Origin of the sequence: Herbaspirillum sp. alder98 (assembly GCF_020179755.1) — a bacterium.
Classification (GTDB): Bacteria; Pseudomonadota; Gammaproteobacteria; order Burkholderiales; family Burkholderiaceae_D; genus Herbaspirillum.
Genome location: NZ_JAIUCY010000005.1, coordinates 1 through 56819, shown reverse-complemented (window position 1 = coordinate 56819; position 56819 = coordinate 1). Strand labels below are relative to the sequence as shown.

Genomic DNA, 56819 nt, shown 5'->3' with positions numbered 1-56819 from the left:
TGCGCGAGGTCGCACTGACAGTCAGCGCCTACATGCGCATGGCAGGTTGGCTTATGGCGATTGGAATGGCATCGGCGGACACTGGCCTCACTGCGCACATCGCGTAGCAACCAGCGCTTGAACAGGAGTACTGATATGTCGAACCAGAACCAAGGCGGCACCCGCGGTGGAAGTTCCGAGCAGCATTCACAAGCCGGTCAGCAAAGCCACAAGAACGATCAACAGAACCAGAGCAGTGACTCGTCTCGCCAGCAGCCCGGTCAGCAGAGTCAGAAGAGTGACCAGCAGAATCAGAGCAGCGATTCGTCCCGCCAGCAGCAGGGGGGCACGCGCGAGCAGAATGTCCAACCCGGTCAGCAAGGCCAGAAGGCCGATCAGCAAAATCAGGGCAGCGGCTCTTCCAGTCAGAAGAAGTAAATCAGCGCACCATGAAGGCCATCTCCGGATGGCCTTTTTTTCTGCCCGCGAAAAAGGGCATCGCGCGCATTCCTACGCTCACATCATCGTATGGACCACGTCATTGCTTCGTGGACGCCGCTTGTATGGATGAGCACCTGCCTCGTAGTCTCGAATCTCGTACTCCCATGCACTTTCATGAAAAGGAAATGACCATGTTTGCGCATAACAAGCGATTGCAATATACGGTAAGGGTCGCCGGACCTAACCCGGGCTTAGCCAATTTGATGCTCGAACAATTCGGTGGACCACAGGGCGAGCTGGCCGCCGCCTGTCGTTATTTCACCCAGGCCCTGGCTGAAGAAGATCCCGGCCGCAAGGACATGCTGATGGATATTGCCACCGAGGAGCTGAGTCACCTGGAAGTGATCGGCAACATCGTGGTGATGCTCAACAAGGGCGCCAAGGGCAAGCTGGCCGAAGGGGTGGAGGAAGAAGGACTGCTCTACAAGGACATCACCGCAGCCGGTAACGATAGCCATGTCACCCAGCTCTTGTATGGCGGCGGCGCACCGTTGGTCAATTCGGCAGGCGTGCCGTGGACCTCGGCCTATGTCGACACCATCGGTGAGCCGACGGCGGATTTGCGATCCAACATTGCGGCCGAGGCGCGGGCCAAGATCGTCTACGAGCGGCTCATCAACCTGACCGACGATGCGGGCGTGCGCGAAGCGCTGGGCTTTCTGATGACGCGCGAGATCGCTCACCAGAAGTCGTTCGAAAAGGCGCTGTATTCAATCAAGCCTAACTTTCCGCCGGGGAAGGCGCCAGGGGATCCACGCTTCGCCAACGTGTATTTCAATCTTTCACGCGGGCCGGGCGATACCACCGGACCATGGAATGACGGCGAGCAATGGGATCGTCGGGACAACGATGAAGCACTGGTGCCGGTGGACGGTGGCGCCGGCGACGCTCAGGTGGAACTTAGTGCCGAGCAGCAATCGCTGCTCGACCAGTTGGCCGCCCGTACCGCCTCGGCGCAGGATGGCGATCCCCTGACCGGGGCCGAGATCGGCTCGGTCGACGCCGACGGCGGCAAGAAGTCCAAAAAGAATTGATTTTTTAACCTTTGGAGTTGATGCATGCAAGGAAGAACCAGCAAGTGGCCGTGGAAAGCGGTAAGCGCAGTTTTTATCGTCGTGTTGATCGTGTCTTTTGCGATGTGGTGATACGGGCGATGCGTGACAAGCAAAAATGGCCTGGTGCATGATTGCACCAGGCCATTTTTTTTGATCGCGGCAGGCGATTGTTACTGCACGCCGGCGGTCCGGGCAAGCCGGTCAAAGTCCCGGTTCAGCTGGTCGAGCGAGTCCGCAATATGGGCCCGGCGCGACTTGATCCATGCCTCCTGCTGACTGACCCGTTCGCTGGCCTGGCGTAGCATACGGTCCATCTCAGGCGGTTGCGGTCCGCCTGCGGTGGCGCGATTGCGAACGATCGCGACCGGATCGAGCGTGCTGCGAAACTCCTGCTCGGACATTTGCAGGACTGGCGCAAAGTCTGTTCCCTGAACGGCTTGCGCATAGATACGCTGCGCATCTGCATACGGGAAATCAAGTGGCTTGATGTCGTGCGCCTTGGCATATTCGACCACTTCCGAGGCGAAGTGATGGCCTACCCTAAACGGTAACTTGTACTTGCGCATCAACACATCGGCCAGTTCCTGCGAAGCCGTCCAGTCGCTGTTGAGCTCTTCGAGCGAACGCTTGGGGTCGATCACCAGGGCCGCGAGGATGCGCTCCCAATTCTTGAGTACGCCGGTCGCGGCATGCACCATGGCGCTGTTGGCCTTGACCTCTTTAGGGTCGCTCATGCCGGGCGGAATGTTATGCGCCTGCAGCGCCACGCCCAGCCCCAGGTTGAACGCCGTGGTCGCATCGCGACGGGTGCTGTTGAGCAGGCCGGGGTTGCGTTTCTGGGGCATGGCGCTCGATACGTAGGTATTGTCGCCACCTTCCTGCAGCAGAATCCACGGTCGCGGTTGCGCATACTGCGTCATCACATCCTGAATGAATGCGCCCGCATGCAAGGCAATCGATGACACTACCTGGCCGGCCTCGACCGGCTCGTCCACTGACGACAGCTGCGAGGCATCGTAGGCATTGTCGACGGTGGCCGCGAAGCCCAGATAATCCGCCATGCGCTGGCGATTGAGGGGCCAGCTGCTGCCGTTGAGGACGGTGGTGCCCATCGATGAGCGGTCGATGCGCGCATAGGTCTGGCGGATGCGCTCGGCATCGCGGTCCAGGGCCGCAGCAAAGCCCAGCAGATAGTGGCCATAGCTGTTGGGTTGCGCCGCCACGCCGTTGGTGTAGTTGGGCACGATGGTGTCGCGCTGACGCGCCGCTTGCCTGACCAGCGCGGCGGTGGTTTTGTTGAGCTGCTCGGCCAGCGCCAGCATGTCGTCGCGCAGGATCGCGGAGCGCATCGTGGCCAGCATGTCCTGACTCGAACGTCCCGCATGCAGCAGGGTGATCTGCGGGCCGGCGGCCTGGATCAGCAATGGCTCGAAGGTGATGACATTGGTCGGGCGTCTGGCGCCCGGCTGCTCGGCGTCGGCCAGCACCTTGCGGATGCCCTTGACCACCAATGGCGTCAGCGACTTGTCGAGCAGGCCTTCGTCGGTGTTGATGACGGCCGATGCCTTGTTGATTTCGCCCAGCCAGAAGAATTCGTCATGGCGCGGTTGCTGGGCGGTGGCCGGCGCGGTGGCGCAGGCGAGGGTGGCAGCTAGCACGGCGGCTAGCCCCAATCGGGAGCGGTTGATAAGCATGATGGATGTGGCGGCCTGTAACGGGTTGGCGAATGAATGTCTCTTTTTTTACTTGCCGTTAAAGCATAACAAAAGATGCGCTGCCGCTGCCCGTTTCATGCCGGGGTGGGTGTCCCGATCACCGTCAGGGCTGCGGTCACCAGCGGGTTGACCCGGGTGCGGTTCCAGGCCACGGTTGCGGTGGTGACCATGATCTTTTCTTTCAGCGGCTTCAACAGCACACTCTGTGGCGCCATCTTTCGCATGCTGGCCGGCACCAGCGCCACCCCTTGCCCACAACCGACGAAAGCGATCTGGGCCGTGATCGAGCGTACTTCATGCAAGGTGCGCGGGCTGAAGCCATGGATGCCGCAGGTTGCCATCAGGTGGTCAAAGTAAAGCGGGCTGTAGCGCCGTTCGAACATCACGAACTCTTCGTCATTGAGCGCGCTCAGAGGAATGCGTGTCCTGGCTGCCAGCGGGTGATGCCGGTGCAGGGCCACGCACAGGGCGCTCTCCTGCAATGCGATGCGGCCGATCCTGTCGTTGGGCGGGCCTTCGAGGCGGGCGAAAGCGAGATCGATCTCGCCTGCCTCCAGCGCAGGGACCGCCTCGACGCTATCGATTTCGTGCACGCTGATGGCCAGTCCGGGCGTCTTCTTTTTCAGGGCCTCGACGATAGGAGGGAGCACGTCGAACATGGCAGAACTGACGGCGCCGATAGTAAGTACGCCGGTCCGGCCGCGTACCGCTTCATCGACCGCGCGCTCCACTTGCCCCATCTGCTGCACCAGCCGCTGGACCGCCGGCAGGATCGCGGCCCCGATCGGGGTCAGTCGGGTGCCTTGGCGCGAGCGCTCGAACAACGTCACCTTGAGCGCCTGCTCGAGTACCTTGATCTGCTCGGTCAGCGGTGGTTGCGACATCCCCAATCTCTTGGCGGCGCGACCGAAATGCTGCTCTTCGGCGACCACCGAGAACATCCAGAGCTGCTTCATCAGTCGGAAATTGATCATCGTGTCCTTGATAGGTTTTTAGTATCACGATGCAATTTTATTCGGAATTTACAGAACAGAAGCCATCATCGACATTAGCGTCCTCTTGTCCACAACGTTCGCACGATGATTTCTTCCAACGCAATGTTCGACTGGCCCGCCATCGTCGCGGTGTGCTCGGCCAGCCTGGTCGGCGTGGCCATTCCCGGCGCCAATTTCGTCGCGATCGCCAATCGCGCGTTGCGCTGTTCGCGGTTGCAGGCGCTTAGCATGTCGTGCGGGTTTGCGGTGGTCAACAGCCTGTGGGCGACGATCGGCATACTGGGCGTCGGCACGCTCGTCGTGCACCACGCCTGGCTGGGCCAGCTGCTGCAGGTGCTGGGGTGCGGCTATCTGATCTGGTTCGGCACCAGGTTGCTGGTGCGGCCAGTACCGGCGCCGCAACAGGGCGCACCGCACGTGAACCGCAAGAGCGCCTTTCGCGAAGGGCTGGCGCTCAATATCACCAACCCCAAGTCGCTGCTGTATTACTGCGCCTTCCTGTCCAGCCTGGCGCCGGCGGCGGCCAGCGGGCCGACCGTGGCGCTCATGGTGCTGGCGGTGGGGGCTTGTGCGGTCGTCTGGTATAGCAGTCTGGGATGGCTGCTATCGATGCCATCCATCGCGGCGCGATTCGGACGGCATCTGGGCAAGATCAATGTTGCTTGCGGTGCATTGCTGATCGCCACCGGTCTGTTTGAATTGATGAACCGGTAATCGACCTCCGCGTCCCTCAGCGAAAAGCCGCCCAGGCGATGAACACCGAGAACATGGCGATGGCGACCGAGCCCAGCCGTTGCACCTTGCGCGGGCTGACGAAGCGCAGGCGTTCGTGGCCCAGCGCATGTCCCAGGCTGATCCACAAGGTGCCGATCGGCACCAGCAGCAACGTGAAGGACGTCATCGAGACGGCGTAGAGGTGCGGCGTCTCGAACGCGTGCGGGGGAAAAATCACCAGCGCAAACAGCAGGCCCTTCGGGTTCAGCAACGTGGCCATCAACAACATGCGTGGCGTGATGGTGCGTTGTTGCCCGCTGTGCAGCAGCCTGGCGTCGCGCCAGACCTTGACGGCGGTATAGGCCAGGTAGCAGGCGCTGGCGATGCGCACCAGCGTGGCGACCCAGGGATGCTGCGCCTGCAATGGCGCCAGCAGCAGGCCCCACACCGAGATCGAGATGAAGTAGCCGGCAAATTCAAACAGCAGCAGCGGCAGCGCGCGGCGCCAGCCCAGCCCGAGGCCGGCCACGGCCAGCAGGGTATTGGTCGGTCCCGGGGTGATCAGGATCAGCGCCACGCTGAGCAGGAAGATGAGAAACGGCGAGTCGAAGGTCATGGGTGCTCAGGCGGCGCGCGTGCCCAGAATCTGCATGGCGTCGAGATGACTCAGGCGCGCCCACTCTTCGCCGCCGCGCCCGATGATGGAGTCCGGTTGCGGGTTATCCGAAAGATCGAGGATGTCGGTTTCGCTGGCCTGGAACTGGTCGTCGAAGCGAAATACCTTGATCACCGGGCGCGTCAGGTCGCGGGTGTTCTGGCTCACCACGAAGCCCGAACGGCCCGAGGCCAGCTTGACGATCGAGCCGACCGGATAGATGCCGAGCGTCTTGACGAAGGCCAGGAACAGCGGGCGATCGAAGTGGCCGCTCCAGGAGGCCATGGTCGAGATCGCCTCGGCCGGGTCCCAGCCCTGCTTGTAGGGGCGGTCGGAGGTGATGGCGTCATATACGTCGCAGATCGCGGCCATGCGCGAATACAAGGCAATCGAGCCGCCGCGCTGGCCGTCGGGATAGCCGTTGCCGTCGGTCTTCTCGTGATGGTGCAGGCACACTTCGCGCGCATATTCGGGCACGCCCGGGTCCTGGCTCAGATACTTGTAGCCCAACTCGGGATGCTTGCGCACGACGGCGAACTCATCGTCGGTCAGGCGGCCGGGCTTGTTGAGGATGTCGTGCGGGATGAAGGCCTTGCCGATGTCATGCAGGAATCCGCCCAGCCCGGCCTCGCGACAGGCGGTCTCGTCCATGCCGAGGGTACGGCCCAGCGCCACCATCAGCGCGCACACCGCCATCGAATGCAGATAGGTATATTCGTCGGCCAGTTTCAGGCGCGCCACCGACAGCAATGTATTAGGACTTTGCACCACCGAGTCGGCGATCTCCTCGACCAGCGAAGCACATCGTTCCATGTCCATGGCGCGCCCCATGCGCGCCTCTGAAAACATGGCCTTGGTCGCCTTCTTGGCCGTTTCGCACAGCAACTGCGCTTCGCGCACGGCCGGATCGAGCACGATTTCGGGCGTGGCTTCAGGCGCCGGCTCAGGGGCCGCTTCCGGCTCGGGCGCGAGCGCCGGCTCGGCGCGGACATCGAGACCACGCTCGATATCGATCCAGCAATGGCTGATGCCGCTATCGCGCGCCTGTTTCAGCTCGGACGGATTCTTCAGCAGGAACTTGTTCTTCCAGAAAGGATGGTCCAGCCAGGCGGCCTCGAAGCCACAGAAGTACATTCCGAGGACCAGGTCCTCCACTTTTATTTTCTTCAGCATGCTCGCCCACTTCTTTCCGGCGCGCCGGGAAAAAGTTGTTCTTGTTTCAACGAAGGGAATAAAGTTTGCGAAAGTCTGCAAAACGCCGACCCAACCCGGACGTCCGACAATCATCTCATACGATCCGGTCAATGTGAACGATAGGCAACAATGCGGTTGCGACAATTATCCCGCGGCGCTAACATTTGGCGCGGAGATGGCATACCTCCCCGAACCGCCGCGCGTTGCGGCTGATGATGCCTACGGTGACCTGATTCCAGGGCTGTAGGCGTGCGTCAAGCGTTCTGCTCCTGGCCGGGTCGTGTTAAACCCTGATGATCCGGAACCCATGAAATCTAATTATCTGGTCGAAGCGCTGCGCTTGCTGCTGCATGTCGGCAAATGGTGCAGCATCGCGCTGGCAGTGGCTTTGCTGGCCGGCACCGCTTCGGCATTCTTCCTGTTTGCACTTGATGTCGTGACCCGTTGGCGCCAGACCTGGCCCTGGCTGATCGCGTTGCTGCCGCTGGCAGGCTTCGCGGTGGGCTGGCTTTACCTGCGCCTGGGGCAAAGCGTGGAGGGCGGCAACAACCTGTTGATCGACGAGATTCACGACCCGCGCCGGGTGGTGCCGCTGCGCATGGCGCCGCTGGTGCTGCTGGGAACGGTGGCGTCGCACCTGTTCGGCGCTTCGGTCGGGCGCGAGGGCACTGCCGTGCAGATGGGCGGGGCGTTGGCCGATCAACTGACTCACCTGTTGCGACTGGCGCCGGTGGATCGTCGCATCTTGCTGATGGCGGGCATCAGCGCCGGTTTTTCATCGGTCTTCGGCACCCCTGTGGCGGGCGCCATCTTCGGTCTGGAAGTGCTGGCCATCGGGCGCCTGCGCTATGACGCCATCCTGCCGTGCTTCGTGGCCGCGATTGCCGCCGATCAGGTGGGACAAGCCTGGGGCGTCCACCATACGCACTACGCGGTTGCCGCCTGGGCGCCGTTGGCGTTGTGGAGCGCGGCGGCGGTCTTGCTGGCCGGCATCGTCTTCGGCCTGGCGGGACGGGTCTTTGCGGTGGCCACCCATGCCTTGTCCGGTTTCATGAAGCGCCGGGTCGCCTATGCGCCGCTGCGGCCCGCCATCGGCGGCGTGGTGGTTGCGCTGGCGGTGCTGGCGCTGGGATCGCAGCGTTATATCGGCCTCGGCATCGAGGTCATCATCGAAGCCTTCCAGCAACCGCTCGCGCCGTGGGACTGGCTGGCCAAGAGCGTATTTACCGTGGTGTCGCTGGGCAGTGGTTTCAAGGGCGGCGAGGTGACGCCGCTGTTCTATATCGGCGCCACGCTGGGCAACGCCATGGCGCCGGTGCTGCAGATGCCTTATTCGATGCTGGCGGCGGTGGGGTTTGTCGCGGTGTTCGCCGGCGCGGCCAATACGCCGCTGGCCTCGATCATCATGGCCATCGAGTTGTTCGGCCCGCAGATCGGGCCGTTTGCCGCGCTGGCCTGTGTGAGCAGTTATTTATTTTCCGGCCACGCCGGCATCTACCGTGCGCAGCGCGTGGCGCAGCACAAGCACCGCGGCCCGGCCGCCAGGGACGACGGGCCGCAGCACTGACGATCAGGCTTCCTTGAGGTTGGGCAACATCACGGTCAGCACGCCTGCAAGCGGCAGGAAAGCGCACAGTCCATAGACCCAGGCAATGCCGTACAGGTCGGCCAGGTGACCCAGGTAGGCGGCAGCGATGCCGCCGAAGCCGAACATCAGGCCGAAGAACACGCCGGCGATCAGGCCCACCTTGCCAGGCACCAATTCCTGGGCGTACACCACGATGGCCGAGAAGGCCGACGAAATGACCAGGCCGATGATGACCGACAGCACGCCCGTCCAGAACAGGCCGACATGCGGCAGCAGCAAGGCGAACGGCGCGGCGCCCAGGATCGAGATCCAAATCACCAGCTTGCGTCCGATACGGTCGCCGATGGGGCCGCCGACGAAGGTGCCGACCGCCACCGCGCCCAGGAACAGGAACAGGTACAGCTGCGAGCTGGCCACCGACAGGTTGAAGCGATCGATCAGGTAGAACGTGAAGTAACTGGTGAAGCTGGCCATGTAAAAGTACTTGGAAAACACCAGCAGGGCCAGCACCACCAGCGCCCGCCGCACCGTGGCCGGCGACAGCGAATGTTGCGCCAGTACGCGGGCTCGTCCACGGGTTGCCGCCAGGTGGCCGCGATACCAGCCGGATACCCGCGATAACACGAAGATCGACAGCAATCCCAGCAGCACGAACCAGGCCACGTTGCCCTGCCCATACGGCACCACGATGGCGGCCGCGAGCAGCGGCCCGAAGGCCTGGCCGGTATTGCCGCCCACCTGGAAGGTCGATTGCGCCAGGCCATAGCGGCCACCCGAGGCCATGCGTGCGATGCGCGAGGCTTCAGGGTGGAAGGTCGACGAACCGACGCCGATCAGCGCCGCCGCCACCAGGAACGCCGGAAAGCTCCCGGCCCATGCCAGCAGCAGGATCCCGAGCACGGTCATGACCGCGCCGCTGGGCAACAGCCAGGGTTGCGGGTGGCGGTCGGTATACATGCCGATCCAGGGTTGCAGCAGCGATGCGGTGATCTGGAAAGTCAGCGTGATCAGGCCCACCTGCGTGAAGCTGAGGTGATAGTTGGCCTTGAGCATCGGATAGATCGAGGGCAGCAGCGCCTGGATCATGTCGTTGATCAGGTGGGCGCCGCCGACGGCCAGGATGATGCTCATCACCAGCGGGTGTGCAGTATTGGATGGCGCCACGGGCGTGGCAGCGTTTGCTGCGAGCGCGGAAGTCTCTGTGGTCATGACAGACAGGGTGGGTTGAACAGGCAATGAATGTATCATTGGCATCTAATCCACCATGCGCCAAGTTTTGTCGATTAAATGCCAAAACCGATTCCGCCCACCATCCGTTTTGTTAGTCCCAGCAAGAGCGTGGAAGCCTTGCAGTCGTCCGCCTCGCCGGTGGCGGCGTTTGCCCGCGAGCTGGAGTATCGCGATTGGCTCACCGCCCATTCGCATGAGCGGGGGCAATTGTTATATGCAGTCGAAGGGGTGATGCAGGTGCGCACCTCCCAGGGCGTGTGGATCGTGCCGCCGTTGCGCGCCCTGTGGGTGCCGCCCAATGTGGCGCACGCCATTCGCATGCTGACCCGGGTCAGCATGCGCACGCTCTACATCGATCCGGCCCGGGCGCCGGCATTGGGCGAGCGCTGTCGCCTGCTGGAAGTGAGCGTGTTGCTGCGCGAGTTGATCCTGGCGTTGCTGCAGGAACCGGTCGACTACGCGCCCGACAGTCGCGGTGGTCATGTGGGCGCGTTGATCCTGTCGGAGCTGGCGCGGGCGCCTGCGATCCCGGTCGAGATTCCATGGCCCAACGACCGCCGGCTGGTGGCCATTTGCGAAGCTATTCTTGAGGACCCGGGGCGCCAGTTTGCCTTGGCCGACTGGGCCGGCCTGGCCGGCGCCAGCGAACGTACCGTGATCCGCTTGTTTCCGCGTGAGACCGGCTTGCAGTTCCGGCACTGGGTGCAGCAGGTGCACCTGAGCGAAGCGTTGGTCAGGTTGTCGCGCGGGGACCCGGTCGGCGTCGTGGCGCAGGCGCTCGGCTACAAGAGCCAGAGCGCTTTTTCCAACATGTTTCGTCGCGCGCTCAACCAGGCGCCCAATCGCTACCTGCAGCGCGAAGAGAAATTGCGGGTAGGCCCGGGGCAGCGATCCATTCAATAGTGGATCTGGACGATCTTGGGCCCGCGCCGCGCCGCGGGTGGCGTGGTCGATCCGCCTTGTGCCGTGCGCGCCCCGGGCCCGGCCTCTCGCCCGGGGTTTTCCGGGTCGCGGTCGAGATAGTAGGGGTCGGCCGCAGGGTCGATGGCGATCGCCGAGCCCAGCACGTTGCTCGCCCGTTCATTGCTCACGCCCTGGGCTGCGGAACATACCTGGAAAAAGTCGGCGCTGCCTTCGCTGAAGTCGATGCGGCATTTTTCGGCCACCGTCACGGTGATGGCCAGCACCCCCGAATTGGCCGCCAGCGCCGATGCAGCAGGCCACCCGCCAATCATGGCGGCGCAGATCAAGAATATTTTTTTGCTCATGTTGATTCCTCCCTTGAGCCAAATGTATTCCTCAGCCTGCGCCTAGCAAAATCGGGGAAATCCTGAGCGTTTCAGGGCAATGTTCGCGACTAGCGAGAAGTTGTGAGGATGGTAAAGCTGACAAATAACTGAACGCTCGTACTTTACGGGGGAAGCCATCTTCCATCGGCACTTTACGGTCATTTTTAGTGCATTTTTTTGTGAGTTTTGGTGAGGTATTTATTTGTTGGCGATGTGGCATTTGATCCACGATGACTCGTGTTTGAAATGCCGCGATACAGCCCGTATTGTCGATGTGCGAGGACAATGCCCTTACGCTCGCAAAAATACCGCGTGACTGACCGGTGCCCTACGGCAAGTGTAAAGATCGCCGGCACGCGACCGTAATGAAGTCATGAACACCCGACCTGGGGTACGCCATGACCATCGAAACGGATATCGCAGTGGCAACGCGCGATGCGTTGTCGCTCTTCACTTCTCACGCAGCAAGCGCGGCCGATAGCGACGCCGAGCCAGCCGCGGTCGCGTCCGACGACGGCATAAGCCTGTCGCTGTCGGTGCAGGGGCGGTTGCTGGCGGCATTGGACAGTACGGCACAAGGGGCAGAAGTGGCGGCCGTCGAGATCGCCGACAGGGCCGATAAGATGGCCATCCCACGCCTGACGCTCTACGCCATCGAGGCGCGCTTGCTGGCCGCGCGTACCGGTGCCGAAGCGATTGCCCGCGCCGACCGCGAATTGCCCCCGTCAAGCGACCCTGATCGGCTGCGCCAGGCGGCACAGGCGACCGAATCGCTCTATGGCCGTGCACCCAATCCATTTGCCAGCCTCGGTCGTAGCGCGCTATCGGCCATCGTCTACGACGAGAGCGGCGCCTATACCGCCAATGAGCGATTTGCCGCCGCCAGCCAGCGCGCCGAACTCGATCGGGCCTTCTGGCAACCGGTGTTTCAGCGCGCCCTCGGCAGTGGCGACTGGCGCGGCGTGATCGAGGCCGGCTTGTCGTTCTATGCCAGCCTCTCGCCGCTGGAGCAAAGCGCTTACCCCGCCAATTATGTTCAACTGATGCAGCAATACCTGGCGCTGGACAGTATCGGCAACCCCGCCAAGATGCCGCCTGCGCAGCAGGTCGAACTGGCCAACTGGCTGCAGGCGCTGGTGTTGCCCTCCGGCCCGTTGGCGCTGAGTGGCGCGCTGGCGTTGCCCAGGCTGTCGCTGTCGGCCAGCACCTGGTTGGCGATGGGCCCGCGCCTGGTCGAATTGCTGCCGCTGTCGTCAATGGCGACAGCGGCCGAAGAGACTAACTATCAGGTCTTGCTGCAGCGGGTCTTCGGCGCGGCAAGTCGCGATGATGAACCGGCCGTGGCGCGCCGCCTGGTCCAGTCGGCGACGGCGCGCGAGTTTCTGTCACTGGCCGATCGGCGTTACCTGGCCGACGCCTACGGCTATGCCGCCGCCAATGGCCTGGCGTTGGATGAGGTCGATCTGCTGGCGGGCAGCCTGGCGCGCTATCGCCTGGCGCGCGCCGGCGGGGCGCTAAGGTTTGCCGGCGCCAACCGCTCCGAGGCGGCACGCATGACCAGCGCCGAGATGGCCATGGCGCAGCGCATGCTGGGTAGCAGCGCCGCGCGCGAGACCCGGCTCGATCACGGCTTCCTGGCGTGGCTGCTCAATCCTGATGGCGGCTGGCACCAGGCGCAAGCCGCCGGCGAAATCAACCTGACGTCGCTGCAGCGGCTGCTGGCCGGCCTGGCCGATGTCGATCCGATGCAAAGCGCGGGTGCGCAAGATACGCTGGAGAGCGACTACCGTTATGCGCTCTATCGCATCAACCTGCTGCAGATGGCGCAGGGCGTGGCCGCCCAGTCGGCGCCGCTGCCGGGCGACCAGGCGCAGGTGCTGGGCGCGCAACTGGCGGCATTGGTGGCCAGCGACAGCGACGATCCCGGTTTGCTGGGCAACATGCTGGCGATGCTGCGCATGTACCGTGCCGCGTTCAACATGAGCGCGGCAGAACAGCGCATCCTGAGCGAGCTGGTGTATGCCAGCATGCGCCGCAAGCGGGCCCGTCCACGCCGGCAACGCCTGCTGCTGGCATGGGCCGCACGTAGTCCGTTGATGCCATCGACGTCGACTTGAGTCAGGGCAGGTTCTCGCGCAGGATCACGCTGATGCGCACCGCTTCCACGCCGGCCAGTGCATCGCGTCGGGCGCGCAGGTTGCCGAAGATGCGCACGCAATTCATCACCATGTTCTGTGGATGCTGGGTCAGCACCGCATCGAGCGTGCCGTCGATCAGCAGGCCGCGCGTGTCGGGCGTAAGCCCGTGGCCGATGAATACCACTTTCTGGTCGCGGCCGGTTTCCTTCAAGGCCCGGCCCACGCCATCCGACGCGCCCCCGATGTTGTACATGCCGGCCAGGTCCGGATACTGGTCGAGCAGGGTGCGCGCCTGCTTGTAGTTGGTGTCGGCATCATCGTGGCCTTCGCGCAAGCCGACCACCTGCACCTGCGGGCACATTTCTTCCAGCGCATGCTGGAACCCCATCTCGCGTTCCTCGTGTCCCCGGTAGCTGAGGCTGCCGGCAATCATGGCTATCTTGGCCGGCGCGCGCCCGGCGCCGGGGTTGACCACGTCGCGCCCCAGGAAGCGTGCCAGCAGATAACCTGCGGTGCGTCCTGCGGCACGGTTGTCCATTCCCACATAGGCGGCCCGGCGCGAGTTGGACAGGTCCGAGATCAGCGTGACCACCTGCACCCCTTCGGCGACCAGCGTATTGACCGCTTCGCGCACCAGCGGATGCTCCAGCGCCATGAAAGCCACGCCATCGGCCAGGCGCCCGTAGTGCAGCAGGCGTTGCGCCAGCACATGCGGATTGAAGCCTTCGATATGGTGATAGCGGCAGCGCACATTGAAAGGCGCCAGCTGCTCTTCGGCAAAGCCGATATAGTCGCCCAGCATCTGCATGTAGCGGTTGCTGCGCGGCGGCAGCAGGAAAACCAGCTGCATCGGGCGCGGCTGCATCGCCTTGTAGAGATCGGCTTCGGGCAGGTAGTCGAGTTCGGCTGCCGCCCGCATTACCTTCTGCATCGTGGCGCTACGCACGCCGGGGCGCTGGTTCAGCACCCGGTCGACGGTGGCGGTGGAGACGCCGGCGGCGGCGGCAATGTCGGCTACGCGGGCATGGGCGCGGGCACCGGCGCGGGAGGTGATCTTGTCGGGCATCGGGGCTTTCGTTGTCCAGCTTGATTACATCAAAAACCATCAAAAAACTGCTTTGACCGCCTTGATCCTGAGGCGATACTCTTCGCCTTGCCCCGATCTGATTGGGTTTTTGCGTGCGTGGTGTGTGCAAAGTCTAAATCAAATCAAATCAAAAAACATCATCAAACGGGCCCAGCGCAGATGGCCGACGGTCACTGCGACCATAAGATCAATCTCGAGGAGACAACCATGAGCAACTCTGCCGAAGACTTTCGTTCCAGCCGTCGCGGCTTCCTGAAGACGGCCTCGGTGGCGTCTGCCGCGATGGCCACCGGGTTGTATGGCAGTAGTGCGCATGCCGCCGAATTCACCTTGAAGTACGGCAACAACCTGCCGATGACGCACCCCATGAATGTGCGCGCCAAGGAAATGTCGGAAAAGATCGCCGCCGAATCGAAGGGGCGGGTCGACTTGCAGGTGTATTCCAACGGTCAGCTCGGCACCGACACCGACATGCTGTCGCAGGTGCGCTCGGGCGCCATCGATTTCTTTACCATCTCGCCCGAAGTGCTGGGCACGCTGGTGTCGGCCGGGCAGTTGAGCGGCGTCGGCTTTGCCTTCAAGGATTACAGCCAGGTATGGGCTGCCATGGACGGCGACCTGGGCGCGTTGGTGCGTCGCGAACTGGCAGCCAAGACCTCGCTGTTCGCCTTCGAGAAATGCTGGGACAACGGCTATCGCCAGGTCACCACCAGCACCCGCGCCATCACCAAACCGGAAGACTTCAAGGGCATGAAGCTGCGGGTCCCGCCCAGCCCGCTGGCGACTTCCCTGTTCCGGGGCTTCGATGCCTCGCCCACCAGCATCAACTTCGCCGAGGTCTATTCGGCGTTGCAGACCAAGATCGTGGAAGGCCAGGAAAACCCGCTGGCGGTGATCGCCACCGTCAAGTTCTACGAAGTGCAGAAGTTCTGTTCGATGACCAACCACGTCTGGAGCGGTTTTTGGTTCATGGGTAACAAGAAGTCATTCGAACGGCTGCCCAAGGACCTGCAGGAAATCGTTACCCGCAACATCAATGAAGCGGGCGTGAAGCAACGGGTCGACGTCAAGGCGCTCAACGAATCGCTGGTGGCCGACATGAAGGCCAAGGGGCTGCAATTCAATAACATCGACAACGATGCCTTCCGCGCCAAGCTGCGCAGCGCCGGCTTCTATACCGAATGGCACAAGAAGTTCGGCGACGAAGCCTGGGCTACCCTCGAGAAGTACACCGGCAAGCTAGCCTGATCGGAGCACACCATGGAAGTCGCCATGAACGAAGCCCTGCATGTCCAGGGCCGGGACGGCGCACGCCATCACCATCCGGTGGCGCGCGCACTGATCGCATTGAACCGGGTCCTGATGCAGGGCGTGGGCGCCGCAGCGGCGGCATTGGTGGTAGCCGAAACGGTGGTGCTGCTGACCGGCGTGATCTATCGCTATGCCTTGCACGATCCCTTGATCTGGTCCGACGAACTGGCCTCGATCCTGTTCATCTGGCTGTCGATGCTGGGGGCGGTGCTGGCGCTGGATCGCGGTGAGCACATGCGCCTGACCGCCATCGTCGGCAAGCTCTCCGAAAAGGCCCGCGTGTGGTGCGAGACGGTGGCCGCGCTGGTGGTATGCATCTTCGTGCTGATGGTGATCCACCCGGCGCTGGACCATGCCATCGAACAGATGGCCATCACCACGCCGGCCCTGGAGTTGCCTGACGGCCTGCGGGCGGCGGCGCTGCCGGTCGGCGCCATATTGATGCTGCTGGCGGCGGTCTCGCGCATGGCGGCCGTGACCACGTTGCGACAACTGGTGTCGGCGCTGCTGGTGGTGGCGCTGATCGCCGGCGGCCTGTGGCTGGCCAGGCCGGTCCTGCTGGCCATGGGCAACTACAACCTGATCGTGTTCTTCGTGGCGTTGATCGGGGTATGCGTGGCAGGTGGCATTCCCATCGCGTTTGCCTTCGGTACCGCCACCATGGCGTACCTGGCACTGGCCACCAATGCCCCGCTGTCGATCGTGGTCAGTCGCATGGACGAGGGCATGTCCAGCCTGATCCTGCTGTCGGTGCCGCTGTTCGTGCTGCTGGGTTCGCTGCTGGAGATGAGCGGGCTGGCCAAGACCCTGATCGATTTCATGGCGTCGCTGCTGGGCCACGTGCGGGGCGGCTTGCAATATGTGCTGCTGGGCGCGATGTTCCTGGTGTCCGGTATTTCCGGCTCGAAGGCGGCCGACATGGCGGCCATTGCGCCGGCCCTGTTCCCAGAGATGAAGAAGCGCGGTTCCAAGCCTGAAGAGCTGGTGGCGTTGCTGTCTTCATCCGGCGCCATGACCGAAACGATTCCACCGAGCCTGGTGCTGATCACCATCGGCGCGGTCTGTAGCGTGTCGATCACGGCGTTGTTCATCGGCGGCCTGATGCCGGCGGCCATCGCCACCATCGCCATCGCCGCCGTGTGCTGGATGCGCGCGCGCCGCGAACCGATGCCGGACGTCAAGCGGGCGCCGCTGTCGCTGATCATGAAGACCCTGATCGCGGCGATTCCTGCGCTGGCGCTGCCGATGCTGATCCGGGTGGCGGTCATCGAAGGCGTGGCCACCGCGACCGAAGTGGCGACCATCGGCGTGGCCTATACCATCGTGGTGGGACTGGTGATGCACCTGTTCATGAAGCACCTCGACTTCAAGCGCCTGTATCCGATGCTGATCGAAGCGGCGGCGCTGTCGGGCGCGATCCTGCTGATCATCGGCATGGCCACGTCGATGGCCTGGGCGCTGACGCAGTCGGGCTTCTCGGCCAAGCTGGTGTCGCTGATGCAGGGCGTGCCGGGCGGTGGTGTCGGTTTCCTGCTGATCACGATTGTCATCTTCATCGTGCTGGGCAGTCTGCTGGAAGGGATTCCCGCCATCGTGCTGTTCGGGCCGCTGCTGTTCCCGGTCGCCCGTTCGCTGGGCGTGCACGACGTGCACTACGCGATGGTGGTGATCCTGGCGATGGGCATTGGCCTTTTCGCACCACCGTTCGGGGTCGGCTTCTATGCCGCCTGCGCCATCGGCAAGGTGTCGCCGGACCGGGTCTTCAATCGTGTCTGGAGTTATCTCGCGGCGTTGGTGGTGGCGCTGCTGGTAGTGGCCTTCGTGCCGTGGATCTCGATTGGCTTTCTTTGATTAGCCGGCAGACCCTGAACTGAATAATCTAACAACCAAGGAATAACAATGAGCCGCTTTCTCGGAGAGATCAAGCAACTGGGCTACGTGGTCGATGACATTGAAGCCGCGATGAAATACTGGACCGAGGTCCTGGGCGTGGGTCCGTTCTACTACATGGAGCGGGTGCCGCTGAAGAACTATCGTTACAAGGGGAACGCCTATGAACCGCATAACTCGGTGGCGCTGGCCAATTCGGGCAATGTGCAGGTCGAGCTGATCCAGGCGCGCGGCGACACGCCGTCGATGTATCGCGACTTCATCGCCAAAAGCCGTAGCGGCTTGCAACACGTAGCCTATTGGACCGAACACTTCGACCGTGACCTGCAACTGCTGCTGGATCGCGGCTGGAAGGTCGGCATGAGCGGAGAGGTGGGCGAACGCGGCCGCTTCGTCTACTTCGAGACCGAATACCATCCCGGCACCGTGATCGAGCTGTCGGAAGTGGCCGGGCCCAAGGGCAAGGTCTTTCGCATCATCCGCGAGTCGTCCGAGAACTGGGATGGCAGCGATCCGGTGCGCGCTTTCCCTGACCTGAGCAAGCTGTGATCATGGGCCCCGCACAATTGCCGGCCGACGGCAGCCGCTTCATCGCCGACTACCTGATCGAGACCCCGCTGGAGCCGGCCCGCGTGGCCGAGGTGATGGCCGGCGAGCAGTCGTGCGGCACCTTCGTGCGCGTCGAGGGCGAGACCGACCAGTTGCGCGAACGCGCCCGCGCCGTGGTGGTGGGCATCGAAGAACTGGAGCAGGTCGCCGCGCCCAGCCTGCCCAACGCCTGGCAGCAACGCCAGAAGATCGGTGGCCCGTATCGCCGTGCGCGGATTCGTATTTCCTTCCCGGTGGAAAACGTCGGCCCCAACCTGCCGACGCTGGCCGCCACCGTGGCCGGCAACCTGTTCGACCTGGGCGAGGTGACCGGGCTGCGACTGCTGGACGTCAAGCTGCCAGCAGCCTATCGGCGCCAGTTCGATCTGCCGCGCCAGGCCATCGCGGGCACCCGCAAGCTTGCCGGCGTACCCGCGGCGCCGTTGCTGGGCACCATCATCAAGCCCAACGTCGGGCTGTCGGCCGACGAGACTGCGGACCTGGTGGGGCGACTGTGCGAGGCCGGCGTCGACTTCATCAAGGATGATGAAGTCTGTGCCAATCCCAGCCATGCGCCCTTGAAGCAGCGGGTGCAGGCGGTGATGCGCCGGGTGCGCGCCTACCAGGACAAGAGCGGGCGGCGCGTCATGGTCGCCTTCAACATCACCGATGATCTCGACGCCATGCGCCGTCATGCCGAACTGGTGGAGCAGGAGGGCGGCAGCTGCGTGATGGTGGGCTTGAACTGGTGCGGCTTTTCGGCGGTGCAGAGCTTGCGGCGCAGCACCGCGCTGGCGTTGCACGGACATCGCAATGGTTTCGGCATGATGTCGCGCGAGCCATTGCTGGGCATGTCGTTCGCGGCCTATCAGGCCATGTGGCGCCTGGCCGGCGTCGATCACCTGCATGTGCACGGCCTCAATGGCAAGTTTTCGGAATTCAACGACGAGGTGGTCGAGGCGGCCCGTGCGGTGCTCACGCCCATGGCCGGCGACGATGCGGTGATGCCGGTGTTTTCCAACGGCCAGTGGGCCGGCACCGTGCGCCCGACCTTCGATGCGATCAATAGCAGTGATGTGATCTTCCTGTCGGGCGGCGGCATCCTGGCGCATCCGGATGGCGCTGGCGCCGGCGTGGCCAGCCTGCGCCAGGCCTGGGATGCGGCGCGGGCCGGCATCGCCCTGGAAGACTACGCCAAGGATGCGCCCGAGCTGCAGCGCGCCATTGCCTTCTACGGCAACAAGCTCAAGTGAGGTGATGTGAGCGCGTCATTTATCGATGGCCACCCCAGGCTGGCCTTCTACGGCGACGACTTCACCGGCGCCACCGATACCCTGGCCACGGCCACGCGGGCGGGTTTGCGCAGCCTGTTATTTTTGCGGGTGCCGGATGCGGCGCAATTGCGGGCGGCCGGGCCGCTCGATTGCATCGGTATCGCCGGGGCGGCGCGCTCCATGGACGGTGAACAGATGCGGGCCGAACTGACGCCGGTAGCGCGTTTCTTCGCGTCGCTCCAGGTGCCGGTGACGCATTACAAGATTTGCTCGACCTTCGATAGCGGAGTGCAGATCGGCAATATCGGCGCTGCCCTCCGAATCTGGCGCGAGACCATTGATAACCCGTTCGTGCCGATGGTGGGCGGGCAGCCCAACCTGCGCCGCTTCTGCCTGTTCAGTCATCTGTTTGCCGCCGAGAAAGCCGGTGGCGAAGTGGTGCGCATCGACCGTCATCCCACCATGCGTTGCCATCCGGTGACGCCCATGGATGAATCGGATCTGCGCAAGCACCTGGCGCGCCAGGGCTTGACGGTGCAGGCAGTGCATTACCCCCAGTATCTTGACCCTGCCGCGCTCGATGACCAGATCGATGCATTGTCCGCCTCGCGCCCTGATGCCGTGTTGTTCGATGTCAGCGGCGAGGCTGACCTGCCCGTCATCGGCGGGCTCATCTGGGCGCGCGCGCAGCGGCAGCGTGTGCTGGCCGTCGGCGCCAGCAGCGTGGTGCAGGCGCTGGCGGCGTGGTGGCAGCTGGATGCACCGCATCGGGACCAGGCGAACCACATCGCGCCGGCGCGAGGGCCGGTGCTGGTGCTGGCCGGCAGCCTGTCGCCGATCACGGCGCAGCAGATCGGCGCGGCGCATTCCTACGACCAGATTCTGCTCGATCCGCAGCGACTGATCGAACACGATCAGTCCTATCTGCAGGCCACCGTCGCGCGTATCGCCGATGGCTTGCGCCAGGGGCGTCACATGCTGGCATGCACCGCGCCGCATCAGGGCGAACGACAATTGTTATCGGCCAGCGGCGCATCGCAGCAACTGGCGCATGCCTGTGGCGAACTGCTGCGTCGCTTGCTGCAGGCGGTGCCATTGACGCGGGTGGGCGTGGCGGGAGGGGACACGTCCAGTCATGCATTGAAGGCGCTCGATATCTGGGGGCTGTCCTATATCGGCAACCTGTCGGCCGGGGTGGCGCTGTGTCGCGCGCATGCCGACCTGCCGCAACTCGACGGGGTGGAGTTGATGCTGAAGGGCGGGCAGATGGGGGGGAGTGATCTGTTCGAGTTGCTGGTGCGCGGGGTTTGACCGTAAAAAAATCCCCGGCTGTCGGCCGGGGATTTTTTCGCCGGTAGTCGTCAGGCCATTGCCGCCTGTGCACTGTCACCAGTGTCAATGCGGAGATGACGGCGATACGACACGGCGCCGACCAATAACAGGCCAACGAGCATCATGACGTATGTTTCAGCTTCCGGGACCGCTGGGAGGATTCCGTAGGGCGTAACTGTCATCGATTTGATCGATAGAGAGGCCGAATAAGAGGAAATCGGGTCGATTCCGTTCCATATTACGGCGAAAACGATCTGTGTCGTGTTCGATGGCAGTTTGACGGTATAGCTGCCTGGCTGGGTTAGAAAGGACAGACCATACTGTACGTTTGTTTCCGTGTTGTAGCGAAGGGTGACCGGATCGTAATAATAGGGCAAGGCCAGGATTCGACTTCCAGGGGCGAGTGAAGTGACGTCCAACTTCACCTGGTTGATGTGATAGTCCGCCTTAGGGCTCGCTATGCCATAGCCCATGATGGAGCCCGTGCTGGCACCGATTCCATATTTCAGGTCTGCGGCGTACACATTGTTAGCGTAATTGAGCGATGTCCAGAGCAGTGTCTGATTCTGCCGCTCGATGAGTCCCCTGATGCCCGGGATGCTCAATGTTCCGTCGCCGGAAAAAGTAATGGTTTGAGGCTGCGGCGCTGCTTCGGCTTGCGTGGCGCAAGTCAGGGTGAGGAAAGCAAAAAAACTAATAAAAAGTTTACTGCGGATAGTGCTGATCGACATCGTTTCCCCTTGTTTGAATTCTGATTGAGATATTGAGATGCTCTTTTTGGCGCAGGGGAAAGATATCAAAAAATTAGGCGTGGAAGAGCATCATGTAAAGAATAAATTTACATTCTGACGATGCATGTTGATGCCGGGAAAGTTAGTGCGCTGGCCACGCTCGCTGCAGTATCGATTCCATCGCCGTGGGCGAGGTTGAGTCCAGCGTACCGAATATCCGTTCGCCGTCGCGCTCGCCGCGACTGCCCAGGAATGCATCGGCCGCGGTGGCCGGTGCATGCTGCAGCATCAGCATTGCCTGTAAGGCCAGCACCAGTTGCTGCACCAGCCGGCGCGCATGCCCTTCGCGTTGCTCGGCCGGTATCGACAGCGTCAGCTTGAATTCATGCATCTGCCTGGCTAGCATCGGGTGTTCTGTTGCCGCCTGGTCAAGCTGTTCCAGCAGCAGGATGAACCCCTGCGCTTCGCGCTCGATGGCCCGCAGCACATCCAGGCACATCACGTTGCCCGAGCCTTCCCAGATCGAATTGACGGGCGCTTCGCGATAGAGGCGCGCCATGGGGCCGGTTTCGACATAGCCGTTGCCGCCCCAGACTTCCATGCATTCACCGGTAAATTCCAGCGCGCGCTTGCAGATCCAGAACTTGGCCGCCGGTGTGACGATGCGTTTCCATGCTCGCTCCAGCGGATCGTCGGGGGCGTCGAAGGCATGCGCCAGGCGCAGCATGAGCTGGGTGGCGGCTTCGCTTTCCAGCGCCAGGTCGGCCAGCACGTTGCGCATCAATGCGTGCTCGGCCAGATGACGACCGAAGGCGCTGCGATGGCGCGCATGGTGGATCGCCTGCACCAGCGCCTGGCGCATCAGGGCCGCGCTTCCGATGACGCAGTCCAGGCGGGTGTGGTTGGCCATCTCGATGATGGTGGCGATGCCGCGCCCCTCGTCGCCGATCATCAGCCCCCAGGCTTCGTCGAACTCGACTTCGGCGCTGGCATTGGAGCGGTTGCCCAGCTTGTCCTTGAGGCGCTGGATGTGAATCGGATTCTTGCCGCCATCGGGCAACCAGCGAGGTACGAAAAAGCACGACAGCCCCTGCTCGCTGCGCGCCAGCATCAGGTGGGCGTCGCACATTGGCGCCGAGAAAAACCATTTGTGACCCGACAACAGGTACGCCGCGCCACGCCCGGCTGCGGCCACCGCGATGGCCGTCGAGGCATTGCTGCGCACGTCGGAGCCGCCCTGCTTTTCGGTCATGCCCATGCCGATCAGTGCCGAGCGCTTGAGATGCAACGGCAGGTCGCGGCCGTCGTGCTCGCGCGCGAACAGGCGGCTCTGCAGTTGCGCGAACAGTTCGGGTTCTTGCTGCAGTACCGGTATCGCGGCGAAGGTCATGGTGTTAGGGCACAACGAGCCCGCTTCGACCTGGCCGTGCAGGTAGACGCCTGCGGCACGGGCGACGTGCGCGCCATCGCCCGGTTGCATCCAGGGCAACGCATGCAGTCCGGCGCGGCGCAACAGTTCCAGCAGCGCATGCCAGGCCGGATGGAATTGCACGGCGTCGATCCGGTGCCCGGTGCGGTCGTGGCTCAGCAGTTCGGGCGGGTACCGATTGGCCAGCTCGGCCAGCTGCTGCACCTCGGCACTGCCCAGCTCGGCGCCTTGCGCCTGCAGCATCGCGGCATGCCATCCGGCGCCATGGTGGCGCACGCCCTCCTGCAGGGCGAGGTCGCCCTGGTAGAGGTTGATCTCAGCCAGTGGCGCGACCTGGTTGCTTACGTCGTGGGTCTGCATGCATGTCTCCTTCGTGGCGACGTCGTCGAAAATGCGTCGCCATCTGCGGCCGGGGTGCTTCAATCCTAGTGTAGGCCAATTCGTTTAAATGGATTGGCTATATCCTTATAAGCATCTTGTTGGGTTGGGTGGCCGGCACATGCTATTGAGTCATATTAAAATGCTTGTTTCGACCATAGAGCGATCTCTCGAGGATTGCGCAAGGGAATCCAGGCCAAATGTCTTATCCGACTATCGAATCGACCATCGGCAATACCCCGCTGATCCAGCTGCCGCGCATCGGCGGCGAAGAGGCCAAACGCCGCAATAACATCATCCTGGGCAAGCTGGAGGGCAATAACCCGGCAGGTTCGGTCAAGGACCGCGCGGCCTATTCGATGATCACCCGCGCCGAGGCGCGCGGCCAGATCAAGCCCGGCGATACGCTGATCGAAGCCACCAGCGGCAACACCGGCATTGCGCTGGCGATGGTGGCGGCGATGCGCGGCTACAAGATGGTGCTGCTGATGCCGGAAAACCTGTCGGAAGAGCGTCGCCAGAGCATGGCTGCGTACGGCGCCAGGATCGTGCTCACGCCCAAGAGCGGCGGGATGGAATATGCCCGTGACCTGGCCGAGCAGATGCAGAAGGAAGGGCAGGGGCTGATCCTGGACCAGTTCGCCAACCCGGACAATCCACTGGCGCACTACGAGACCACCGGTCCCGAAATCTGGCGCGACACCAAGGGCGGCATTACCCACTTCGTCAGCGCCATGGGTACCACCGGCACCATCATGGGGGTCGCGCAATACCTCAAGGAGCAAAGCGCGGCAGTGCAGATCGTCGGCGCCCAGCCGGAAGACGGCTCATCGATTCCCGGCATTCGCAAATGGCCCGAAGCCTACCTGCCGAAGATTTTCGATCGCTCGCGGGTGGACCTGACCGAGTCGGTCAGCCAGGCCGATGCCGAAAACATGGCCCGCAAGCTGGCGGTCACCGAAGGGCTGTTCTGCGGCATCTCGGCCGCCGGCGCCTGCGAAGTGGCGGTGCGCCTGGCGCATCAGGTCGAGAACGCCACCATCGTCTTCATCGTCTGCGATCGCGGCGACCGCTATCTCTCGACCGGGGTGTTCCCGGCATAACCAATGACAAGGCCGCGCCGGCATTGCTGCTGGCGCGGCCTGGAATCTGAGGCCTGGAATCAGGGAGCGGAAAAAAAACGGAGCCAGCAGGCTCCGTTTTTCATTCTGCGCTGCCGCTGGTCGGCGCGACGGCCGGTTGACCTGGCTTTGGCTTGAACTGCTTGTCGCTGATGCGGAATTTTTCGCGACGGTCGCCCATCAGCTCGCGTAACTCGCGAATCGACAATTCACTCACTTCGTGCATGCGGATGAGCAGCGATGCGCCCACTGGCAAGCGACGATGGCGGATCTTGCTGATGACCGGTGGCGCCACTTCGAGTGCGCGCGACAGTGCAGCGTCGTTCTTCAAATGCAACTTCTCGATCAACGCGTCCAACAGATGGTTGGGGTCGTAATTGACGTTGTCGGTGAACGAGTTAGTTTCAGCAGTATCTGTAGTTGTAGTCATGATCGGGACGTTCCATTATGCAGATGTTTGTCAAGGCTCGAGGCCTAAGCATTAATTGTTGGTAAAACTGCAAAACGCGACTAACTTTATCTGAGACTGCGGCCCTTAGGGCTCGTTTTCTACGAGATATCGACTAGTCCTATCAAAGAACGACTTCAAAAAAGTGGTATCGGGTTCTCTGACCTGTGAAGTTAAATTCTAATAGTCACGCAGTAATTCTATGTCTATGTAGAAATAATTGCACATTATTCATGTGTTCAGAAAAAACTATTCCACAATAGTTGCAGAAACCCATCTCGAATTTGTAACAGATATTAACAGGATTTTTTCGAGATTTGCTAGGGTTGTTTGTTTGTCACGACAAATGGCAGCATATTCCAGCCAGATAAGCCCAAATCCCGCAGGGTAGCCATGTTCTTCTCGAAGATTGCACTGGCGTCGGGGTAGGCAGCGACCGCGCGGTCGATGCTGCTTTCTCGCAACAGATGGAGTACGGGAAAAGGCGAGCGGTTACTGAAATTCTCGATATCGTCCGGTTCTGCGTCGGCAAATTGGTATTGCGGGTGAAAACTGGCGATCTGCAATACGCCTTCGAGTCCGGCTCTTTCCAGAATGCGTTCGGCCCAATCCAGAAAATCGGTGTACTCGTCGAACTGCTCCAATGCGAGTGGAATGATCAGCAGCGTGGTGTCGATGTTATTGGCATCGCTCTCGGCCAGCAGCGTCAGCTCTTCGTCGAGATGTTCGCCGAGGGTGTTCCAGTCGGTGGCGCGGGTGACGCGATAGCGGATCTGCTGCTTGACGTGGACGGCCTTGGCGAACGGGCACAGGTTCAGTCCGATGACAGCTTGCTCCAGCCAGGCACGTGTTAGTGCCTCGATCTGGTCGTCGGTTGGGGTGTCGGCTTGATTTTGCATGCGATATTGTCGCATGCGTGCCATGGCCGGGAGGCCCGGGATCGGCTATGCTTGCCAACCTTTGGCCGCGCCAGCCGGCGTTGCGCAAACCAACCAGACGATTCATGGCGCTCAAATCCACTATCTATAAAGCCGAACTCCAGATCTCCGACATGGACCGGCATTACTATCAGTCGCACCCGTTGACCATTGCCCGTCATCCGTCCGAGACCGACGAACGCATGATGATCCGGGTGCTGGCCTTTGCGCTCAATGCCAGCGAGACATTGGGCTTCGGCAAGGGCCTGTCGGATACCGATGAGCCAGACCTGTGGCAGAAAGACCTGACCGGTGCGATCGATCTCTGGATCGAAGTCGGCCAGCCTGATGACCGCGCCATCCTCAAGGCCTGCGGGCGGTCGGAGCGGGTCATCGTCTATAGCTACAGCAGCGTGTCCAACATCTGGTGGAACCAGACCGGCAGTCGTGTCGAGCGCGCCAAGAACCTCCGGGTCGTCAACATCGACGCCGACGCCAGCCAGGCCCTGGCGGCGCTGGCCCAGCGCAGCATGCAATTGCAATGCACGATCCAGGATGGCCAGATCTGGCTCGGCGCCAACGAAAACATGGTGTTGATCGAGCCACAGGTCATCAAGGACTTTGCGGCCTGAGGGGTGTGGCTGTCAGTCGTGAAGACGCTGGGTCCTGACTTTCGTCAGGACGACGGGAGGTAGGACAGGATGTCGATGTCACTACAAGCGCGTCGTTCCGGCGTTCATCAGGTCGACGTTGATGCCTTTTTCGCCACCCGCTCCGCGCGCGCCTCAAGGTGCGCCAGCAGGCGTTGCCCTTCATCGCCATTGAACCAGGCGGCGTGTCCCAGGAAGTAGGTATCGTAGGCCAGTGCCGCGTTCTGCGGCGACTGCGTCACCCCATGGAAGTAATCCAGTTCGGCCAGCGCAAACTCGGCATGCACCAGGGGCAGCAGCGCCGCCAGTGCGTGGATCTGGCGCGCTCCCAGTGGCAGCAGGGTATCGTAGCCATCGAGCAGGGCGTCCAGCAGGTCGAGGTGCACCAGCTGGTCCGGTCGATGCGGTATCGCCAGCCATTCGACGATATTGCGCTCGATCGCGGTGGCCACGTCATGCAGCGCGCTGGTGCGGTCGCTCAAGCCGAAGTCGAGTACCGTCTGGGCTTGCGCGGTGGCGCTGGCGTCACTCCATAACAGATTCGACGCATGCCAGTCGTTGTGCGTCCAGAGTGGTGTCAGCTCATCCAGATAAGGCTTCAGGCGCGCGTGAAACGGCAGCAGGTGTTGCGCCACTTCGCCACGCCAGGGGCGCTCCTGCAGATAGTCGGCAATCGCCGGGCGCTGCTCTATATAGTGCTGCAGCGGACGCACCGGGTCTTCCTGCGAAAAAATGGTGAAGCTGGAGATCAGCGGACGCGCGCTGCGCGCCGGCGCGTCGTAGCCGCGTGCAGCCTGGTGCAGGCGCGCCAGCATGTGACCGGCCGAGTGCGCATGCGCGGTGCTGGAAAAAGGCGTCCACGACAGGGCGTCGCGGTACAGGTCTACCCCCGGCGCCAGCCAGAACACTTCGTAAGTCCAGTGCTCGTCGGTCAGTGCGGTGGCGCCATCGGTGGTTTGCAGGGCGGTGCTGACCGGCAAGCCGTTGGCGTGCAGATGCGCCACGAAACGATGCTCTTCGGCCAGCGCGGCCACATCGCGCACGCGGACGTGATGACGCTTGACGAAGATCTCGCCGGCGTCGGTGTGCATCACGCAGGCCGCCGAGAACGGGCGCGGGCTATGCCATTCGAGTCGTTGGGGCTTGCCCGCCTGCGGGTAATGCTGCAGGACGCGCGCCACTTCGGCCGAGGTCAGCGCCGGCCAGTCCGAGATCACCGTGTCGGCATTCATGCCGTGGCTGATGACCCGGGTGAGATGGTGGGATGCCGCTTCCATGCCTGGCTCAGAAATCGGTTTGCAGCGACAGGCGCGCCGTGCGTGGCGCACCCAGATGCACGTAGCTGTCACCCAGATATTGCCCGGCATCCTTCCAGTAGCGCTTGTCGAACACGTTGTCGATGTTCAGGCGCAGCGTGGCCGAGTGGCCGCCCATGCGCAACTGATACCGCACACCGGTGTTGAAGACGTGCACCGCCGGCAGGTTCACGCTGCCGTCACGGGTGACCGGCTTGCTGCTGCTGTAGAGCCAGCTGCCCATGACATTGAGCCCATCCACGCCCGGCACCGCATAGTCGGCATAGACGGTGGTGCGCAGGCGCGGCACGTTCACGGCTTGCTGGTCGTCATAGGCGGCAGTGCCGGTGCCGCTTGCGCGCGCACGGGTAATGGCCGCACTGGCGCCCAGTTGCAGTCGCGGCGTGAGCTTGCCGTTGGCGCCCAGTTCGATGCCGGTATTGGTCTGACGACCTTGCTGCACGTAGGTGAAGCCGGTCGCGCTATTGTCGGGCTGCTGGTATTCATACGCCTTGCGGATGCGGAACAGGGCTGCCGTCAGCGCCAGCTCGGCGGTGGCGTCATATTTGATGCCGGCTTCCAGCTGACGCGCCACGGATGGCGGCAGCGTGGTGCCGGCAGGATTGCTGGTCCAGAACGGCGCCGTGGTGCCCAGTGTCAGCGTCTCGGCGTAACTGCCGTAGAGCGACATGTTATCGATCGGCTTGAAGATCAGCGCCAGCTGCGGCAGGAAGACATTGCGGTGGGTGAAGCGTGAAACGGTGCCGCCGCTGGAATAAGCCTGCTCATCCATCCAGACCTGGCGGCCGCCCACCAGGGCCTGCCACTGGCGCGAAAAATGCAGGCGATCGGTGGCGAAGACGGCCTTCTGGCGGTTGTCCAGGTTGCGATAGGCGGGGCCGGAGACCAAGGTCGAGGCCGGCAGCGCCGGCGTGCCGGCGATATTGCCGCTGCCCACCAGGTCGTTGACGCCATCGGGCTTGTCGATCACGCGCCGGGTCAGCGCCAGGCCCACGGTCAGTTCATGCAGGATGGCGCCAGTGTCGAACTTGCCGATGACGGCGGCCTGCGCATCGTCGTTGCGACGTTCGTCGTTGGGAACCCGATAGTCATACACATCGAAGTCGCCATTTGCGGCGAACGAGGTCGAGGCAAACGTGCCGCTGCCATAGGGAAAGGCCGTGCTGTCATCAATCACCGCCCGGCTGCGTCCGGCCAGGACATAGGCGCGCCAGCCGGCGGCCAGCTCGGTGTCCAGCCGCAGGTTGTAGTTGAGCGAGGCGTCACGCACCGGTTGCGCCCACGACTGGGGCGTGAGCATGGTCCTGGGCGAGACGTTGGTGGGCAGCGTGGTGCCACCCAGCAATTGATAGCCGGCCACCGAGTGCTGCGACTTTTTCTGGTACTCGGCGTTGAACTGCAACAGCGTCTTCGAGGTGATGGCCCAGGACCCGGCCAGCGATGCAAAGTCGCGCCAGCCGTCGGCGCCGTTGACGTACGAATGAATATCTTCATGCGCGGCGTTGATGCGCAGCCCGAACTGCTTGTGCTCGCCGAACAGCGTGCCGAGATCGGTGGCCAGATAGCGCGAGCCGTTCGAATCGGTGCCCAGCGTGACCGAACGTACATCGGCCGGCCGCTTGGTGACGTAGTTGACCAGGCCACCGGCGGCGACCACGCCGGCCTGCAAGCCGGCCACGCCCTTCAGGAACTCGACCCGTTCCTTGTTTTCCAGCGCGATGGATTGTTCGCCCGCGGCCGACAGGCCATCGATGCGATAGGCGCTGCCCGGGTCGAGCGTGATGCCGCGAATGCTGAAGTTCTCGTAATAACCGACCGGCGCGTAGTTCTCGCCGATGGCGGCATCGTTCTTGACCACGTCCGAGAGCAGGCGAGATTGTTGATTGCTGATCTGTGCGGCGCTGACCACCGACACCGAAGCGGGGGTGTCGAGCAGCGGCGCGTCGTCGAACCCGGCGACCGACGCCGAACGGGCGCGGTTGGCGCCTGGTGCGCTGACGTTGACGGTGGGCAGGCTGTCGCGGTTTTCGCCGTCTTCGCGTTGATCGGCGGCACGGGCGGTGCCAAAGGAAGTGCCGGCCAGCGTCAGCATCAGCGTGGAGGCCAGGGGAGCAATGCGTTTCATCGTTGCGTCAGGGGGTAGATTTATTCGGTTGCAGCGCATCGTCGGGTGCGCTGTCTTTGTTGATGACCGGGCGGTTGCGTGCGGCGGCCACGGCGCGACCCAGTTCGGCCACCGACATCGCGTAGAAGTAGCTGCGATTGTAATGGGTGATGGCGAAGAAGTTGGCGGTGCCCAGCCAGTATTCGGTGGCCGCGGTGCCGTTCTGCAGATCGATCAGGCCGAAGCGCAGGTTGGCGCGCACCGCCGGCGCGCTCACGCCCGCGGCTTGCAACTGGTCGAGCGTGTACTTGGCTTCCAGGCCCTGGTTGAGCAAGCCTTCCCATTGCCGGTTGTCGCTCGAGACCTGGGCCGGAAAGGCCACCGGTTCACCGCGCTGCCAGCCGTGCACGGCCAGGTAATGGGCGACGCTGCCGATGGCGTCGACCGGCGAATTGCGCAGGTCGATCTTGCCATCGCCATCGAAGTCCACCGCGTATTCGCGAATGCTGCCCGGCATGAACTGGGGCCAGCCGATGGCACCGGCGTAGGAGCCGCGCAGGCTGAAGGGGTCGATGTTCGATTCGCGCGCCAGCAGCAGCGTGTTTTCGAGCTCACCCCGGAAGAACGCCATGCGGGCGTCGCGGGTGGGGGTATTGGGATAGTCGAAGGCCAACGTGGTGATGGCATCCATCACCCTGAAGCTGCCGGTGTTGCGGCCATAGACGGTCTCGACGCCGATGATGCCGACGATGATTTCCATCGGTACACCGTATTGGGCTTCGGCGCGTGCCAGCGCGACGCCATAGGTGTCCCAGAATTCGACGCCGGCCTTGATGCGGATGGGGTCGATGAAGCGGGCGCGATAGGCGGCCCAGTTCTTGGGCTTGTTGCTCGGCGCGGGCTTGATCAGGTTGATGGCGGTATCGAGATATCGGGTCTGGGCAAACACCCGGTTGAGGGCGTCACGGTCGAAGCCGTTGCGCTCGGCCATCTCGTCGATGAAGCGCGTCACTTCCTTCCAGTCGTTGAAATTGACGAACTCGCCCTGTTCGGCGGGCGCAGCCTTCTTGACGGGCGTCTTCTTGACCGGTTTGGTGCTCTTGGCCGGTTTGGTGTTCTTGGCGGGCTTGGTACTGCTGGTGCCCTGGGCCGGCTGAGCCTGCGCGAACGGCGCGGCGCACAGCGCGCTCAATACCAGGGTGGACGACAGGAGGCGCAGGCGACGAGACAGGGTAATCGGCATGTGGCGGCAGTCAGAACGGAGGGCGAGACAGGGTGGCAAGTATACCGCATAGTCGGCATTGCCCCGTGCTGGTGCAGGCAGCCGCCACAGGGGCCGCTGCGGCGGCAGTCGACAGGATGTACACTACCGCCACGAGATGATTTTGTTGGCCGGCGGGCGATGAACGCCGCAGCCGGCCTATAACAAGAAGCAAAAATGACAACCGCCTTCTATACGCACGCCGATTGCCAGCGCCATGAAATGGGCGATTGGCATCCCGAGACGCCGATCCGCCTGCAGGCGATCGAAGACCAGCTCATTGCCAGCCGGATCGATCAGTTCCTCGATCGTCGCGATGCGCCCCTGGCCGACCCGACCGATTTGCGCCGCATCCATAGCGAAGCCGCCATCGACAGCGTGCGCCAACACAGTGCAGCGCTGGCCGAGTCGGGCCAGCCGTATCACGCCATCGACACCGATACCATGCTCAACCGCCACAGCTGGCAAGCCGCGTTGCGCGCCGCCGGCGCCGCCGTGGCCGCTACCGACGCCGTGCTGGCGGGCGAACTGGACAACGCCTTTTGCTCGGTGCGCCCGCCCGGACACCATGCCACGCCCGAGCGTGCCATGGGTTTCTGCCTGTTCAACAATGTCGCCATTGCCGCGCGTCACGCGATGGACGTGCATGGCCTGGAGCGGGTCGCGGTGGTGGATTTCGATGTGCATCACGGCAACGGCACCGAAGACGCCTTTGCCCATGACCCTCGGGTGCTGATGGTGAGCTTTTTCCAGCACCCGTTCTTCCCGTTCTCGGGCGCCGATCCGGCCGAGTCGCATATCCTCAATTCGCCCCTGCCGGCCTACACCGACGGCGCCACGGTGCGCCAGCTGGTGACCGAGAAATGGTTGCCGGCGCTGCACGCGCACCGCCCGCAGATGATCTTCATCTCGGCCGGCTTCGATGCCCACCGTGAGGATGATATGGGCCAGATGGGCCTGGTCGAGGCTGACTACGCGTGGATGACGCGCCAGATCATGCAGGTCGCCGCCCAGCATGCGCAGGGCCGTATCGTCAGCTGCCTCGAAGGCGGCTACAACCTGTCGGCACTGGGACGCAGCGTGGTGGCCCACCTGAAGGTGCTGGCCGACCTGGATTAAGGCGCCGGCACCCGGTCATATTCCGCGACGATCGCATCGGCCACCGCGCGTACCCGTGCGGTGCGGTTGAGATCGCCATGCAGCACCAGCCACATGTCGTAGGGCGAACTGCGTTCGGGCCAGATGCGCACCAGCCCGTCCATGGCGTCGGCCATGTGAGTGGGAATCTCGCCGATGCCCATGCCGGCGGCCACGCACTCGGCCAGCATCACGCCCGAGCTCACTTCCATGGCCACGCTGGCGTTGGCATGGAGTTCACCGCACAGCGACTCGCCCTGACGGGTCGGCAGGTCCTTCTGATAGATCACGATGTCGTGGCCCTTGAGCGCGGTGCCGGGCTCGGGTTCGCCGCGTGCCTCAAGATAACTGCGGGCAGCGTACAGGCCGGTATGGAGGCGCTTGAGATGGCGTGCGATCAGGTCCGGACTGTCGGGGCGGACGGTGCGCACGGCCAGGTCGGCTTCGCGCCGGGTCAGGTTGCTGATGTGGTTGGAGGTGGTGAGCACCACCCGGATACCCGGATGCTGCTGGCGCATCTTGTGCAGCGCCGGCACCAGGAAGTGACGCGCCGAGGTATCGGTGGCGGCCACCCGCACTACGCCGCACAGTCGCTCGTCGATGCCCTGCATCTGGCGCAGCATCTGCTCGGCGCCTTGCTCCATGCGCTCGGCGGCGGTGGCCGCCAGCTCGCCGGCGGGCGTGGGGACATAGCCGGCCGGGGTGCGCAGGAACAGGCGCGCACCCAGTGACTTCTCCATGGTGGCCAGTCGACGACCGACGGTGGCCTGGTCGATCTCCAGCTGCTCGGCTGCGCCGCGCAAGGTGCCCGCCCGCACCAGCGCAAGGAATACGCGTGCATTGTCCCAGTCCATGGCTCCCCCATAATCCGCTCGGCATGCAAATTTGCATCAGTGTGCTGATGTTATACCTCTTTATTGCATGATGGTAGCGTCCTAGAATGCAAGCCTTAACCTTGGCGTGCGGACCTTCCGGCGTCTTCTCTTGCAGAAAGAACATCATGTCTACCGCTCAATGCCCTGTCGCTCCCGGCGTTTCCCGGCCAGCGTCCAAACCTGAGGCCGGCCTGTTGCCGCTGGTGGCGCTGGCTATCGGTTTCGTCATGGCCATGCTGGACGTGACGGTGGTCAACGTCGGGCTCTCCAGCATTGCCGAGAACCTGTCGACGCCGTTGTCGACGCTGGTGTGGATCGTCGACGGCTATACGCTCACCTTCGCTGCCATGCTGATGGTGGGCGGCGCGCTGGCCGACCGTTACGGCGCGCGGCGCCTGTATTTGCTGGGTTTGTCGCTGTTCGTGCTGGCGTCCCTGCTGTGCGGCGCGGCCCCCAACGGGCCTTTCCTGATCGCGGCGCGCCTGTTGCAGGGCCTGGGCGCGGCGTTTTTCATGCCCAGTTCGCTCAGCCTGCTGACCCATGTCTATGAAGACGACCGGGTGCGGGCGCGCATGCTGGGCGTGTGGTCGGCCACGGTCGGGCTGGCCGCCGCCGTCGGTCCGCTGGTGGGGGGCGTGCTGATCAGCGCCCTCGGCTGGCGCAGCGTGTTTCTCATCAACGTGCCGGTGGGCCTGCTGGGCCTGTGGATGGCACGACGCCTGATCCCGCAAGTGGCCAGCCAGCCACGGGTGCTGCACCTGCTGAGCCATGTGCTGGGCATTGTGATGCTGGCCGGCCTGTCGTTCGTGTTGATCCAGGGGCCGGTCTATGGCTGGACCTCGCCTCGCATTGCGCTGGCCGCAGTGGTGACGCTGATCGCTGGGGCCGCACTGGTACGGCACGAACGTCGCGGCATGGCGCCATTGCTGCCGCGCGCGCTGTTTGCCACGCCGCAGTTCGCGGCGGCCAACGGCATCGGCTTCCTGATCAATTTCAGCGTCTACGGCAATCTGTTCTACCTGGCCTTGTTCCTGCAGCAGGGGCGTGGCGCCGATGCCTTGCACACCGGCCTGCAACTGGTGCCGATGATGGCGGTGATCTTCGTGGGCAACCTGAGTTCGGGCCGCATGTCTGCCCATTGGGGGCCGCGCGTGCCGCTGCTGCTGGGCTTGTCGGTGGGCGCGTTATTTACTGCCATCGCCACCAGTTTTACGCCCGCCACGCCCTATTGGATGCTGGCCAGCATCTGCGCGCTGGCCAACCTTGGGGTGAGCACCGCCATTCCGGCCATGACCACGGTGGTGATGCAGGTTGCCGGCCGCGCCCATGCCAGCAGCGCCGCCGCTGCGCTCAACGCCAATCGCCAGATCGGCGCCCTGGTCGGGGTAGCGGCGATGGGCGCGGTGCTGCACAGCGTTGAAGGTTGGCAGATCCGCAACCCGTTGGCCTTTGGCAGCATGGCAGTGGCCTATGCGCTGGCATTGTGGCTGGTATGGCGCTTCGTGGGTGTTGTCAGGCGGCAAGCAGCGGTCGCCGACGCCTGAATCTGCGGCTTCGATGCCACTAAACGCTTGCCGTGATGACACCGCAGGCGTTTTTTTATGGGGGAGGGCGCTGCAAGCCGTAAAATAGCGCCTCGACGAAATACGCAAGAAAGAAGAAACCCGCATGTCCATCCAATGGTTCCCCGGCCACATGAACGCCGCCCGCAAGAAGGCGGCCGAGGCGATGGAGAAGGTCGACCTGGTCATCGAGGTGGTCGATGCCCGCCTGCCCGAAGCCAGCTGCAATCCGATGATTGCCGAGTTGCGCGCGTTCCGCCAGCGACCTTGCCTGAAGATCCTCAACAAGACCGACATGGCCGATCCGGCCGTCACCGCCGCCTGGATCGCGTACTACAACGCCCAGAAGGGCGTGACTGCCGTGGCGCTGTCGTGCAAGAAGCCGGCCGATGTGGCCCGCGTGCCCAAGCTGGCTTTGCAGGTCGCGCCGCATCGCGGCACTGCATTGAAGCCGCTGCGCATGATGATCATGGGCATTCCCAACGTCGGCAAGTCGACGCTGATGAATGCGCTGCTCAAGAAGCGGGTGGCGGCCGTAGGCGACGAGCCTGCCGTGACCAAGACCCAGCAGCGCCTGTACCTGGGCAACAACATGGTGTTGACCGATACGCCGGGCATGCTGTGGCCCAAGATCGCCCATCCCAGCGATGGCCTGATGCTGGCTGCCAGCCACGCGGTGGGCAGCAACGCGCTGATCGAAGAAGAAGTCGCCACGTTCCTGGCCGACCAGTTGCTGCAGCGCTATGGTCATCTGCTGGCAGCGCGCTATGGTTTCGACCTGGCGGGCATGGATGGGGTGGCAGTGGTGGAAGGCGTGGCCGCCAAGCGCGGGTTCCGCATCAAGGGCGGCGAGTACGATTTCGAGAAGGCTGCCCACGTGTTCCTGCAGGATTACCGCAGCGGCGCCCTGGGACGCATCACCCTCGAGACGCCGACGTCGCGCGCCGAACTGCTGGCCAGCTACCAGTCGACCGACAATCCGGAAGCGCTTGACGATGAAGGCGACGAGGAAGAGGAAGAAGAATACGACTGGCGTAATGCGCCGGATCACCGGTCCGGCAGGGATTGATGGTGACGCAGGGAGAAACGGCTAGCGATGGTTCATGCTGGCCGTTTAGCCTTAGCGGTCCCAGGACGGAATGTAGTCTTTGCCACATGTTGGCAACGTCATGCCCGCGTGATTGAAGGCAGGGAATGATGACAGGGGAAAGCTCTTCATCCTGAAGGGGTTCTGCATATCGGAAAAGTGTCGCGCGTCTCCCATCGCCATGGCGGTGGCGACACCGAAGTTGGTGGCATCCGGGTTATCCGAAAAATGCTGGCCGAGAGGGCTGACGGTCACTGTGCCGTCTGGTGTCTTGTCCCAGAAGTTCGTTTCAATCGATTGCGCTGTCGCCCGCCGCATCCATGAACTGTGCCATGGAGAACCAATACCCCGGATCGACGAACTCAGCATCTTGAGGTTGAGCAACAGCATGAAGTCATCCACGTTATCCAGAGGGAAGATATCGCCCTGTCGTTTCAAGGGATTCATGCCTATCACTTCCAAGGCCTTCCAGACGAAGTCTACGCAGCTGTTGCTGATCGCGTGGTAATTGTTTATGTCAAAGCCGAACTGCCCTGGGCCTTCGATAAATTGAGTCAACGTCTTGGCTTGATCTGCAGTCACTTCATACGAAACAGAGAAGGCGGGCAAACCGGCGTAACCTTCTCCGTCATTGTTATATATTTTTCCTGGTGCAGATGAGCTTCCGGATTTCGGGCTTGCCGGCGCGAAGCCCGCTTGCGTTGAACTGTTATCAGGAGAAACTACTTCGAACCAGGCGTGGCCCCCAATCGATCTTGTAGGGTCTTCTCCAGGCGAGAAATAAAGTGTTCCGGGACTTTCGACGTGTAGTTTCAATGTGTAACCGCGCATGGTCAGGCTCCTCTTCAATACTTACGGCTATGACGTTCGAATTCAAACAGCGTCTTGAAGTCGATTTGAGGAATCGCCGCAAGGTTGTCGACACGGACCCTATAAATCCCTGGCGTAAATTTCCGTGCATAGAGCATTTGCCCATGCCAGGTCACCGTTTTGTTTTCTGCCTCCAGCAAGTAGTGAGGCTTTCGTGTCGAAATGGTCTCTTCGATATGCACATCGCTTTTTTCATCGAAGGAATCGATGCGAATTCTCAATTTGAATGGATTGGGCGTGCGTTCGGCATCTCCGATGGCAAAACCCTGATACATCCGGCGTAGCGCATTTTTTTTCTCTTCCGGCCACGCATGGTGCGAAACAAAGATCAGATTGAATTGATAGGGTCGGTCCGAATCCCTCACCCGAACCAGAAGATCGATCTGTTCACCGCCCTGTCGCAGCGCAAACGGCATCACGTAGCCGCTTTCCTGTACGCCAGGCGTCGCTCTTTCTTCCTTTGTACATCCGCTGATCGTCGCGGTAGACAATCCCGTCGGAATGAGGATCGCCAGTCTTTTGAGCCATGTTCGCAGTAGCATTTCGACTCCGGAGGGAGGATGTTGGATGTTCGGGACGTTAGCGCAGCGGAGGGGGATTGAAAAAAGCACTGATTCGACAGCGAGAGGATTCAAAATAATTTCGCCTCACTGACCTGAGGGGTAAATTGCTTGCTGTGTTAAAACCGCTTCCACAAAACAAAAAAGCCCACCAATTCACATTGGTGGGCTCTTCACAGGTTCCTCCGTCAGCGACGGAGGTGATCGGTCAGATTACCAGGAGGTAATCACCGAACCCTTGTACTTTTCCAGCACGAACTTCTTCACTTCCGGGCTGTGGTAAGCCTTGACCAGCTTGGCCACCCAAGGCTTGTCCTTGTCGGCAGTGCGCACGGCCAGCACGTTGGCGTAGGGGCCGGTCGAGGCTTCCACCGAGATGGCGTCCTTGGTGGGCGACAGGCCAGCCGATTCAGCGAAGTTGCCGTTGATGACGGCAGCGTCGAAGTCATCCAGCGAACGTGGCAGTTGTGCCGCGTCCAGTTCGATGATCTTGACCTTCTTCGGATTGTCGATGATGTCCAGCGGGGTCGCCTTCAGGCCAGCGTCAGGCTTGAGCTTGATCAAGCCCTTGGCTTGCAGCACCAGCAGCGCGCGGCCGCCGTTGGTCGGATCGTTCGGCACGCCGACACGGGCGCCCGACTTCAATTCGTCCAGCGACTTGACCTTCTTCGAGTAGATGCCCATCGGGAAGGTGATGGTGCTGCCGACGCTGACGAACTTGTAGCCGCGGTCCTTGATCTGTGCGTCCAGGTAAGGCTGGTGCTGGTAGCTGTTGGCATCCAGGTCACCGCCGGCCAGCGCTGCATTAGGCTGGATGTAGTCGGTGAATTCGATGATCTGCAGCTTGACGCCGTCTTTCTCGAGCAGCTTCTTGACCTGCTCCATGATCTCGGCGTGCGGGCCGGCGGTCACGCCGATCTTGATCGGCTTGTCTTGCGCCTGCACAGGCGCGGCGATCAGGCTGGCAACCACGCCCAGGCCTGCGAAGAATTGAATCAACTGACGACGGTTCATGACTTTCCTTTCAATTACACATAAGTCGCGGCGGGTAGCCGCGGTTTGTTTTATGCCGGTACCAAGTCGCCACGTTTTTAGCGATGGCTCAGCTTGCGCACCAGCAGGTCCCCAAAAGACTGCACCAACTGTACGAAGACGATCAGGATCAGCACCACCGCCAGCATCACTTCGGGCAGGAAGCGCTGGTAGCCGTAGCGGATGCCCAGGTCACCCAGGCCGCCGCCGCCGATGGCGCCGGCCATGGCCGAATAGCCCACCAGGCTGACGAAGGTGATCGTGAGACCGGCGACGATACCAGCAAATGCTTCCGGTACCAATACCTTGTAGATGATTTGCCAGGTGGTCGCGCCCATCGCCTGCGCCGCTTCCACCAGCCCGCGGTCGACTTCGCGCAGGGCGGTCTCGACCAGTCGTGCAATGAACGGGGCGGCGGCGATCGTCAGCGGCACGATGGCCGCTGCGGTACCGATCGAGGTGCCCACGAAGAAACGCGTCATCGGGATCACCGCCACCAGCAGGATGATGAACGGGGTCGACCGCACCGCATTGACCAGCAGGCCGGCGATGCGGTTGAAGGCGGTATTGGGCAGGATGCCGTTGCGATCCGTCAGGTGCAGCGCGATCCCCAGCGGAATGCCCAGCACCGAGCCCACCAGGCCCGAGATGACCACCATCATCAGGGTTTCGCCGAAGGAGCTGATGAAAAGATCAATCAGTTCAGATGACATGGTTCAGCTCCTCGACGACGACGCCCTGCGAGCGCAGGTATTGCATTGCATTGTTGATATTTTCCTGCGTGCCGTTGGCGAGGATCGCCAGCGAGCCGAAGGCCTGGCCCTGGATCTCGTCGATCTGGCCGTGCAGGATATTGAAGTCCAGGTTGTAGCGACGCACCGCTTCCGACAGATGCGGCTGGTCTACGCCCGAGCCGGTAAAGGCAAAGCGGAACAGGTGATCGGTGCCCTGGCCGCTCTCGGCATTGGCCAGACGGACCCGCAGGCGCTCGACCACGCCGCGTGGCAGTTCGTGGGCGATCACGTCGCCGATCAGCGCGCGCGTGACTTCATGGCGCGGCTGGCGGAACACCTCCAGCACTTCGCCCTGTTCGATGACCTGGCCGGCTTCCATCACCGCTACGCGATCGCAGATGACCTTGATCACTTCCATCTGGTGCGTGATGAGCACGATGGTCAGGCCCAGTTCCTTGTTGATCTTGCGCAGCAGTTCCAGGATCGAACGGGTGGTTTCCGGGTCCAGCGCCGAAGTCGCCTCGTCCGACAGCAAGACCTTGGGCTCGTTGGCCAGTGCGCGGGCAATGCCAACGCGCTGTTTCTGGCCACCCGAAATCTGCGCCGGATAACGGTCGCGCAGCTTGTCCAGGCCCACCAGTTCCAGCAGCGGCTCGACCTTCTTCGCGATCTCGGCCTTCGACTTGCCGGCCAACTCCAGGGGCAGCGCGATGTTGTCGTAGACGGTGCGCGACGACAGCAGGTTGAAGTGCTGGAAGATCATGCCGATGCCGCGCCGGGCATCACGCAACTGGTCGGCAGACAGCGCCGTCATGTCCTGGCCGTCCAGGACGATGCGTCCGGACGTGGGACGGTTCAGCAGGTTGATGGTGCGGACCAGCGTGCTCTTGCCGGCGCCGCTGCGGCCGATGATGCCGAAGATCTCGCCTTTGCGGATCGACAGATCGACATCGCGGACAGCTTCTACGTCGCCGAAGCGCTGGGTGACAGCTTGGATTTCGATCATGATGGGAACAGAAATGGCAGCGGTACTGTGCGTTTGAGCCGGCGCCGCAACATCGTCGGATGCCCGGCCTGGACCAACCACAGTCTCCACTGCCATCAATTTTTTTATAAGAAGACGCCATTTTACGGTGCCGAGGTTATAAGGGGAAAACAAATTTTCGCCTATGCATATAACCGGAATGTCTGATGAGCATGCACACGTCAAGTGTTTATTGTTCCGTTATTGGAAATTATAACTTTACGAAAGTGCTGTTTTTCTCGATATACGAAAAGATTAAAGTTCGTCTGCGGTCCGGAAGAAAGCCAACAAGCCCGGTGCCACCAGCGCTCCACGCCGTCATTGCAAATCAGCGGAGCGCCATGAGAAGACCAAATTTGCATCACCTCGTATCTTGCAGAAAGCACATCATGAAATCCCGTCAAGTCATCATCGCCTTAGCCCTCGCCGCCACCAGCAGCCTGGTGCTGGCCCAGAACGTCTCAGCCCAATCGACCCAGGCCCAGGGCAAGACCCGCACCCAGGTCATCGAAGAACTCAAGCAGGCGCGCGCCGCCGGCCTCATCAGCAGCGGCGACTACGACTATCCCAAGCTGGCGCCGTTCGTCTCGACCAAGACCCGCGCCCAGGTAGTGGAAGAGCTCAAGCAGGCGCAAGCGCGCGGCGAAGTCAACGTCGGTGACGCCTACTATCCGTACTCGCCCGAATTCACATCGACCAAGAGCCGTGCCCAGGTGCAGGCAGAACTGGTGCAGTACGAAAAGAATCCCGACCCGCAAGGCCTGTATCGCGGTTACTGATCCGTCTTGAAGTATCAGCAGAGTTAAAGAATCGATTGACCCTTCGGGGCAAGTCTTGAGCGTTCGCGCCGGCAGGTATGGCGCGGATGGGCCGGGTGTTCATGTGAGAGAGGCCCACGGCTCAGGACTTGTCTCCCGCAGCGGGATGGCGCTGCCATGCCCTTCTGCGGTTCGGGCCGATGTGCAAGACGCATCGGCCTTTTTTTGCGCGTTGCCCCCGATCCGGCAGCTATTGCCCCGTCCATTCCCCCCTTGTATTGAACTGTGGGGCGATGCACTCGCGCGGTCATGGGCAGGTTCATCTCGATGGCTTGCTCAACGCGGAATAACGATCTGCACCCGCAAGCCGCCGCCATCGCGGTTGGCAAGCACGATCTCGCCACGGTGCGCCTGCACCACGGTGGCTGCAATCGATAGCCCCAGGCCGAAGCCGCCGGTGTCGGCATTGCGTGAGCGTTCCAGGCGGTAGAACGGCTCCAGCACCCTCTCCAGCATGTCGTCCGGTATTCCCGGGCCATCATCGTCGATGGTCAGCTTCACCCGATCGGCATGGTCGCGCAGTTCGATGCGGGCGCGATGACCGTATCGCACGGCGTTTTCGACGATGTTCTGCAGGCAGCGTCGCAGGCTGCGCGGGTAGCCTTGCAAGGGCGCTGCGTGGCCGGCAATGCTGACTTCCCGGCCGACCTCGGCCTGGTCGCTGCGCAGGCTTTCCAGCAGGCTGTCGAGATCGATCAACTGGCGGTGTTCCTGCACGTCGATGTCCTGCACCACATTGAGGGTGGCCGAGATCATGGCGTCCATTTCGTCGAGGTCGCGGCGAAACTTGTCGCGGCGGGTCTCGTCGTCGATCATCTCGGTGCGCAGTTTCAGGCGCGTGATCGGCGAGCGCAGGTCATGCGACACCGATGCCAGAAAACGCGTGCGCTCGGCGATGTTGTCGATGATGCGGCGTTGCATGGCATTGAACGCTTGCGCGGCGGTGCGCACTTCCAGCGGGCCGTCGGTGGCCAGTGGCGGGCTGTGGATATTGCGGCCCAACTTTTCGGCGGCATGGGCCAGCGCGTTGAGCGGTTTCAATGCCAGCCGCACCGCCATCCAGGCAATCAGCACCACCAGCGCGATGCGCAACACATAGATGCGCAACAGGTAATCGAACGCGGCGCTCTGGGGCGCAGTGCTCATCCCGGCCTGGCCTTCGGCAATCTCGGCCTGCAGCACGTAGCCGTCCGCAAGCGATACCATCGTCTTGAAATGCCCGTGCGGATATTCGTCATTGAGTAGCGTGAGCCAGGCATCCTGCCGTCCCTCGCGGTCATCCAGGTCAATCTGCAGCATGCGCCATTCGCGTGGTCCGGCACGGGCCAGCAAGACTTCGCCAAACAGCGTCGCGACCTGCGCATCGGCGCGCGCCAATACCGGTTGCGAGGGCAGCATGGCATGCGCCGCCGGTGGCGCTTGCAGGCGTAGCGTGAAGTCATCGCGACTCAACGACTGCAGCAGGGCCGGGCGCTGCGCGGGCGCGACGGCATCGAGCAGCGCCACGGCGTCGGCCAGGCGCGCGGCGGCCAGCCGGGTCGGCATCTCCATGGTTTTTCCGTAACGCATGTCGTACCAGATGGTGCCGGTCAGCATCTGCGCGGCCAGCATGCCGCCGACCAGGATCAGCGCCAGCCGGCGCGACAGCGACTGCGGCCACAGGCGCCAGCGGCCTGGCACAAGAAACCTGGCGTTCATGTGTGGTAACTGACCTCGGCCATGAGCATGTAGCCGGTATTGCGCACGGTCCGGATCAGGGCCGGTGCGCGCGGATTATCGAGCAGTTGCTGGCGCAGGCGGCTGATGCAGACATCGATCGAACGATCGAAGGGCATGGCTTCCTTGCCATAGACCGTATTGAGCAGGAAGTCGCGTGACAAGGCGCGGCCGGGATGGTCCAGCAGCGTGCGCAATACCTGATAGTCCGACCCGCCCAGGGTAATGGTCACGCCCTCGGGCGACTTCGCCTGGCGTGCCTGGGTATCGAGCTGCCAGCCGGCAAAGCTGATGTGCGACACCTGGTCGGCTTCATGTTTCTCGGGAAAGCTGCGGGCGCGGCGCACGATGACCTTCATGCGGGCCAGCAGCTCGCGCGGGTCGAACGGCTTGGGCAGGTAATCGTCAGCGCCCACTTCGAGCCCGACGATGCGGTCGATCAAGGTGCCGCGCGCGGTCAGCATGATCAGCGGCGTATTGCGCCGCTTGCGCAGTTCGCGGCATAACTCGAGCCCATCCTCGCCCGGCATCATCAGGTCGAGGATGATGATGTCGATATGCTCGCTGCCGAGTATGCGCCACATGTCCTGTCCGCCGGTGGCGGTGAAAGGACGATAGTTGGCGTCCTGCAGGTATTCGGACAGTAGTTGGCGGATGTCCGGATCGTCGTCGACGATCAGCACGTGATCTTGTTTGCCCATGAGATTGAGTTCTTGCATGCGTGCCATTTTCCCGGCCTCTCTCCCGCAGGCGGGGGCATTTTTGTAATGCCAGGAAATGTAAAGATCGCTCAATACATTTCATTACATTTGCTCCGGTTTTCAACACATTGGCGCGTGTTGCCCGATATATATTTATTCACAAATGAGAATCATTATAACTTGAGACCTGTTCCCGTTCCGGCTGGTGCGGGAAGGGCCTCTTTCGTATCGGGGAAGCCAGTTACATGAAACACCGTCATTCAATAACAGATCCGCAAGCCGGCGGTTCTGACGAGCTCGATCGCCTGTTCGGCGCCTACGGCCGCTTCTCGGCCACGGTCGGACTGGCATTGGGTTCGCTGGGCGTGGCCCACGCGGCGACAGCGACCGAGCCCGCCGCCGCGCCGCAAGACAATGCTTCGCTCAAGGAGGTGGTGATCAGCGCGCCGCGCGAAGCTCCGGAGTACAAGCCGGAAGCGGTCAGTTCGCCCAAATTCACACAGCCGCTGCTGGATATCCCGCAGAGCATCACCGTGGTGCCCAAGGAAGTATTGACCCAGCAGAATGCGCAGACGCTGCAGGACATCCTGAAAAATGTCCCTGGCATCACCTTCACCTCGGGCGAGGGCAACCTGGGCTGGGGCGACATGTTTACCATTCGCGGCTTTTCGTCCGAGCAGAGCCTGACGGTGGACGGCGTGCGCGACGCCGGCATGTCCAGCCGCAGCGATACCTTCAACCTGGAGCAGGTCGAGGTCTTCAAGGGCACCGGCTCGATCGAATCCGGCGTGTCGGCCGTGGGCGGCTCGGTCAACCTGGTCAGCAAGGAAGCCAAGCTGGATAACTTCTATAACAGTTCTTTCGGGCTGGGCACGGCCAACTACACGCGTTTTACCGCTGACCTCAATCACATGCTGAGCCCGACCAGTGCGCTGCGGCTGAACCTGATGAAGCAGCAGAATCATGTCTCCGAACGCGACGTGGTGAAGTACGACCGTCAGGGAATCGCCGCTTCGCTCGGTCTCGGCCTGGGCACCCGCACGCGGGTGTTCTTCGACCTGTTCCACCAGGACGACGACAATATTCCCGATACCGGCTTGCCGATCCAGCGTGGCACCAACGGCGCCGTCATGCCGTATGTGTCGCGCAACGCCTGGTATGGCTCCGATACTTATACACAGCAGAGCAAGACCGATGCGCTCACCGCCCGCATCGAGCATGACTTCAGCGATGACGTGAAAATTCGCAACCAGACCCGCTGGGAACGCACCGATAACCTGTCGGTGCTGTCGCCGGCGCGCTTCAACGGTGCCACCGCTGGCGGCACCACGCTGGGGACATCGCTGGGCTATGCCGGCGCTGGCGGCCTGACCTCGGCCTCGGGCGTGCTGTCGTACACCGATTTCACTAACACCGCCAACCGCTACGCCGTGCTGCGCGGCAGCGACTATGGCAACTCCAAGCGCTATAGCATCCTCGACAACCAGACCGACTTGTCATTGAAGTTCGATACCGGCTTCATCCGCCACGAACTGTCGACCGGCCTCGATATCTACCGCGAAACCTATGGCGACCTGGAGCGCTCGGTGCGAGCGCCGGTCGGCAACTTGTGGTTCGACCTGACCAACCCGAGCACCTCGTTTGCCTCGGCCGATACCGTCAAGGGCAGCGCCGGCGTGCAGTCGCGCGTCACCAACGCCGGCCTCTACGTGGCCGACACGATGAAGTTCTCGCCGCACTGGCAGTGGCTCACGGCATTACGTTACGACCGCTGGAAAGCCGAGACCTCGACCCGTGGCACGGTCACCACCAGCAGCAGCGCGGGCGCCTTGAGCGGTCGCGTGGGGCTGGTCTACAAACCGGTCGATAACGCCAGCGCGTATGTGTCCTATGCGCGGGCGGCGCAACCGTCGGCGCTGGGCGTGACCACCAACAACGCCATCTACGGTTCGGCGGCGGCCTCGACTTATTCACCGGCCATCGCCAAGACCACCGAAATCGGCGGCAAGTGGGATGTGCTCGCCAAGCGGCTGGCGTTGACCGGCGCCATCTTCCGCACCGAGGTGAGCGACTCGTGGGAATACGGCGATGACGAAACCTCGCCGGTGCGTGCGCTGCCGGCCAAGCGGGTCACCGGCGCCGAGCTCGGCGTGCAGGGCAATGTCACCGATCGCTGGTCGGTGTACGGCGGCCTGTCGCGGCTCAAGAGTCGCCAGACCAAGGGTGCCAATATCGGCAGCGAAGCCAAGAACGTCCCCGACTGGACGCTCAACCTGTGGACCTCCTACGAGGCGCAGCCCGGCCTGTACTTCAGCTATGGCGCGCAATACGTCGGACGTCGCCGTTACTCCGACAACAAGTACGTCGGCGGCCTGTCCAATAACAGCAGCACGGTGTCGGGCGCCTCCGGCAACCGGCCGGTCTATGTGCAGGACGATGAGAAGGCGCCGGCCTACTGGGTGCACAGCATCGCCGCGCGCTGGCGCCTGAACCGCCAGGTGGCGCTCAACCTGAACGTCGATAACCTGTTCAACAAGATGTACTGGTCGCGCATCGGTTCTTCGCTGGACGGCTTCCAGCTGTATGGCGTGCCGGGGGCCGGACGCACCGTCACGGCCAGCGTTGACCTCAGCTTCTGATGCGGCAGGCAGAGCAGCGCGTGAGCGTGCGCCAGTTGCGCGAGGTCGATCCCGAGCGCCTGGCTGCCATCGTCGCCGCCCGCACACCGGACGCATTGGTCTGGTTGCGGGCAGCGGCCCGGCAGGGCGTGCCGCGCGCGCAGGCGATCCTCGGCCAGCGTCTGCTGTTTGGTGAAGGCACCACGCGTCAGCCGGGCGAAGCATTGCACTGGCTGGCGCTGGCGGCGCAATCCGACGACCTGGATGCGATCAACCTGATGGGGCGCTGCTGCGAGCATGGATGGGGGCGCGTGGTGGATGCCCAGATGGCGACTTACTGGTATCGGCTGGCTGCCTTGCGTGGACTCGACTGGGGTATGTACAACCTGGCCAACCTGCTCATGAGCGGGCAGGGGACTGCCGTCGACCGGCCGGCGGCGCTGGCCTGGTATCGACAGGCGGCCGAGGCCGGGCATGCCAAGTCGATCAATGTGCTGGGCCGCTTCCATGAAGAAGGCTGGGAGGGCGAGGCCGACCTCGAGCGGGCATTCGCGTTATACGGATGCGCCGCACGCGGCGGCGATTTTCGCGGGCAGTTCAACTATGCGCGCATGTTGCTCGAGCGCGGTGCGATGGCGCAGGCGTTGATCTGGTTGCGGCTAATCCCGGCGACAGCGACGCCGGCCTTCATGCATAACCTGCGCGGGTGGTTGTTGAATTCTTCGCATGCGGCCGTCAAGGCACTGGCCGGCGAAGCCATTTTCTTGAGTGGGGAACGCGCATGATGCTGCATCTGAAGCAGGTGCTCGACGCGTCCGAACTGGCGCAGGCACGGCAATGGCTGGCGCAGGGCGACTGGGTGGATGGGCGTGTGACTTCCGGCAACCAGCCCGCTTGGCTCAAGCGCAATCGCCAGTTGCCCGAGCAGTCGCCTGCGGCTGCGCCCTTGCAGGCGCTGGTGCGCGCGGCGTTGCAGCGCAACCAGTTATTCTTTTCGGCGGCATTGCCGCGGCGCATGGTCACGCCCCTGTTCAATCGTTATGACGCCGGTGGCGACCACCTGGGGGATCACGTCGACGTCGCCATGCGTTACCAGCCCGACGGCACGCGGGTTCGCACCGACCTGTCGTGCACCTTGTTCCTGTCTGGCCCGGATGAATACGAGGGAGGTGATCTGGTGCTGCTCGAGCATGGCGATGAGCGACGCGTTCGGCTGCCGGCCGGCGACATGCTGCTGTACCCCGGCAGCCATGTGCATCGCGTCGAGCCGGTGCATGCCGGCGTGCGGCTGGCCAGCTTCTTCTGGATCGAAAGCATGGTGCGCAGCCTGGAGCAGCGTCGCATCCTGTTCGACATGGATTGCCAGCTGATGTCGTTGCGCGGCCGCCTGGCAGCCGACGATGCTGCCATCACCGGCTTGACCGGGACCTATCACAACCTGCTGCGGATGTGGGGCGACAGCTAGGCGATCACGACCGTTTCAGCAATACCGAAACGGCAAATCGATCTGCCGGATGGATCGAGATCGAGACTTCGAACACCTCGCCGGCCGCGTCCGAATACCAGCGGATGATCTTCAGCGCAGTCGTGCCCGCGGCCACCTGCAATGCGCGTGCCATCGATTCGTCGATGGTCACCGCGCGGATCTGCTGCTCCACCTGCTCGATCCGTCGTCCGTAGCGTGCTTCGATCAAGGTGCTGATCAAGACGCCGGGCGAACTGCGCACGATCTCTGCGATTTCCGCATATTCGGGCTTGATGTAGACATCGGTCCATCCGACCGGCAAGCGGTCGTTTGCGCCATCCATGCGCAGGCTGGAAATACGTATCCAGCTGGTCCCGGTCTTGCAGCGCAAGTCATCTGCCAGATCGCCACGGGCCTTCTGGCTTCCCACCTCCTGCAGCTTGCGGACGTGGGTGCTGCCGAATTGGATCAGATCATCCAGCGACGCCAGCGAAGGGCGGAATTCGTTGGTGGGGCGGACCGATTCGACCCGCGTGCCCACATTCCTTTTGCGTGACACCAAACCTAATTGTTGCAGTTCATGCAATGCCGCTCGCACCGTGTGACGACTGGTGGTGTAGTAATCGCACAACTCCATTTCGGTCGGCAACAGGCTGCCAACGGGAAAGCGTCCTGAAGTGATGCCTTCGGTCAGATGCTGCGCGATCTCAACGAAATTGGACTTTGTTGGTAAAGAGTTCATACGGCAATTATGACGTAGAACTCTGGCGCGGCAGGCCAAAAACGTATTGCCTTATATGTCCGGACATAATATATTTGATATGTCCGGACATAATAAAAACCACGGACGGGGCAAATTACCTGGCGCGTCCTGCGCGCGCCATTCAGACACGTCATTCATATACAGGCCTTCTATGTCGATCTCTGCCATCGCGACAGCCAGCACGGTTGTCGACTCCATTCTGTTTCGTGACGCCTTCGGCACGGCGGCGATGCGTACGTTGTTCTCGGACCACGCATTGATCCAGCGCTATATCGACGTCGAAGTTGCGCTGGCGAAGGCTGAGGCGAAGGTCGGGGTCATTCCGGCCGAGGCCGCGGCGGTCATTGCAAAAGAGTCGACCATCGAGCGCATCGATTTTGAACACATGCGCCACGAGACCGACATCGTCGGCTACCCGATCCTGCCGCTGGTGCATCAACTGGTGGCCATGTGCGGCGAAGCCGGTCGTTACGTGCACTGGGGCGCCACTACCCAGGACATCATGGACACCGCCGTGTCGCTGCAAGTGCGCGACGCCCTGGACGTGGTCGCCGAGGACGTACGCGCACTGCGCAAGATCCTGGCGGAGCTGGCAGTCAAGCACCGCGACACGCCAATGGCCGGACGCACCCATCTGCAGCAGGCCTTGCCGGTCACCTTCGGCTACAAGGTAGCGATCTGGCTGGCGATGTTCGATCGTCATCAGCAACGTCTGGCCGAGCTGCGTCCGCGCGTGGCGGTGGTCGAATTCGCTGGTGCGGCGGGCACCCTGGCGTCGTTGGGCGACAAGGGTTTCGAGGTGCAGCGCGCATTGGCCGAAGAACTCGGCCTGGGTGTGCCGGCCACGACCTGGCACGTGGCGCGCGACGGCTTTGCCGAAGCCATCAACCTGCTGGCGCTGGTGACCGGCTCGCTGGGCAAGATCGCGCTCGACATCATGATCATGGCATCGACCGAATTCGGTGAAGTCTATGAGCCCTTCGTCAAGGGCCGCGGCGCCAGCAGCACCATGCCGCAAAAGCGCAATCCGATTTCCAGCGAGCTGATGCTGGCCGCCTCCAAGGCGGTCCGCCAGCATGCCGGCCTGATGGTCGACGCAATGGTGCAGGACTTCGAGCGCGCCACCGGCCCGTGGCATGCCGAATGGATCGCCATTCCCGAAAGCTTCATCCTCACCGCCGGCGCGCTGCACCAGGCCAAGTTTGCCTTGGGCGGCCTGATCGTCGATACCGATCGCATGAAGGTCAACCTGGGCATCAGCCGCGGCCTCATCGTCGCCGAGGCCGTGATGATGGGCATGGCGCCATTCATCGGGCGCCAGCAGGCGCACGACATCGTGTACGACGCCTGCCGCGCCGCCAATGAAAATGGCGGCTCGCTGGCCGATGCCCTGGCGGCCATGCCAGCGGTGACCGAACACTTCGATCGCGCCACCATCGACCGTCTGACCGATCCCGAGAACTACCTGGGCCTGGCGCCGCAGATGGTTGATCAGGCGGTCCGGTTATCCGGCCAGATCAACGCCTGAGCGGCAGCGAGGAGACATGATGACTACTACTACAACACTCAAAAAAACGCCCTGGTATCGCAGGCTCGGCATGCAAGTGCTGGTGTCCCTGGTGCTCGGTATCGCGGTCGGCTTCATCTTCCCCAAGTTCTCGATGCAGCTCAAGCTGCTGGGCGATATGTTCCTGTCGCTCATCAAGGCAGGCGTGGCGCCGCTGGTGTTCCTGACCATCGTGCACGGCATTGCCTCGGCCGGCGACATCAAGAGCGCCGGTCGCGTCGGCTGGCGCGCCATCGTCTACTTCGAGGTGGTGTCGACCATCGCCCTGGTGGTCGGCCTGCTGGCCGGCAACTTGCTTGAACTGGGCAGCAACATGGCCCACGTCACCACGGGCGTGGTGCCACCGGCGGCAGCCAAGGCCGAAACCCAGAGCTTCCTGTCGTTCATGATGCATATCGTGCCGGACAATTTTGTCGGCGCATTTGCCAAGGGCGAATTGCTGCAGGTGGTGGTGCTGGCGGTGATGGTCGGCATCGGCATCCTGTCGATCCATGAGACCCGCCGTGAAAAGATCAATGTCGGCCTGGACTACATTTCGGATGTCCTGTTCTCGTTCATCAACCTGGTCATGAAACTTGCGCCGATCGGCACCTTCGGCGCGGTGGCGTATTCGGTGGGCAGCAACGGCACCGCTGTGCTGGTCGCGTTGGCGCAGCTGGTGCTTGGTTTCTACGGCGTCGTGATCTTGTTCCTGGCGGTAGTGCTGGGCACCATCGCCAGGTTCGCCGGTTTCAGCCTGTGGCGTTTCCTGCGTTTCATCAAGGAAGAGATCTTCATCGTGCTGGGTACGGCTTCTTCCGAAAGTGCCTTGCCACGCCTGTTGATCAAGCTGGAGCGACTGGGCTGCGCCAAGCAGACCGTGGGCTTGGTGCTGCCGACCGGCTACGCCTTCAATCTCGACGGCACCTCGATCTTCATGGCCATGGGCGTGATGTTCATTGCGCACGCCTATGGCGTGCCGATCACCCTGGACCACCAGATCGGCATCCTGCTGCTCATGCTGTTGACGTCCAAGGGCGCGGCCACGGTGTCGGGTGGCTCCTTCGTGGTGTTCGCCGCTACCGTCACGTCGACCGGCATCCTGCCGATCGAAGGCCTGGCCGTGATCTTCGGCGTGTATCGATTCATGTCGATGGCCATTGCCACCTGCAACACGATCGGCAACAGCGTGGCGACCGTGGTCGTGGCCAAATGGTCGGGAACGTTCGATGCCGCCAAGGCAGAGCAACATCTCTACCCCGAGCGCTTTCCACAGGTGATGGCCGAGGACGAAGCACTTAACAACGTCAGCGCCAGCGCTCACCGGTAACCATCCGGTATTCAGAAAGAGACAAACCGCCCTGTCCGTCGATCAGCGTTCGACCGGCAGGGCGGATTTACAACGAGGGCGACATGTTAAGAAAAATCTCGATAAAGGCGCGCATCAGCGGCGCTATCCTGGTGTTGGTATTGCTGCTGATCGCAGTCGGCGTGATAGGCCAACTCTCCAATCGCGCGGGCGAAACGGCGTTGCGCGAAACCTATTCGGTCCAATTGGCTTCTGCGTTGGCGGTGGGGGAATCCAAGTACAACCTGGCCATCGCACGCATCGCCATCGACCGGGCGCTGTTGCATCCCGAAGCGGGCGACACCAAGGCGCTGGTCGACAAGACCCGTGACTACCTGAAGGTCTCCGACAACGCCTGGCGTCGTTATCTGGAACTGCCCAAGTCGGCCGAAGAAGAAGCGATCGCAAAAGAGGTCGCGAGCAAGCGCGGCATCTTCATCGCGCAGGCGATCGAGCCCACCCTGGCCAGCCTGCTCAACAACGATGCGGCGTCGGCGGACAACATCACCATGAAGATTGCGCCGCCGCTGTCCCTGGCCTTTACCAAGAGCGGTGCGCAACTCGACCAGTACCTGCAACGCCATGCGCAGTCAAACTACGAGGGTTTCAGCGCCCGGCTTGAAGCGATGGGTGCGCTCTCGATCGGCATGATCGTGCTGGGCATCATCGTCGGTATTGCCTGTGGCTGGAGCCTGCAACGCGCGATTGCCCGTCCGCTGGATCGGGCCCTTGCGCATTTCTCGGCCATCGCCGATGGCGACCTGGGCCGTGACATCGCCATCGAATCCCGGGATGAGATGGGGCGGCTGATGTCCGGTCTCAAGAGCATGCGCGACAGCTTGCGCACAACGGTCAGCGCCGTGCGCAATGCGGCCGATTCGATGGCAACGGCGACCCAGCAGATTGCATCGGGCAATGCCGACCTGTCGCACCGCACTGAAGACCAGGCCGCGTCGCTCGAAGAGACCGCCGCAAGCATGGAAGAATTGACTGGCACCGTACGGCAGAATTCGGAGAGCGCCCGCCAGGCCAACGCTATCGCCGTCGACGCGCGCTCCATCGCCACGCGCGGCGCCGAGGTGACCGACCGCGTGGTGCACACCATGCGCGATATACAGAGCAGCTCAAGCCAGATGTCGGCCATCATCGGCGTGATCGATGGCATCGCCTTCCAGACCAATATCCTGGCCCTGAACGCGGCCGTCGAGGCCGCCCGCGCCGGCGAGCAGGGCCGCGGGTTTGCCGTGGTCGCCAGCGAAGTGCGCGGACTGGCGCAACGTTCGGCGGTCGCCGCCAGGGAGATCAAGCAACTGATCGACCAGTCGACCGACAAGGTGGACAGCGGGGTCGATCTGGTGGCCCAGGCCGGCCGTACCATGCAGGAGGTCAGCGACGCCGTGCGCAAGGTCGGCGACATCATCCGTGATATCTCACTGGCATCCGACGAGCAGAAGGATGGTATCGATCAGATCAGCAAAGCCGTGATGCAGATGGACGGCGTTACCCAGCAGAACGCTGCGCTGGTGGAAGAGGCAGCGGCGGCAGCCATGTCGCTGCAGGATCAGGCGCAGACGCTGCAAGGCGCGGTATCCCGGTTTCGCTATGACGGCGATACGCAGGAAGCACCGGCACGGCGCCAGATTTCACAGGAGCGGTCATGAGTGCTTCGCGCATCGAGCATGACGCCTTCGGGCCGGTCGAGATTGCCGCCGACCGTTATTGGGGCGCGCAGACGCAGCGGGCACTGGCGATCTTTGAAGTGGGCGAAGAGCGTTTTCCGGCGTGCCTGATCCATGCATTCGGGCTGCAGAAGATTGCCGCCGCCCGTGCCAATGTGCGTTGCGGCACGCTTGACCCGGTACTGGCCGATGCCATTATCGTGGCCGCCGGTGAGCTGCGCGATGGCGGCTTCGATACGCACTTTCCGCTGACGGTGTGGCAGACAGGTTCCGGTACGCAGACCAACATGAATGCCAACGAGGTGATCGCCAACCGGGCCAACCAGTTATTGGGCCAGGCGCTCGGCACCAAGGCGCCGGTGCACCCCAACGATCACGTCAACGCCTCGCAATCCTCCAACGACAGCTTCCCGACGGTGATGCATCTGGTCACCGTGACTGAACTGGAGGAGCGCCTCAAGCCGGCACTGCTGTTATTGCGTGACAGCCTTCAACAGCGCGCCACCGCCTTTGCCGATGTGCTCAAAATCGCCCGCACCCACTTGATGGATGCAGTGCCGATGACAATGGGCCAGGGCTTCGACGCGTTCGCGCGCCAGGTCGGCCATGCAATCGAGCGCATCGATGCCAGCATGCCGCGCCTGCTGGCATTGCCCCAGGGCGGCACGGCTGCCGGCACAGGATTGAATGCGCCGGCGCAGTTCGATCAGTTTTTCTGTGCAGAGATCAGGGAGCTTACCGGCCGGCTGTTCTTTCCCAATCCGTCCAAGTTCGAGGGGATGGGCTCGCATGACGCCCTGGTGGAAGCCTCTGGCGCACTTAACGTGCTGGCCACTGCCTTGATCAAGATCGCCAACGATGTGCGCTGGCTGGGATCGGGACCGCGCTGCGGCCTGGGCGAGCTGAAGATTCCCGATGACGGCTTGACCAGTTCGATCATGCCGGGCAAGCGCAATCCGACCATTGCCGAGGTCCTGGCCCAGGCGTGCATGCAGGTCATGGGCAATCACGCCACGATCAGCATCGCCAATGCATCCGGCAATTTCGAGTTGAATGTGGCCAAGCCGGTGTTGATCAATAACCTGTTGCAATCGATCCGGTTGCTGGCGGATGCCTCACGCGTATTTGCCCGGCGGCTGGTCGACGGGCTGGAAGCGGATCGTGAGCGACTGGCTTCCAATGTCGAGAACGCCCTGCTGCAGGTCACGGCGCTGAATCCCATCATCGGTTACGACAAGGTGGCGCAGATCACGCGTACCGCGCTGGAACAAGGTATTACGCCGCGCGCGGCAGCGTTGTCGCTGGGCCTGGTGGATGCCCAGACCTATGACCGTGTCGTCGATGCGGCCAGGCTGGCGGGCATGTCGGCGGGCGGTACCGAGTAATATCGAGCGTCTTTCTTCTGGCGTAAATAAAAATCCCTCGCACCGTTGCCGATGCGAGGGATTTTTTTGCGGTCATCGACCGTTACGGGTAACGGTCGTGGGGCCGACGGCTATTACATCATGCCGTCCATGCCACCCATGCCGCCCATACCACCCATGCCGCCTGGCATACCGGCTGGCTTGTCGTCTGCCACTTCGGCCACCAGGGCGTCGGTAGTCAGGATCAGGGCAGCCACGGAGGCAGCGTTCTGCAGAGCCGAACGGGTCACCTTGGCTGGGTCCAGCACGCCCAGTTCAACCAGGTCACCGTAGGTGCCGTTGGACGCGTTGTAACCGAAGTTGCCAGTGCCTTCCAGCACCTTGTTGATGACGACCGAAGGTTCGTCGCCAGCGTTGAACACGATCTGACGCAGTGGTTCTTCGATAGCGCGCAGAACGATCTTGATGCCGGCTTCCTGGTCAGGAGTGTCACCCTTCAGGTTCTTGACGTTGGCACGTGCACGCAGCAGGGCCACGCCGCCGCCAGGAACGACGCCTTCTTCAACAGCTGCGCGGGTAGCGTGCAGTGCATCTTCGACGCGAGCCTTCTTTTCCTTCATTTCGACTTCGGTGGCAGCGCCAACCTTGATCAGTGCAACACCGCCGGCCAGCTTGGCGACGCGTTCTTGCAGCTTTTCACGGTCGTAGTCCGAAGTGGCTTCTTCGATTTGCGCGCGGATTTGCTTGACGCGTGCTTCGATGCCGATAGCTTCGCCGGCGCCGTCGATGATGGTGGTGTTTTCCTTGCCGATTTCAACGCGCTTGGCTTGGCCCAGTTCAGCCAGGGTAGCCTTTTCCAGGGTCAGGCCGACTTCTTCGGCGATGACTTGGCCACCGGTCAGGATAGCGATGTCTTCCAGCATGGCCTTGCGACGGTCGCCGAAGCCAGGCGCCTTGACGGCAGCGGTCTTCAGGATGCCACGGATGTTGTTGACCACCAGAGTTGCCAGGGCTTCGCCTTCGACATCTTCAGCGATGATCAGCAGTGGGCGGCCAGCCTTGGCCACTTGTTCCAGGATCGGCAGCAGGTCACGGATGTTCGAAACCTTCTTGTCGAACAGCAGGATGAACGGGTTGTCCAGGGCGACGACTTGCTTCTCTTGGTTGTTGATGAAGTACGGCGACAGGTAGCCGCGGTCGAACTGCATGCCTTCCACGATTTCCAGTTCGTTTTCCAGCGACTTGCCGTCTTCGACGGTGATGACGCCTTCCTTGCCGACCTTGTCCATGGCCTTGGCGATGATGTCGCCGATGTCCTGGTCGGAGTTAGCCGAGATCGAACCGACCTGGGCGATTTCCTTGTTGGTGGTGGTTGGCTTGGACAGGTTCTTGACTTCAGCCACGATGGCGGTCACTGCCTTGTCGATGCCGCGCTTCAGGTCGGTCGGGTTGAAACCTGCTGCGACGTACTTGAAGCCTTCGCGAACGATAGCCTGGGCCAGCACGGTTGCGGTGGTGGTACCGTCACCGGCGTTGTCGGAGGTCTTGGAAGCGACTTCCTTGACCAGCTGCGCGCCCATGTTTTCCAGCTTGTCCTTCAGTTCGATTTCCTTGGCCACGGACACACCGTCCTTGGTCACGGTCGGGGCGCCGAAGCTGCGCTCCAGAACCACGTTACGACCCTTGGGGCCCAGGGTGACCTTGACTGCGTTCGCCAGGATGTTGACGCCGTTGACGATCTTGGCGCGTGCTTCATCGCCGAAAATAACTTGCTTTGATGCCATGTTGGATTCTCCAGAAATTCGGTTGAATTCGTTTTACCGTGCAGCAGCCGACGGCGGCTGCGACGCGAAATTACTTCTCGACGACAGCGAACAGGTCTTCTTCGCGCATGACCAGCAGTTCCTGGCCATCGATCTTCACGGCCTGGCCGGAATACTTGCCGAACAGAACACGGTCACCGACCTTGACGGCCAGTTGGCGGACCTTGCCATCTTCCAGGATCTTGCCATTGCCGACGGCCAGGATTTCGCCCTGGTCCGGCTTTTCGGTCGCTGCATCAGGCAGAACGATACCGGAAGCAGTCTTGGTTTCCTGGTCGAGGCGCTTGACGATTACGCGATCGTGCAAAGGGCGAAGATTCATGAGAACTCCTTAAAAATCAATAAGTTGGCAATAATTGCGGCGATGGCTGCAATGGGTTTTCTTCCAAATGCAGCAGAACTCACCGCATGAAAAAGGGAAATAGGCCGAGAAGGGCTGTTAGCACTCTCCTGCGACGAGTGCTAAGTATAGGGACGGGTTGGGGAATTTTCAAGACGGATGTTGATGGGTTTGCTGTCGGAATTCAGCTAAGTCTGAACTTTATTCATTTAACTCTGAACTTTTCTGTTGAAATTCGTGTTTCCAAAAGGTAACGTTTGAGCGCTAAGCCAGACGGCATGGTCGGTCTGCCCTGTTGATTTGCTCGCAGATTTGACCCTCTCAAGTTGACCCACCTTCCACTGACGTCCGAAGGCCGCCACTCGGTCATAGGATCCTTCATATCCCAGATCTCTCAGATCCAGGAACATCTGCTTAAGCGTTCTTCGCTGCTTTCTGGATTTGACCGCTTCGGTGGCTAGCCAGGTATTCAGCCTCGGTGCGTACTCATCGAGTGAGCTCAATTTCTGCCTGGCGGCATAGGAAGGTTCAATCGCTTCGGATCGAATGTAGCGTCGAACGGTATTTCGAGAGATATCAAGCCGTCTGGCTATTTCTCTGATCGAGACGCGGTCTCTGATGTACCAGCGTCGAATAATTCCAAGTAGTGCCACGTCTATCACTCCATTCTCCTACTCGCTATATTGAGCAGGATTGTGTTCTAAACATGGGTCAACATTGGATGCAATTTAGGCCCATAATGGAGTGAACCCCTCGGGCTGGACCAAAGTTGGTCGAGAAACTAAGCCGCTTGCCGAGTGAGTTGTGCTTCGAAATGGTTAGGTGATTGATAGCCCAATGCAGAGTGCATGCGCCGCTCGTTGTAAA

General features: G+C 62.2%; 50 protein-coding genes and 1 riboswitch. Of the genes, 24 read left to right on the top strand and 26 right to left on the bottom strand.

Translation table 11 applies throughout. The features are described from left to right. The first annotated feature begins 135 nt into the window (after positions 1-135). Positions 136-417: a hypothetical protein gene (locus LBW87_RS13125; protein ID WP_225201935.1), complete on the top strand. Its 282-nt coding sequence runs from the start codon at positions 136-138 to the stop codon at positions 415-417. A 194-nt stretch (positions 418-611) separates the two neighbouring features. Continuing rightward, positions 612-1514 carry a manganese catalase family protein gene (locus LBW87_RS13120; protein ID WP_225201933.1) on the top strand — a complete coding sequence of 301 codons (903 nt, stop codon included), beginning with the start codon at positions 612-614 and terminating at the stop codon, positions 1512-1514. 191 nt (positions 1515-1705) lie between these two features. Here LBW87_RS13120 and LBW87_RS13115 read toward each other — a convergent pair whose 3' ends face one another. Together LBW87_RS13115 and LBW87_RS13110 are read right to left on the bottom strand one after the other, a co-directional pair. Next, on the bottom strand, positions 1706-3229 hold the full coding sequence (locus LBW87_RS13115) for a lyase family protein (RefSeq protein WP_225201932.1): 1524 nt from the start codon (positions 3227-3229) through the stop codon (positions 1706-1708). 95 nt (positions 3230-3324) lie between these two features. After that, positions 3325-4224, bottom strand: a complete 900-nt coding sequence (locus LBW87_RS13110; RefSeq protein ID WP_225201931.1) for a LysR substrate-binding domain-containing protein — start codon at positions 4222-4224, stop codon at positions 3325-3327. 105 nt (positions 4225-4329) lie between these two features. On the opposite strand from LBW87_RS13110, the gene LBW87_RS13105 reads away from it, so the two are divergent. After that, on the top strand, positions 4330-4959 hold the full coding sequence (locus LBW87_RS13105; protein ID WP_225201930.1) for a LysE family translocator: 630 nt from the start codon (positions 4330-4332) through the stop codon (positions 4957-4959). Between the two features lie 16 nt (positions 4960-4975). Here LBW87_RS13105 and LBW87_RS13100 read toward each other — a convergent pair whose 3' ends face one another. Further along, positions 4976-5575: a LysE family translocator gene (locus LBW87_RS13100; protein ID WP_225201929.1), complete on the bottom strand. Its 600-nt coding sequence runs from the start codon at positions 5573-5575 to the stop codon at positions 4976-4978. Between the two features lie 6 nt (positions 5576-5581). After that, entirely contained in the window at positions 5582-6787 is a 1206-nt protein-coding gene (locus tag LBW87_RS13095) for an HD-GYP domain-containing protein (RefSeq protein ID WP_225201928.1), read from the bottom strand. Between the two features lie 183 nt (positions 6788-6970). Next, positions 6971-7037, top strand: a riboswitch (Fluoride riboswitch). A gap of 78 nt (positions 7038-7115) precedes the next feature. Between LBW87_RS13095 and LBW87_RS13090 the strand changes: the two genes are divergently transcribed. Continuing rightward, positions 7116-8375, top strand: coding sequence for a voltage-gated chloride channel family protein (locus tag LBW87_RS13090; RefSeq protein ID WP_225201927.1), 1260 nt, complete (start codon positions 7116-7118; stop codon positions 8373-8375). 3 nt (positions 8376-8378) lie between these two features. Here the strand turns inward: LBW87_RS13090 and LBW87_RS13085 are convergent, their stop codons facing one another. Continuing rightward, positions 8379-9605: an MFS transporter gene (locus tag LBW87_RS13085; protein ID WP_225201926.1), complete on the bottom strand. Its 1227-nt coding sequence runs from the start codon at positions 9603-9605 to the stop codon at positions 8379-8381. Positions 9606-9683: 78 nt separating this feature from the next. On the opposite strand from LBW87_RS13085, the gene LBW87_RS13080 reads away from it, so the two are divergent. Then, a complete protein-coding gene (locus tag LBW87_RS13080) occupies positions 9684-10529 on the top strand; it encodes an AraC family transcriptional regulator (protein WP_225201924.1) in 846 nt (281 codons plus the stop codon). On the opposite strand, the gene LBW87_RS13075 is transcribed toward LBW87_RS13080, so the two are convergent. Beyond that, positions 10523-10894 carry a hypothetical protein gene (locus LBW87_RS13075; protein WP_225201923.1) on the bottom strand — a complete coding sequence of 124 codons (372 nt, stop codon included), beginning with the start codon at positions 10892-10894 and terminating at the stop codon, positions 10523-10525. The genes LBW87_RS13080 and LBW87_RS13075 overlap by 7 nt on opposite strands. A gap of 419 nt (positions 10895-11313) precedes the next feature. On the opposite strand from LBW87_RS13075, the gene LBW87_RS13070 reads away from it, so the two are divergent. Next, positions 11314-13032, top strand: a complete 1719-nt coding sequence (locus LBW87_RS13070) for a hypothetical protein (RefSeq protein WP_225201922.1) — start codon at positions 11314-11316, stop codon at positions 13030-13032. A gap of 1 nt (position 13033) precedes the next feature. On the opposite strand, the gene LBW87_RS13065 is transcribed toward LBW87_RS13070, so the two are convergent. Beyond that, complete coding sequence (locus LBW87_RS13065; RefSeq protein ID WP_225201921.1) at positions 13034-14119, bottom strand: LacI family DNA-binding transcriptional regulator; 1086 nt, start codon at positions 14117-14119, stop codon at positions 13034-13036. A 228-nt stretch (positions 14120-14347) separates the two neighbouring features. Between LBW87_RS13065 and LBW87_RS13060 the strand changes: the two genes are divergently transcribed. The 5 genes from LBW87_RS13060 to LBW87_RS13040 are packed head-to-tail and all read left to right on the top strand — an operon-like array spanning position 14348 to position 20514. Then, positions 14348-15388, top strand: coding sequence for a TRAP transporter substrate-binding protein (locus LBW87_RS13060; protein ID WP_225201920.1), 1041 nt, complete (start codon positions 14348-14350; stop codon positions 15386-15388). A gap of 24 nt (positions 15389-15412) precedes the next feature. After that, on the top strand, positions 15413-17302 hold the full coding sequence (locus tag LBW87_RS13055) for a TRAP transporter large permease subunit (RefSeq protein ID WP_225201919.1): 1890 nt from the start codon (positions 15413-15415) through the stop codon (positions 17300-17302). 48 nt (positions 17303-17350) lie between these two features. Beyond that, positions 17351-17890, top strand: coding sequence for a VOC family protein (locus LBW87_RS13050; protein ID WP_225201918.1), 540 nt, complete (start codon positions 17351-17353; stop codon positions 17888-17890). A gap of 2 nt (positions 17891-17892) precedes the next feature. Next, positions 17893-19182, top strand: a complete 1290-nt coding sequence (locus LBW87_RS13045; protein ID WP_225201917.1) for a ribulose-bisphosphate carboxylase large subunit family protein — start codon at positions 17893-17895, stop codon at positions 19180-19182. A gap of 6 nt (positions 19183-19188) precedes the next feature. Then, positions 19189-20514 carry a four-carbon acid sugar kinase family protein gene (locus tag LBW87_RS13040; RefSeq protein ID WP_225201916.1) on the top strand — a complete coding sequence of 442 codons (1326 nt, stop codon included), beginning with the start codon at positions 19189-19191 and terminating at the stop codon, positions 20512-20514. A gap of 50 nt (positions 20515-20564) precedes the next feature. Here LBW87_RS13040 and LBW87_RS13035 read toward each other — a convergent pair whose 3' ends face one another. Together LBW87_RS13035 and LBW87_RS13030 are read right to left on the bottom strand one after the other, a co-directional pair. After that, complete coding sequence (locus tag LBW87_RS13035; protein WP_225201915.1) at positions 20565-21266, bottom strand: PEP-CTERM sorting domain-containing protein; 702 nt, start codon at positions 21264-21266, stop codon at positions 20565-20567. A 142-nt stretch (positions 21267-21408) separates the two neighbouring features. Beyond that, positions 21409-23055, bottom strand: coding sequence for an isovaleryl-CoA dehydrogenase (locus LBW87_RS13030; protein ID WP_225201914.1), 1647 nt, complete (start codon positions 23053-23055; stop codon positions 21409-21411). Positions 23056-23273: 218 nt separating this feature from the next. Here LBW87_RS13030 and cysM point away from each other — a divergent pair, with 218 nt between their 5' ends. Next, positions 23274-24176, top strand: coding sequence for a cysteine synthase CysM (cysM, locus tag LBW87_RS13025; protein WP_225201913.1), 903 nt, complete (start codon positions 23274-23276; stop codon positions 24174-24176). A 100-nt stretch (positions 24177-24276) separates the two neighbouring features. Here cysM and LBW87_RS13020 read toward each other — a convergent pair whose 3' ends face one another. Further along, positions 24277-24624 carry a hypothetical protein gene (locus tag LBW87_RS13020; RefSeq protein ID WP_225201912.1) on the bottom strand — a complete coding sequence of 116 codons (348 nt, stop codon included), beginning with the start codon at positions 24622-24624 and terminating at the stop codon, positions 24277-24279. 338 nt (positions 24625-24962) lie between these two features. Beyond that, positions 24963-25541 carry a DUF1415 domain-containing protein gene (locus tag LBW87_RS13015; RefSeq protein WP_225201910.1) on the bottom strand — a complete coding sequence of 193 codons (579 nt, stop codon included), beginning with the start codon at positions 25539-25541 and terminating at the stop codon, positions 24963-24965. Positions 25542-25645: 104 nt separating this feature from the next. Here LBW87_RS13015 and LBW87_RS13010 point away from each other — a divergent pair, with 104 nt between their 5' ends. Beyond that, positions 25646-26191: a YaeQ family protein gene (locus LBW87_RS13010; RefSeq protein ID WP_225201909.1), complete on the top strand. Its 546-nt coding sequence runs from the start codon at positions 25646-25648 to the stop codon at positions 26189-26191. 107 nt (positions 26192-26298) lie between these two features. Here the strand turns inward: LBW87_RS13010 and LBW87_RS13005 are convergent, their stop codons facing one another. From LBW87_RS13005 to mltB, 3 genes are read right to left on the bottom strand one after another with little or no spacing between them, the layout of a single operon-like run. After that, a complete protein-coding gene (locus tag LBW87_RS13005) occupies positions 26299-27486 on the bottom strand; it encodes a phosphotransferase enzyme family protein (protein ID WP_225201908.1) in 1188 nt (395 codons plus the stop codon). 7 nt (positions 27487-27493) lie between these two features. Beyond that, positions 27494-29650: a TonB-dependent siderophore receptor gene (locus LBW87_RS13000; protein WP_225201907.1), complete on the bottom strand. Its 2157-nt coding sequence runs from the start codon at positions 29648-29650 to the stop codon at positions 27494-27496. Between the two features lie 7 nt (positions 29651-29657). Then, positions 29658-30872: a lytic murein transglycosylase B gene (gene mltB / locus LBW87_RS12995; protein WP_225201906.1), complete on the bottom strand. Its 1215-nt coding sequence runs from the start codon at positions 30870-30872 to the stop codon at positions 29658-29660. A 195-nt stretch (positions 30873-31067) separates the two neighbouring features. Between mltB and LBW87_RS12990 the strand changes: the two genes are divergently transcribed. Next, positions 31068-32009 (top strand): histone deacetylase family protein, encoded by a 942-nt coding sequence (locus LBW87_RS12990; RefSeq protein ID WP_225201905.1) that lies wholly within the window; start codon positions 31068-31070, stop codon positions 32007-32009. Here the strand turns inward: LBW87_RS12990 and LBW87_RS12985 are convergent. Continuing rightward, positions 32006-32881 carry a LysR family transcriptional regulator gene (locus LBW87_RS12985; RefSeq protein WP_225201904.1) on the bottom strand — a complete coding sequence of 292 codons (876 nt, stop codon included), beginning with the start codon at positions 32879-32881 and terminating at the stop codon, positions 32006-32008. The genes LBW87_RS12990 and LBW87_RS12985 overlap by 4 nt on opposite strands. Positions 32882-33027: 146 nt before the next feature. Between LBW87_RS12985 and LBW87_RS12980 the strand changes: the two genes are divergently transcribed. Beyond that, the gene (locus tag LBW87_RS12980) at positions 33028-34446 is read left to right on the top strand and encodes an MFS transporter (protein WP_225201903.1); all 1419 of its coding nucleotides are present in this window, start codon (positions 33028-33030) and stop codon (positions 34444-34446) included. A gap of 124 nt (positions 34447-34570) precedes the next feature. Beyond that, positions 34571-35533 (top strand): ribosome biogenesis GTPase YlqF, encoded by a 963-nt coding sequence (gene ylqF / locus LBW87_RS12975; protein ID WP_225201902.1) that lies wholly within the window; start codon positions 34571-34573, stop codon positions 35531-35533. A 51-nt stretch (positions 35534-35584) separates the two neighbouring features. On the opposite strand, the gene LBW87_RS12970 is transcribed toward ylqF, so the two are convergent. From LBW87_RS12970 to LBW87_RS12950, 5 genes are all read right to left on the bottom strand, one after another. Further along, complete coding sequence (locus LBW87_RS12970; RefSeq protein ID WP_225201901.1) at positions 35585-36382, bottom strand: hypothetical protein; 798 nt, start codon at positions 36380-36382, stop codon at positions 35585-35587. A 14-nt stretch (positions 36383-36396) separates the two neighbouring features. Next, complete coding sequence (locus LBW87_RS12965) at positions 36397-36963, bottom strand: DUF5625 family protein (RefSeq protein WP_225201899.1); 567 nt, start codon at positions 36961-36963, stop codon at positions 36397-36399. A gap of 231 nt (positions 36964-37194) precedes the next feature. Beyond that, positions 37195-37995, bottom strand: coding sequence for a MetQ/NlpA family ABC transporter substrate-binding protein (locus tag LBW87_RS12960; protein ID WP_225201898.1), 801 nt, complete (start codon positions 37993-37995; stop codon positions 37195-37197). A gap of 77 nt (positions 37996-38072) precedes the next feature. Beyond that, positions 38073-38726 (bottom strand): methionine ABC transporter permease, encoded by a 654-nt coding sequence (locus LBW87_RS12955; RefSeq protein ID WP_225201897.1) that lies wholly within the window; start codon positions 38724-38726, stop codon positions 38073-38075. Next, a complete protein-coding gene (locus LBW87_RS12950; RefSeq protein ID WP_225201896.1) occupies positions 38716-39753 on the bottom strand; it encodes a methionine ABC transporter ATP-binding protein in 1038 nt (345 codons plus the stop codon). The genes LBW87_RS12955 and LBW87_RS12950 overlap by 11 nt, the downstream gene beginning before the upstream one ends. Positions 39754-40160: 407 nt before the next feature. On the opposite strand from LBW87_RS12950, the gene LBW87_RS12945 reads away from it, so the two are divergent. Then, positions 40161-40550, top strand: coding sequence for a DUF4148 domain-containing protein (locus LBW87_RS12945; protein WP_225201895.1), 390 nt, complete (start codon positions 40161-40163; stop codon positions 40548-40550). Positions 40551-40865: 315 nt separating this feature from the next. Here LBW87_RS12945 and LBW87_RS12940 read toward each other — a convergent pair whose 3' ends face one another. Continuing rightward, entirely contained in the window at positions 40866-42287 is a 1422-nt protein-coding gene (locus LBW87_RS12940; protein ID WP_225201894.1) for an ATP-binding protein, read from the bottom strand. Continuing rightward, entirely contained in the window at positions 42284-43006 is a 723-nt protein-coding gene (locus tag LBW87_RS12935) for a response regulator (RefSeq protein ID WP_225201893.1), read from the bottom strand. Before LBW87_RS12935 ends, LBW87_RS12940 begins: the two co-directional genes overlap by 4 nt. Before the next feature lie 245 nt (positions 43007-43251). Here LBW87_RS12935 and LBW87_RS12930 point away from each other — a divergent pair, with 245 nt between their 5' ends. Genes LBW87_RS12930 through LBW87_RS12920 form a run of 3 tightly spaced genes read left to right on the top strand, consistent with a single transcriptional unit; the run spans position 43252 to position 47089 of the window. Continuing rightward, on the top strand, positions 43252-45645 hold the full coding sequence (locus LBW87_RS12930) for a TonB-dependent receptor (RefSeq protein WP_225201892.1): 2394 nt from the start codon (positions 43252-43254) through the stop codon (positions 45643-45645). Further along, complete coding sequence (locus tag LBW87_RS12925; protein WP_225201891.1) at positions 45645-46409, top strand: tetratricopeptide repeat protein; 765 nt, start codon at positions 45645-45647, stop codon at positions 46407-46409. The genes LBW87_RS12930 and LBW87_RS12925 overlap by 1 nt, the downstream gene beginning before the upstream one ends. After that, the gene (locus tag LBW87_RS12920) at positions 46406-47089 is read left to right on the top strand and encodes a Fe2+-dependent dioxygenase (protein WP_225201890.1); all 684 of its coding nucleotides are present in this window, start codon (positions 46406-46408) and stop codon (positions 47087-47089) included. The genes LBW87_RS12925 and LBW87_RS12920 overlap by 4 nt, the downstream gene beginning before the upstream one ends. Positions 47090-47093: 4 nt before the next feature. On the opposite strand, the gene LBW87_RS12915 is transcribed toward LBW87_RS12920, so the two are convergent. Beyond that, positions 47094-47831, bottom strand: coding sequence for a GntR family transcriptional regulator (locus LBW87_RS12915; protein ID WP_225202266.1), 738 nt, complete (start codon positions 47829-47831; stop codon positions 47094-47096). Between the two features lie 172 nt (positions 47832-48003). Between LBW87_RS12915 and pcaB the strand changes: the two genes are divergently transcribed. From pcaB to LBW87_RS12895, 4 genes are all read left to right on the top strand, one after another. Then, positions 48004-49380 carry a 3-carboxy-cis,cis-muconate cycloisomerase gene (gene pcaB / locus LBW87_RS12910; protein WP_225201889.1) on the top strand — a complete coding sequence of 459 codons (1377 nt, stop codon included), beginning with the start codon at positions 48004-48006 and terminating at the stop codon, positions 49378-49380. A 19-nt stretch (positions 49381-49399) separates the two neighbouring features. Further along, positions 49400-50728, top strand: coding sequence for a cation:dicarboxylate symporter family transporter (locus tag LBW87_RS12905; protein ID WP_225201888.1), 1329 nt, complete (start codon positions 49400-49402; stop codon positions 50726-50728). Between the two features lie 83 nt (positions 50729-50811). Next, positions 50812-52407 (top strand): methyl-accepting chemotaxis protein, encoded by a 1596-nt coding sequence (locus LBW87_RS12900; protein ID WP_225201887.1) that lies wholly within the window; start codon positions 50812-50814, stop codon positions 52405-52407. Then, complete coding sequence (locus LBW87_RS12895; protein WP_225201886.1) at positions 52404-53810, top strand: class II fumarate hydratase; 1407 nt, start codon at positions 52404-52406, stop codon at positions 53808-53810. Before LBW87_RS12900 ends, LBW87_RS12895 begins: the two co-directional genes overlap by 4 nt. 113 nt (positions 53811-53923) lie before the next feature. Here LBW87_RS12895 and groL read toward each other — a convergent pair whose 3' ends face one another. The 3 genes from groL to LBW87_RS12880 form a co-directional block, all read right to left on the bottom strand. Next, entirely contained in the window at positions 53924-55573 is a 1650-nt protein-coding gene (groL, locus tag LBW87_RS12890; protein ID WP_225201885.1) for a chaperonin GroEL, read from the bottom strand. A gap of 70 nt (positions 55574-55643) precedes the next feature. Further along, a complete protein-coding gene (gene groES / locus LBW87_RS12885) occupies positions 55644-55934 on the bottom strand; it encodes a co-chaperone GroES (RefSeq protein ID WP_225201884.1) in 291 nt (96 codons plus the stop codon). 227 nt (positions 55935-56161) lie between these two features. Then, a complete protein-coding gene (locus LBW87_RS12880) occupies positions 56162-56605 on the bottom strand; it encodes a helix-turn-helix domain-containing protein (protein ID WP_413927645.1) in 444 nt (147 codons plus the stop codon). Positions 56606-56819 lie beyond the last annotated feature (214 nt).

Bases quoted from the DNA above. Each gene is read 5' to 3' on its own strand.
- LBW87_RS12930 (WP_225201892.1), top strand. From the start codon at position 43,252: ATGAAACACCGTCATTCAATAACAGATCCGCAAGCCGGCGGTTCTGAC.
- LBW87_RS13120 (WP_225201933.1), top strand. From the start codon at position 612: ATGTTTGCGCATAACAAGCGATTGCAATATACGGTAAGGGTCGCCGGA.
- LBW87_RS12970 (WP_225201901.1), bottom strand. From the start codon at position 36,382: ATGCGCGGTTACACATTGAAACTACACGTCGAAAGTCCCGGAACACTT.
- LBW87_RS13045 (WP_225201917.1), top strand. From the start codon at position 17,893: ATGGGCCCCGCACAATTGCCGGCCGACGGCAGCCGCTTCATCGCCGAC.
- ylqF (WP_225201902.1), top strand. From the start codon at position 34,571: ATGTCCATCCAATGGTTCCCCGGCCACATGAACGCCGCCCGCAAGAAG.
- LBW87_RS13050 (WP_225201918.1), top strand. From the start codon at position 17,351: ATGAGCCGCTTTCTCGGAGAGATCAAGCAACTGGGCTACGTGGTCGAT.
- LBW87_RS13055 (WP_225201919.1), top strand. From the start codon at position 15,413: ATGAACGAAGCCCTGCATGTCCAGGGCCGGGACGGCGCACGCCATCAC.
- LBW87_RS13030 (WP_225201914.1), bottom strand. From the start codon at position 23,055: ATGCAGACCCACGACGTAAGCAACCAGGTCGCGCCACTGGCTGAGATC.
- LBW87_RS12920 (WP_225201890.1), top strand. From the start codon at position 46,406: ATGATGCTGCATCTGAAGCAGGTGCTCGACGCGTCCGAACTGGCGCAG.
- LBW87_RS13085 (WP_225201926.1), bottom strand. From the start codon at position 9,605: ATGACCACAGAGACTTCCGCGCTCGCAGCAAACGCTGCCACGCCCGTG.
- LBW87_RS13110 (WP_225201931.1), bottom strand. From the start codon at position 4,224: ATGATCAATTTCCGACTGATGAAGCAGCTCTGGATGTTCTCGGTGGTC.
- LBW87_RS13100 (WP_225201929.1), bottom strand. From the start codon at position 5,575: ATGACCTTCGACTCGCCGTTTCTCATCTTCCTGCTCAGCGTGGCGCTG.
- groES (WP_225201884.1), bottom strand. From the start codon at position 55,934: ATGAATCTTCGCCCTTTGCACGATCGCGTAATCGTCAAGCGCCTCGAC.
- LBW87_RS13080 (WP_225201924.1), top strand. From the start codon at position 9,684: ATGCCAAAACCGATTCCGCCCACCATCCGTTTTGTTAGTCCCAGCAAG.
- LBW87_RS12915 (WP_225202266.1), bottom strand. From the start codon at position 47,831: ATGAACTCTTTACCAACAAAGTCCAATTTCGTTGAGATCGCGCAGCAT.
- LBW87_RS13010 (WP_225201909.1), top strand. From the start codon at position 25,646: ATGGCGCTCAAATCCACTATCTATAAAGCCGAACTCCAGATCTCCGAC.
- LBW87_RS12950 (WP_225201896.1), bottom strand. From the start codon at position 39,753: ATGATCGAAATCCAAGCTGTCACCCAGCGCTTCGGCGACGTAGAAGCT.
- LBW87_RS13065 (WP_225201921.1), bottom strand. From the start codon at position 14,119: ATGCCCGACAAGATCACCTCCCGCGCCGGTGCCCGCGCCCATGCCCGC.
- LBW87_RS12990 (WP_225201905.1), top strand. From the start codon at position 31,068: ATGACAACCGCCTTCTATACGCACGCCGATTGCCAGCGCCATGAAATG.
- LBW87_RS13125 (WP_225201935.1), top strand. From the start codon at position 136: ATGTCGAACCAGAACCAAGGCGGCACCCGCGGTGGAAGTTCCGAGCAG.
- LBW87_RS13070 (WP_225201922.1), top strand. From the start codon at position 11,314: ATGACCATCGAAACGGATATCGCAGTGGCAACGCGCGATGCGTTGTCG.
- LBW87_RS13020 (WP_225201912.1), bottom strand. From the start codon at position 24,624: ATGACTACAACTACAGATACTGCTGAAACTAACTCGTTCACCGACAAC.
- LBW87_RS13105 (WP_225201930.1), top strand. From the start codon at position 4,330: ATGATTTCTTCCAACGCAATGTTCGACTGGCCCGCCATCGTCGCGGTG.
- groL (WP_225201885.1), bottom strand. From the start codon at position 55,573: ATGGCATCAAAGCAAGTTATTTTCGGCGATGAAGCACGCGCCAAGATC.
- LBW87_RS12925 (WP_225201891.1), top strand. From the start codon at position 45,645: ATGCGGCAGGCAGAGCAGCGCGTGAGCGTGCGCCAGTTGCGCGAGGTC.
- LBW87_RS13075 (WP_225201923.1), bottom strand. From the start codon at position 10,894: ATGAGCAAAAAAATATTCTTGATCTGCGCCGCCATGATTGGCGGGTGG.
- mltB (WP_225201906.1), bottom strand. From the start codon at position 30,872: ATGCCGATTACCCTGTCTCGTCGCCTGCGCCTCCTGTCGTCCACCCTG.
- LBW87_RS12945 (WP_225201895.1), top strand. From the start codon at position 40,161: ATGAAATCCCGTCAAGTCATCATCGCCTTAGCCCTCGCCGCCACCAGC.
- LBW87_RS12895 (WP_225201886.1), top strand. From the start codon at position 52,404: ATGAGTGCTTCGCGCATCGAGCATGACGCCTTCGGGCCGGTCGAGATT.
- LBW87_RS12980 (WP_225201903.1), top strand. From the start codon at position 33,028: ATGTCTACCGCTCAATGCCCTGTCGCTCCCGGCGTTTCCCGGCCAGCG.
- pcaB (WP_225201889.1), top strand. From the start codon at position 48,004: ATGTCGATCTCTGCCATCGCGACAGCCAGCACGGTTGTCGACTCCATT.
- LBW87_RS13115 (WP_225201932.1), bottom strand. From the start codon at position 3,229: ATGCTTATCAACCGCTCCCGATTGGGGCTAGCCGCCGTGCTAGCTGCC.
- LBW87_RS12955 (WP_225201897.1), bottom strand. From the start codon at position 38,726: ATGTCATCTGAACTGATTGATCTTTTCATCAGCTCCTTCGGCGAAACC.
- LBW87_RS13015 (WP_225201910.1), bottom strand. From the start codon at position 25,541: ATGCAAAATCAAGCCGACACCCCAACCGACGACCAGATCGAGGCACTA.
- LBW87_RS13090 (WP_225201927.1), top strand. From the start codon at position 7,116: ATGAAATCTAATTATCTGGTCGAAGCGCTGCGCTTGCTGCTGCATGTC.
- LBW87_RS12960 (WP_225201898.1), bottom strand. From the start codon at position 37,995: ATGAACCGTCGTCAGTTGATTCAATTCTTCGCAGGCCTGGGCGTGGTT.
- LBW87_RS13005 (WP_225201908.1), bottom strand. From the start codon at position 27,486: ATGGAAGCGGCATCCCACCATCTCACCCGGGTCATCAGCCACGGCATG.
- LBW87_RS12935 (WP_225201893.1), bottom strand. From the start codon at position 43,006: ATGGGCAAACAAGATCACGTGCTGATCGTCGACGACGATCCGGACATC.
- LBW87_RS13060 (WP_225201920.1), top strand. From the start codon at position 14,348: ATGAGCAACTCTGCCGAAGACTTTCGTTCCAGCCGTCGCGGCTTCCTG.
- LBW87_RS12965 (WP_225201899.1), bottom strand. From the start codon at position 36,963: ATGCTACTGCGAACATGGCTCAAAAGACTGGCGATCCTCATTCCGACG.
- LBW87_RS12905 (WP_225201888.1), top strand. From the start codon at position 49,400: ATGACTACTACTACAACACTCAAAAAAACGCCCTGGTATCGCAGGCTC.
- LBW87_RS12985 (WP_225201904.1), bottom strand. From the start codon at position 32,881: ATGGACTGGGACAATGCACGCGTATTCCTTGCGCTGGTGCGGGCGGGC.
- LBW87_RS13035 (WP_225201915.1), bottom strand. From the start codon at position 21,266: ATGTCGATCAGCACTATCCGCAGTAAACTTTTTATTAGTTTTTTTGCT.
- LBW87_RS12940 (WP_225201894.1), bottom strand. From the start codon at position 42,287: ATGAACGCCAGGTTTCTTGTGCCAGGCCGCTGGCGCCTGTGGCCGCAG.
- cysM (WP_225201913.1), top strand. From the start codon at position 23,274: ATGTCTTATCCGACTATCGAATCGACCATCGGCAATACCCCGCTGATC.
- LBW87_RS12900 (WP_225201887.1), top strand. From the start codon at position 50,812: ATGTTAAGAAAAATCTCGATAAAGGCGCGCATCAGCGGCGCTATCCTG.
- LBW87_RS13000 (WP_225201907.1), bottom strand. From the start codon at position 29,650: ATGAAACGCATTGCTCCCCTGGCCTCCACGCTGATGCTGACGCTGGCC.
- LBW87_RS13095 (WP_225201928.1), bottom strand. From the start codon at position 6,787: ATGCTGAAGAAAATAAAAGTGGAGGACCTGGTCCTCGGAATGTACTTC.